Source organism: Olsenella sp. kh2p3 (assembly GCA_900119625.1).
Lineage (GTDB): Bacteria > Actinomycetota > Coriobacteriia > Coriobacteriales > Atopobiaceae > Tractidigestivibacter.
In genome coordinates this window covers 1-56,948 of record FPKD01000001.1, presented here as the reverse complement: position 1 = coordinate 56,948, position 56,948 = coordinate 1, and the positions used below count along the sequence as shown (strand labels likewise).

The 56,948-nt window shown below is 62.9% G+C and carries 53 protein-coding genes, 1 pseudogene and 1 riboswitch (1 of these 55 running past the window's edge); of the genes and pseudogenes, 35 read left to right on the top strand and 19 right to left on the bottom strand.

Features of this window, described 5'->3' with window-relative positions; genetic code table 11:
* Positions 1-463 carry the final stretch of an aspartate--tRNA ligase gene (aspS, locus tag BT122_RS00265; RefSeq protein WP_072354099.1) on the top strand. It extends 1,304 nt beyond the left edge of the window, so 463 of the gene's 1,767 nt are visible here — the last part of the coding sequence; its start codon lies off the left edge, out of view; its stop codon occupies positions 461-463.
* A gap of 452 nt (positions 464-915) precedes the next feature.
* A complete protein-coding gene (locus tag BT122_RS00260) occupies positions 916-1,233 on the top strand; it encodes a glutaredoxin family protein (RefSeq protein ID WP_072354098.1) in 318 nt (105 codons plus the stop codon).
* A 182-nt stretch (positions 1,234-1,415) separates the two neighbouring features.
* Here the strand turns inward: BT122_RS00260 and BT122_RS00255 are convergent, their stop codons facing one another.
* The gene (locus BT122_RS00255; protein ID WP_353612538.1) at positions 1,416-1,730 is read right to left on the bottom strand and encodes a hypothetical protein; all 315 of its coding nucleotides are present in this window, start codon (positions 1,728-1,730) and stop codon (positions 1,416-1,418) included.
* Positions 1,731-1,881: 151 nt separating this feature from the next.
* Here BT122_RS00255 and BT122_RS00250 point away from each other — a divergent pair, with 151 nt between their 5' ends.
* The 7 genes from BT122_RS00250 (at position 1,882) to BT122_RS00220 (ending at position 9,276) form a co-directional block, all read left to right on the top strand.
* The gene (locus BT122_RS00250; protein WP_072354097.1) at positions 1,882-3,180 is read left to right on the top strand and encodes an aspartate aminotransferase type Ic; all 1,299 of its coding nucleotides are present in this window, start codon (positions 1,882-1,884) and stop codon (positions 3,178-3,180) included.
* A 313-nt stretch (positions 3,181-3,493) separates the two neighbouring features.
* Positions 3,494-4,417, top strand: a complete 924-nt coding sequence (locus tag BT122_RS00245; RefSeq protein ID WP_072354096.1) for a tetratricopeptide repeat protein — start codon at positions 3,494-3,496, stop codon at positions 4,415-4,417.
* A gap of 15 nt (positions 4,418-4,432) precedes the next feature.
* Complete coding sequence (locus BT122_RS00240; protein ID WP_072354095.1) at positions 4,433-4,753, top strand: STAS domain-containing protein; 321 nt, start codon at positions 4,433-4,435, stop codon at positions 4,751-4,753.
* A 67-nt stretch (positions 4,754-4,820) separates the two neighbouring features.
* Positions 4,821-5,501, top strand: a complete 681-nt coding sequence (locus tag BT122_RS00235) for a twin-arginine translocase TatA/TatE family subunit (RefSeq protein ID WP_072354094.1) — start codon at positions 4,821-4,823, stop codon at positions 5,499-5,501.
* A gap of 20 nt (positions 5,502-5,521) precedes the next feature.
* Positions 5,522-6,310 (top strand): twin-arginine translocase subunit TatC, encoded by a 789-nt coding sequence (gene tatC / locus BT122_RS00230; RefSeq protein WP_072354093.1) that lies wholly within the window; start codon positions 5,522-5,524, stop codon positions 6,308-6,310.
* 44 nt (positions 6,311-6,354) lie between these two features.
* Positions 6,355-8,916: a DNA topoisomerase I gene (locus tag BT122_RS00225; protein ID WP_072354092.1), complete on the top strand. Its 2,562-nt coding sequence runs from the start codon at positions 6,355-6,357 to the stop codon at positions 8,914-8,916.
* A 72-nt stretch (positions 8,917-8,988) separates the two neighbouring features.
* Complete coding sequence (locus tag BT122_RS00220) at positions 8,989-9,276, top strand: MFS transporter (protein ID WP_218161942.1); 288 nt, start codon at positions 8,989-8,991, stop codon at positions 9,274-9,276.
* Positions 9,277-9,515: 239 nt separating this feature from the next.
* Here the strand turns inward: BT122_RS00220 and BT122_RS00215 are convergent, their stop codons facing one another.
* Together BT122_RS00215 and BT122_RS00210 are read right to left on the bottom strand one after the other, a co-directional pair.
* A complete protein-coding gene (locus BT122_RS00215) occupies positions 9,516-9,893 on the bottom strand; it encodes a type II toxin-antitoxin system PemK/MazF family toxin (protein WP_072354090.1) in 378 nt (125 codons plus the stop codon).
* Positions 9,874-10,158 (bottom strand): type II toxin-antitoxin system RelB/DinJ family antitoxin, encoded by a 285-nt coding sequence (locus BT122_RS00210; protein WP_059053750.1) that lies wholly within the window; start codon positions 10,156-10,158, stop codon positions 9,874-9,876. Before BT122_RS00210 ends, BT122_RS00215 begins: the two co-directional genes overlap by 20 nt.
* A gap of 587 nt (positions 10,159-10,745) precedes the next feature.
* On the opposite strand from BT122_RS00210, the gene BT122_RS00205 reads away from it, so the two are divergent.
* From BT122_RS00205 to feoB, 3 genes are all read left to right on the top strand, one after another.
* The gene (locus tag BT122_RS00205; protein WP_286130266.1) at positions 10,746-11,057 is read left to right on the top strand and encodes a FeoA family protein; all 312 of its coding nucleotides are present in this window, start codon (positions 10,746-10,748) and stop codon (positions 11,055-11,057) included.
* A gap of 108 nt (positions 11,058-11,165) precedes the next feature.
* Positions 11,166-11,420: a FeoA family protein gene (locus tag BT122_RS00200; RefSeq protein ID WP_072354089.1), complete on the top strand. Its 255-nt coding sequence runs from the start codon at positions 11,166-11,168 to the stop codon at positions 11,418-11,420.
* A 214-nt stretch (positions 11,421-11,634) separates the two neighbouring features.
* Positions 11,635-14,298, top strand: coding sequence for a ferrous iron transporter B (gene feoB / locus BT122_RS00195; protein WP_072354088.1), 2,664 nt, complete (start codon positions 11,635-11,637; stop codon positions 14,296-14,298).
* Positions 14,299-14,381: 83 nt separating this feature from the next.
* On the opposite strand, the gene BT122_RS00190 is transcribed toward feoB, so the two are convergent.
* Entirely contained in the window at positions 14,382-14,786 is a 405-nt protein-coding gene (locus BT122_RS00190; protein ID WP_072354087.1) for a Fur family transcriptional regulator, read from the bottom strand.
* A 703-nt stretch (positions 14,787-15,489) separates the two neighbouring features.
* Here BT122_RS00190 and ahpC point away from each other — a divergent pair.
* Together ahpC and BT122_RS00180 are read left to right on the top strand one after the other, a co-directional pair.
* On the top strand, positions 15,490-16,053 hold the full coding sequence (gene ahpC, locus BT122_RS00185; protein ID WP_072354086.1) for an alkyl hydroperoxide reductase subunit C: 564 nt from the start codon (positions 15,490-15,492) through the stop codon (positions 16,051-16,053).
* 100 nt (positions 16,054-16,153) lie between these two features.
* The gene (locus BT122_RS00180) at positions 16,154-17,818 is read left to right on the top strand and encodes an FAD-dependent oxidoreductase (RefSeq protein WP_072354085.1); all 1,665 of its coding nucleotides are present in this window, start codon (positions 16,154-16,156) and stop codon (positions 17,816-17,818) included.
* Positions 17,819-18,009: 191 nt separating this feature from the next.
* Here BT122_RS00180 and BT122_RS10790 read toward each other — a convergent pair whose 3' ends face one another.
* The gene (locus BT122_RS10790; RefSeq protein ID WP_143189923.1) at positions 18,010-18,267 is read right to left on the bottom strand and encodes a hypothetical protein; all 258 of its coding nucleotides are present in this window, start codon (positions 18,265-18,267) and stop codon (positions 18,010-18,012) included.
* On the opposite strand from BT122_RS10790, the gene BT122_RS00175 reads away from it, so the two are divergent.
* The 4 genes from BT122_RS00175 to BT122_RS00160 all read left to right on the top strand — a co-directional run bounded on the left by BT122_RS00175 (position 18,266) and on the right by BT122_RS00160 (position 25,088).
* On the top strand, positions 18,266-20,716 hold the full coding sequence (locus tag BT122_RS00175) for a DUF7601 domain-containing protein (protein ID WP_072354084.1): 2,451 nt from the start codon (positions 18,266-18,268) through the stop codon (positions 20,714-20,716). The genes BT122_RS10790 and BT122_RS00175 overlap by 2 nt on opposite strands.
* Complete coding sequence (locus BT122_RS00170; RefSeq protein ID WP_072354083.1) at positions 20,703-22,376, top strand: isopeptide-forming domain-containing fimbrial protein; 1,674 nt, start codon at positions 20,703-20,705, stop codon at positions 22,374-22,376. The genes BT122_RS00175 and BT122_RS00170 overlap by 14 nt, the downstream gene beginning before the upstream one ends.
* Before the next feature lie 87 nt (positions 22,377-22,463).
* Positions 22,464-24,143, top strand: coding sequence for a SpaA isopeptide-forming pilin-related protein (locus BT122_RS00165; RefSeq protein WP_072354082.1), 1,680 nt, complete (start codon positions 22,464-22,466; stop codon positions 24,141-24,143).
* An 81-nt stretch (positions 24,144-24,224) separates the two neighbouring features.
* Positions 24,225-25,088, top strand: coding sequence for a class C sortase (locus tag BT122_RS00160; RefSeq protein WP_059053768.1), 864 nt, complete (start codon positions 24,225-24,227; stop codon positions 25,086-25,088).
* Between the two features lie 316 nt (positions 25,089-25,404).
* Here BT122_RS00160 and BT122_RS00155 read toward each other — a convergent pair whose 3' ends face one another.
* A complete protein-coding gene (locus BT122_RS00155; RefSeq protein ID WP_072354081.1) occupies positions 25,405-26,472 on the bottom strand; it encodes a YdcF family protein in 1,068 nt (355 codons plus the stop codon).
* An 8-nt stretch (positions 26,473-26,480) separates the two neighbouring features.
* Positions 26,481-27,740, bottom strand: coding sequence for an Nramp family divalent metal transporter (locus BT122_RS00150; RefSeq protein ID WP_059053774.1), 1,260 nt, complete (start codon positions 27,738-27,740; stop codon positions 26,481-26,483).
* A 738-nt stretch (positions 27,741-28,478) separates the two neighbouring features.
* Here BT122_RS00150 and BT122_RS00145 point away from each other — a divergent pair.
* The 3 genes from BT122_RS00145 (at position 28,479) to eno (ending at position 32,593) form a co-directional block, all read left to right on the top strand.
* Entirely contained in the window at positions 28,479-29,408 is a 930-nt protein-coding gene (locus BT122_RS00145) for a LysR family transcriptional regulator (protein ID WP_059053776.1), read from the top strand.
* Between the two features lie 73 nt (positions 29,409-29,481).
* Positions 29,482-30,609 (top strand): 5-methyltetrahydropteroyltriglutamate--homocysteine S-methyltransferase, encoded by a 1,128-nt coding sequence (locus tag BT122_RS00140; protein WP_072354080.1) that lies wholly within the window; start codon positions 29,482-29,484, stop codon positions 30,607-30,609.
* Between the two features lie 691 nt (positions 30,610-31,300).
* Positions 31,301-32,593 carry a phosphopyruvate hydratase gene (eno, locus tag BT122_RS00135; RefSeq protein WP_072354079.1) on the top strand — a complete coding sequence of 431 codons (1,293 nt, stop codon included), beginning with the start codon at positions 31,301-31,303 and terminating at the stop codon, positions 32,591-32,593.
* A 64-nt stretch (positions 32,594-32,657) separates the two neighbouring features.
* Here the strand turns inward: eno and BT122_RS00130 are convergent, their stop codons facing one another.
* From BT122_RS00130 to BT122_RS00105, 6 genes are all read right to left on the bottom strand, one after another.
* Positions 32,658-33,827, bottom strand: a complete 1,170-nt coding sequence (locus BT122_RS00130) for a cation diffusion facilitator family transporter (RefSeq protein WP_235810746.1) — start codon at positions 33,825-33,827, stop codon at positions 32,658-32,660.
* Positions 33,827-34,372, bottom strand: coding sequence for a MarR family winged helix-turn-helix transcriptional regulator (locus BT122_RS00125; protein ID WP_177242168.1), 546 nt, complete (start codon positions 34,370-34,372; stop codon positions 33,827-33,829). Before BT122_RS00125 ends, BT122_RS00130 begins: the two co-directional genes overlap by 1 nt.
* Positions 34,372-34,932, bottom strand: a complete 561-nt coding sequence (locus BT122_RS00120) for a glutathione peroxidase (RefSeq protein ID WP_072354078.1) — start codon at positions 34,930-34,932, stop codon at positions 34,372-34,374. The genes BT122_RS00125 and BT122_RS00120 overlap by 1 nt, the downstream gene beginning before the upstream one ends.
* Positions 34,933-35,483: 551 nt before the next feature.
* Complete coding sequence (gene bsh / locus BT122_RS00115; protein ID WP_072354077.1) at positions 35,484-36,446, bottom strand: choloylglycine hydrolase; 963 nt, start codon at positions 36,444-36,446, stop codon at positions 35,484-35,486.
* Positions 36,447-36,521: 75 nt separating this feature from the next.
* Complete coding sequence (locus BT122_RS00110) at positions 36,522-37,889, bottom strand: M18 family aminopeptidase (RefSeq protein ID WP_072354076.1); 1,368 nt, start codon at positions 37,887-37,889, stop codon at positions 36,522-36,524.
* A gap of 356 nt (positions 37,890-38,245) precedes the next feature.
* Positions 38,246-39,094, bottom strand: coding sequence for a LytTR family DNA-binding domain-containing protein (locus tag BT122_RS00105; RefSeq protein WP_177242167.1), 849 nt, complete (start codon positions 39,092-39,094; stop codon positions 38,246-38,248).
* 556 nt (positions 39,095-39,650) lie between these two features.
* Between BT122_RS00105 and BT122_RS00100 the strand changes: the two are divergent.
* From BT122_RS00100 to BT122_RS00090, 3 genes and pseudogenes are all read left to right on the top strand, one after another.
* Positions 39,651-40,103: pseudogene (locus tag BT122_RS00100) on the top strand (Spy0128 family protein); the annotation flags it as partial.
* A gap of 216 nt (positions 40,104-40,319) precedes the next feature.
* Positions 40,320-40,700, top strand: a complete 381-nt coding sequence (locus BT122_RS00095) for an ATP-binding cassette domain-containing protein (RefSeq protein ID WP_072354074.1) — start codon at positions 40,320-40,322, stop codon at positions 40,698-40,700.
* 18 nt (positions 40,701-40,718) lie between these two features.
* Positions 40,719-41,837 (top strand): ATP-binding cassette domain-containing protein, encoded by a 1,119-nt coding sequence (locus tag BT122_RS00090; RefSeq protein WP_072354073.1) that lies wholly within the window; start codon positions 40,719-40,721, stop codon positions 41,835-41,837.
* 114 nt (positions 41,838-41,951) lie between these two features.
* Here the strand turns inward: BT122_RS00090 and BT122_RS00085 are convergent, their stop codons facing one another.
* The gene (locus tag BT122_RS00085) at positions 41,952-42,506 is read right to left on the bottom strand and encodes an NADPH-dependent FMN reductase (protein WP_072354072.1); all 555 of its coding nucleotides are present in this window, start codon (positions 42,504-42,506) and stop codon (positions 41,952-41,954) included.
* Between the two features lie 155 nt (positions 42,507-42,661).
* Here BT122_RS00085 and BT122_RS00080 point away from each other — a divergent pair, with 155 nt between their 5' ends.
* Positions 42,662-43,012 (top strand): winged helix-turn-helix transcriptional regulator, encoded by a 351-nt coding sequence (locus BT122_RS00080; protein WP_072354071.1) that lies wholly within the window; start codon positions 42,662-42,664, stop codon positions 43,010-43,012.
* Positions 43,013-43,054: 42 nt separating this feature from the next.
* Here BT122_RS00080 and BT122_RS00075 read toward each other — a convergent pair whose 3' ends face one another.
* Entirely contained in the window at positions 43,055-43,411 is a 357-nt protein-coding gene (locus BT122_RS00075) for a phage holin family protein (protein ID WP_059053796.1), read from the bottom strand.
* A gap of 525 nt (positions 43,412-43,936) precedes the next feature.
* Here BT122_RS00075 and BT122_RS00070 point away from each other — a divergent pair.
* The 5 genes from BT122_RS00070 (at position 43,937) to BT122_RS00050 (ending at position 48,827) form a co-directional block, all read left to right on the top strand.
* Positions 43,937-45,496, top strand: a complete 1,560-nt coding sequence (locus BT122_RS00070; protein WP_072354070.1) for an aminotransferase class I/II-fold pyridoxal phosphate-dependent enzyme — start codon at positions 43,937-43,939, stop codon at positions 45,494-45,496.
* Between the two features lie 117 nt (positions 45,497-45,613).
* On the top strand, positions 45,614-45,853 hold the full coding sequence (locus BT122_RS00065; protein ID WP_072354069.1) for a hypothetical protein: 240 nt from the start codon (positions 45,614-45,616) through the stop codon (positions 45,851-45,853).
* A gap of 9 nt (positions 45,854-45,862) precedes the next feature.
* Positions 45,863-46,252 (top strand): hypothetical protein, encoded by a 390-nt coding sequence (locus BT122_RS00060; protein ID WP_072354068.1) that lies wholly within the window; start codon positions 45,863-45,865, stop codon positions 46,250-46,252.
* 75 nt (positions 46,253-46,327) lie between these two features.
* Positions 46,328-46,666 (top strand): nucleotide pyrophosphohydrolase, encoded by a 339-nt coding sequence (locus BT122_RS00055; RefSeq protein WP_286130265.1) that lies wholly within the window; start codon positions 46,328-46,330, stop codon positions 46,664-46,666.
* A 49-nt stretch (positions 46,667-46,715) separates the two neighbouring features.
* Positions 46,716-48,827: a DNA/RNA helicase domain-containing protein gene (locus BT122_RS00050; RefSeq protein WP_072354066.1), complete on the top strand. Its 2,112-nt coding sequence runs from the start codon at positions 46,716-46,718 to the stop codon at positions 48,825-48,827.
* A 122-nt stretch (positions 48,828-48,949) separates the two neighbouring features.
* On the opposite strand, the gene BT122_RS00045 is transcribed toward BT122_RS00050, so the two are convergent.
* The gene (locus BT122_RS00045; protein ID WP_072354065.1) at positions 48,950-49,453 is read right to left on the bottom strand and encodes a DUF4256 domain-containing protein; all 504 of its coding nucleotides are present in this window, start codon (positions 49,451-49,453) and stop codon (positions 48,950-48,952) included.
* A gap of 317 nt (positions 49,454-49,770) precedes the next feature.
* A riboswitch (TPP riboswitch) is annotated at positions 49,771-49,883 on the top strand.
* 51 nt (positions 49,884-49,934) lie between these two features.
* On the opposite strand from BT122_RS00045, the gene BT122_RS00040 reads away from it, so the two are divergent.
* From BT122_RS00040 to BT122_RS00025, 4 genes are all read left to right on the top strand, one after another.
* Positions 49,935-50,273 (top strand): thiamine-binding protein, encoded by a 339-nt coding sequence (locus BT122_RS00040; protein ID WP_072354064.1) that lies wholly within the window; start codon positions 49,935-49,937, stop codon positions 50,271-50,273.
* Between the two features lie 90 nt (positions 50,274-50,363).
* Positions 50,364-51,110, top strand: a complete 747-nt coding sequence (locus BT122_RS00035; protein ID WP_072354572.1) for an ABC transporter permease — start codon at positions 50,364-50,366, stop codon at positions 51,108-51,110.
* Positions 51,110-52,195 carry an ABC transporter substrate-binding protein gene (locus tag BT122_RS00030; RefSeq protein ID WP_072354063.1) on the top strand — a complete coding sequence of 362 codons (1,086 nt, stop codon included), beginning with the start codon at positions 51,110-51,112 and terminating at the stop codon, positions 52,193-52,195. The genes BT122_RS00035 and BT122_RS00030 overlap by 1 nt, the downstream gene beginning before the upstream one ends.
* Positions 52,196-53,002: an ABC transporter ATP-binding protein gene (locus BT122_RS00025; RefSeq protein WP_072354062.1), complete on the top strand. Its 807-nt coding sequence runs from the start codon at positions 52,196-52,198 to the stop codon at positions 53,000-53,002.
* A 117-nt stretch (positions 53,003-53,119) separates the two neighbouring features.
* On the opposite strand, the gene BT122_RS00020 is transcribed toward BT122_RS00025, so the two are convergent.
* Positions 53,120-54,256, bottom strand: coding sequence for a hypothetical protein (locus BT122_RS00020; RefSeq protein ID WP_072354061.1), 1,137 nt, complete (start codon positions 54,254-54,256; stop codon positions 53,120-53,122).
* A 275-nt stretch (positions 54,257-54,531) separates the two neighbouring features.
* Here BT122_RS00020 and fba point away from each other — a divergent pair, with 275 nt between their 5' ends.
* The gene (gene fba, locus BT122_RS00015; protein WP_072354060.1) at positions 54,532-55,404 is read left to right on the top strand and encodes a class II fructose-1,6-bisphosphate aldolase; all 873 of its coding nucleotides are present in this window, start codon (positions 54,532-54,534) and stop codon (positions 55,402-55,404) included.
* A gap of 109 nt (positions 55,405-55,513) precedes the next feature.
* On the opposite strand, the gene BT122_RS00010 is transcribed toward fba, so the two are convergent.
* Positions 55,514-56,425 (bottom strand): IS3 family transposase, encoded by a 912-nt coding sequence (locus BT122_RS00010; protein WP_072354571.1) that lies wholly within the window; start codon positions 56,423-56,425, stop codon positions 55,514-55,516.
* Entirely contained in the window at positions 56,374-56,889 is a 516-nt protein-coding gene (locus tag BT122_RS11115) for a helix-turn-helix domain-containing protein (protein ID WP_072354059.1), read from the bottom strand. Before BT122_RS11115 ends, BT122_RS00010 begins: the two co-directional genes overlap by 52 nt.
* Between the last annotated feature and the right edge of the window lie 59 nt (positions 56,890-56,948).

Sequence of the window (56,948 nt, the reverse complement as noted above, 5' to 3'; positions counted from 1 at the left end):
CTTCCCGCTGTTCCACTGGGACGAGGACCGCAAGTGCCTGGACTCCGAGCACCAGCCCTTCACCCAGCCGAACGAGGACCAGATCGACCTTCTCGACACTGATCCTCTGGCCATTGGCTCGCACACCTACGACTTTGTCATGGACGGCTACGAGGCCGGCGGTGGCGGCATGCGTATCCACAACGCCAAGCTGCAGGAGAAGATCCTGGAGAAGCTGGGCTTCACGCCCGAGCGCGCGCAGGCGCAGTTTGGCTTCCTCATGAACGCCCTCGAGTTTGGCGCGCCTCCCATGGGCGGCTTTGCGCTGGGCCTGGACCGCGTGTGCATGCTGCTTGCGGGCGCGGACAACATCCGCGAGGTCATGGCGTTCCCCAAGACGGCGAGCGGCTCCGACCTCATGAGCGCGGCGCCCTCTGAGGTTACGGGCGCGCAGCTCAAGGAGGTCTCGCTGAGGCTCCTGTAGGGGAGCGCTTCTCGCTAATCGGCCCTTGTTCGCCCTTCGGCGCTTGGCGGCGCCGGAGGGTTTTCTTCATGGCGTGCACGGATGGAACCTTCGTCCCGGCGCCCTCTTGACGCCGGTAGGTGATTTCTCGTAGCGTCCGCTGCCCCTCTCGCGCCTCGCTCACACGTGCCGCGACGTCCCGCCACCGGAGAATAGCTCCTTTTCTTAATGCGATCTCGAGCCAACTGCGGAAACGCCAAGTGCGATTAAGAAAAGGAGCTAATCTCTGCGATTGGGGTGATGCCAGCGGGCATCTGCGGGCGCCGAGGAGAACGCCGGGCGGCGCTGGCGGGGTTGATGGCGTGACGGCGTGTGGAGATTTGCTTCTCATCTTGTATCATATGGGCTGGACCTGGCCCCCTACGGGTACATGCAGGTCAGAGTCACACGAGACCCCCTCTGGAAGGAGAGCCATGGCCGAGAAGAACCTCGAGCTTTACATCAAGAACGGCTGCCCCTACTGCCACAAGGTGCTTGCCTTCATGGATGCCAACGGCATTGAGCTGCCGCTTCACAACATTGACGAGTCCGACGCGGACCGCGAGCGCCTGGTCGAGGTTGGCGGCAAGCGCCAGGTGCCGTGCCTCTTCATCGACGGCAAGGCCATGTACGAGTCGGACGACATCATCGCTTACCTGGGCAAGGAGTTCTCAGCAACGGCTGCTGGCGAGAAGGGCGACGCTCCCGCCGCAGGCGCATCCTGCACCATTGGTGGCGGCTGCTCGTTCTAGCGCTGCGCCGCATGCGGCTGCGTTTCGTCGCCGGAAGGGCCCAAATGGAGGAAAGTGTATCCAAACGGGTCTCTCCGGCGACTTTTTGTCGCCGGAGCACGGGTTTTGCTGCAGATTGCATCAAACGCGGCCTTCCGGCGACCGCGCCACTCGAAATGAGACAAAGGGAAACTCCCTTTGTCTCACTCAACCGTGCCGTAGACGTTGCCCCAGCCGTGGGCAGTCACGATGCTGTTGAGCTGGTCGCACAGCCTCCCGCGCTTGTACTTTCCCGCGGGGAGAAGGTCGACGACCTCCATGAGGTCATCGCACAGATCGTCGATCTCGGCACGCGTGAGTACGTCGATCTTGCTAACCGAGCCGGACATGTTGTGGTAGTAGAGCTCGTTCACCAGCTGCTGCAGCTCGCCGTACTCCGGCGCGCGCAGCCCCCCGTGCGTGACGCTGCGGGCGGTGCGGTGCTCGTGTGTGTCTGTGTTTCTCATCATGAAACCCATGGTACCAGCTGCATCACGCCTACAGGGCGTCGCGCTATACTTCTTTCTCGCCGCTGCGCGCCAACTGCCGCGCGTCGGCAGCCCAGAACGCGTTCTGGGCGCAGCACAACCACAACCGCATCCGTCCATGCAGCCGTCACGAGGAGGGGCCATGCCCACCGCATATGAGCTCATGTCAGACCAGGAACTCGCACAGGAAATCACGCGCCTCGAGGCAGAGGCCGAGCGCCTTCGCTCGCTTGGCCTCAAGCTGGACATGGCACGAGGCAAGCCCAGCCCCGAGCAGACCGCGCTCTCTCACCCCATGCTCGACGTTCTCAACTCTTCCACCGAGATGGACGACCAGGGCGTAGCCGTTGACAACTACGGCGCCCCCGACGGTCTGCCCTCCGCACGCGTCCTCGCCGCGCAGATCCTGGGCGTCGACCCCAAGAACGTGATCGTGAACGGTTCCTCGAGCCTCAATCTTATGCACGACCTTGTCTGCAACGCCTACACTCACGGCATTGGCGGCAACAAGCCCTGGAGCCAGCAGGGCAAGGTCAAGTTCCTCTGCCCCGCCCCCGGCTACGACCGCCACTTCAAGGTCACTGCTCACTACGGCATCGAGAACGTCCCCGTTCCCATGCTTGAGGACGGCCCCGATATGGCCGTGGTGAAGCGCCTGGTCGAGAATGACCCCGCAGTCAAGGGCATCTGGTGCGTCCCTAAGTACGCCAACCCCACGGGCATCACCTACTCCGACGACGTGGTCCGCAAGTTCGCCGCGCTCACGCCCGCCGCACCAGACTTCCGCATCTTCTGGGACAACGCCTACGTGGTCCACACCTTCGAGGGCGAGGGCGACCACCTGCTCAACATCTTCGACGCGCTGGCCGAGGCCGGCAAGTCCGACATGGTCTACGAGTTTGGCTCCACGGCAAAGGTGACGTTTCCCAGCTCGGGCATTGCGTTTGTCACTGCCAGCTCCGCCGACATGGCCGAGATCCGCGCGGCCTTCTCGGTGATGCGCGTCTCGCCCGAGAAGGTCTCGCAGCTCGCGCACGTGCGCTTCCTCAAGGACCTCGATGGCATCAAGGCCCACATGGAGAAGCACGCCCAGATCGTGCGTCCGCGCTTTGAGCTGGTGCAGGAGAAGCTCCACGCCGGCCTCGACGGGCTCGACTGCGCCACCTGGAGCAACCCCCACGGCGGCTACTTCGTCTCGTTCGACGGCCCCAAGGGCTCCGCGAAGGCCATCGTCGGGCTGGCGGCAGACCTTGGCGTGAAGCTCACGCCCGCAGGCGCCACCTGGCCCTACGGTCGCGACCCGGAGGACACCAACATCCGCATTGCGCCCACGTACCCCTCGCTCGAGGACCTCGGCGCCGCGCTCGATGTCTTTGTGGTGGCCGTGAAGCTCGTCTCGGCGCGCCTTGCTAAGGCGGAGCGCGAGGGCCAGCAGGGGTAGGATAGCTGGTCCCTCTCGCCACAAGCGGGCGAAAAGCAAGGACATATACAATGCTTGTATGGCAGCGGCCTCCAGAATGTATTTTTCGTTCGGGAGGCCGATGCCTAGCATGGGACTAGCGTTTGGCCCACACCAACGGACTCGCGGAGTTCTGTAGAATCGGGAGGCGCACACATCGCCCGCGAGGGCGGGCCGGATGTGGCATACATTAAAGAGTCACAAACGGTGGCGCCGCCAGTGGCGCCAGTGCACGAGGCGTGGCCCAGCCCCTGGGCTGGCCAGACGCATAAGGACACGGAGGGATCGTTCGGGCATGTCGAAGAAGCCAAGCAACAAGGCAACCAAGAAGGGCATCGCAACGGGTGCGTCCTCGGCAAGGGGCAAGGGCTCCGCGACCAAGAAGGGCCAGCCCACGTCCTCGAACAACCTCTCCACTCCTGCCAAGGTCGTCATCATCATCTTTGCCGTGCTTATGGTTGTCTCGCTCATGATGCCCACGCTCTCCACAGCATTCTCCAACAACCAGCAGGCCGAGCAGCAAAGCTCCCAGGACTCCAGCGACAGCAGCTCCAGCGACAGCAGCTCTGACTCGTCGAGCGACAGCTCCAGCGACTCCAGCTCTGCCACGGGTGTGGCTGCCGTAGACGCCAAGTACCTGGACACCGTCTCAGAGCTTGAGTCCAAGCTCTCCTCGGACAACACCAACCTCGCGACCCTGCTCAACCTTGGCCGCAACTACATGCGCTGGGGTGCCTCGGTCCTCTCGGCGTCATCCTCGGACGACGACACTACCCACGGCAACGAGCTGCTCGAGAAAGCCATTGACTACTACCAGCAGTACCTCGACCTCAAGGACTCCGACGCCGTGCGCGTGGACATTGCCCTCTGCAAGCTCTATGAGGGCGAGAGGAGCGAGGCGCAGTCAGACCTCGAGACGCTCACGCAGAACTCGCCCACCTATGCCACCGCCTGGGCAAACCTTGGCATGGTCCAGGAGTACTCCGGCGACAAGGATGCCGCCAAGGCCTCCTACCAGTCCGCCATCGACAACGACCCCAACGACGAGTACGGCGCGAAGTCCTACGCCACCCAGCGCCTCTCCGCGCTTGAATCCTCGTCGAGCACCACGTCTACCACGACGGGCACCGGCACTTCCACCACGTCCTCGTCTACTGGCGAGACCGGGGCGAAGGGCCTCACTGACACGCTGAACAACCTCTCTGGCACCGGACTTTAAGGAAGAGGAACCCCTATGAGCATCAACATCTCAACCACACTCACCGAGGGGGGCTGCCGCGTGGCGGTCTCCGGCGAGGTCGACGTCTCCAACGCCTCCGCGCTTCGCGACGTCCTGGACGAGCAGCTCTCCTCTGGCGAGGGAGCGCTCGCTATCGACCTGGCCGATGTGCCCTACATCGACTCCACCGGCATCGGCGTCCTGGTGGGCGCGGCGCACCGCGCCAAGGAGCAGGGCCGCTCCCTCTCGGTGGAGCGTCCGCAGAGAAACGTTGCGCGCGTCCTTTCGCTTCTCGGCGTGGGCGCCGATCTCAATGTCACCGGGGCGCAGCAGTAGCGCTTCCGGTATGCCCGCGCGCTGCGGGATACTGTAGGAATTCGATCCACGCTGGAGGAAACCAACCGTGTTTGGCATTGGAGAGTCAGAGCTCGCTCTCATCCTGCTCTTCGCGTTCCTCATCTTTGGGCCTGACAAGCTGCCCGGGATGGGTCGCACCATTGGCCGCGCGCTGCGGCAGTTCAGAAACGCCCAGGAGGGCTTCACGCAGGTGGTTCAGACCGAGATCGTGGATCCCGCGACCGAGGCCATGAGCGACGCGCCCAAGAAGCCCAACCGCAAGCGCAGCGAGGAGGAGGACGCAGACATCGAGGGCTCCGGCACCTCCAAGTCCACCCCCAAGACCGAGACGTTCGCCGAGCGCAAGAAGCGCCTTGAGGCCGAGCGCGCCGCTGCCGAGAAGGCCAAGGCAGACGCCGCAGCAGCCGAGAAGGCCCCCGAGGCCAGCGCCGACGCCGACAGCGACGCCGACGCCGATGCCGTGCCCGCAGTCGAGAAGCCAGCAGCAGCCGGGGAAGCAAGCGCGCCCGCGCCGGCCGAGGCACCCAAGGCCGCAGACGAGAAGCCCAAGCCCGCGACGGCCGCGGACCTCTACGCGATGAGCCCCAAGCGCCGTCGCGAGCAAGAAGCCGCCGAGGCCGAGAAGACCGACGCACCCGCGGCCGACGCCGCCGACAGCGACGCCCCTGCGCCTAGCGACACCGTTACCGCTACAGACGGAGAGGAGGGCGGCGAGCAGCAGGCCTAGCGCCCCGCTCCCATACCACCATGCCTATCGGACCAGCACGCATGCCCATCATGGACCACCTCGGCGAGCTTCGACGCAGGCTCACCATCATCGTGGTCTCGCTCCTCACGGTGGCGGTCATCGTCTACTTTGCCACCCCCACCCTCATCGACCTCATGATCGACCAGATTAAGGAGGCCATGCGCGGCGGCGACCTCTACGTCCTCACTGCGCTCGGCGGCTTTACCATCCGCTTCAAGGTCGCCATGTTCTTCTCGATGATCATCTGCACCCCCATCATCATCTGGGAGATCATGGCCTTCATCCTGCCGGCGCTCAAGCCCAAGGAGCGCAAGTGGGTCGTCCCCACGGTGGCTGCCCTGGTCGCCCTGTTCTTCATCGGGATGATCTTCTGCTACTACGTGATTCAGCCCGCTGCGTTTGGCTGGCTTCTTGACCAGTCATTCGAGTTCGCGCAGAACATGGCCGACGCCGAGGACTACCTCAACATCTACATGCTGCTTGAGATTGGCTTTGGCATCGCCTTCGAGCTGCCGCTGGTAATCTTCTACCTCTCGATCCTGCACATCGTGCCGTACAAGACCTTCCGAGCCCAGTGGCGCTACATCTACGTTGGCCTCATGGTCCTCTCGGCAGTCGTCACGCCCGATGCCTCGCCCGTGACCATGCTCCTCATGTTTGCCGCGCTTATCGCCCTGTACGAGATCGCGCTGGCAATTGCCCGCAACGTCATTGTGGCGCGCGACGGCAAGCAGGCCCTCAAGTGGTCCCGCGAGGACTACGAGAACGCAGAGCTCGACAAGCTTTAAACTAGGGGGACTCTGCCGTCACGAAGCAAGCGAGGTAATGTTCTTTGATCCTTGTCGTCACCGAGAAGAACGATGCCGCCCAGCAGATCGCCAGGCTCCTCTCCGAGTCCGGCAAGCCCAAGGCGGACAAGGTCTACAACACGCCCATCTACCGCTTTAGGAAGGGCGGGGAGGACTGGGTGACCATAGGCCTGCGCGGCCACATCATGCAGCCTGACTTCCCGCCAGAGCTCAAGTTTGACGCGCAGGAGGGCTGGTACGGCCTCACTGCCGAGGGCGAGCACCTGCCGGCAGACGTGCCCGATGGCCTTGCTCGTCCGCCCTTTGCCACCAAGCGCAAGCCCTTCCTGGCCGACGGCGTGGACATCAAGGGTTGGAAGATCCCGAGCCTGCCGTACCTGGTGTGGGCGCCCATCGAGAAGCTCCCCGCCGAGAAGGAGATCATCCGCTCGCTCAAGAACCTTGCCAAGAAGGCGGATTCAGTCATTATCGGCACGGACTTCGACCGCGAGGGCGAGCTCATTGGCTCTGATGCGCTCAAGCAGATCCTCTCGGTGGCGCCAGACGTGAATGTCTCTCGCGCACGCTACTCCGCCTTCACCAAGGCCGAGATAGATCACGCGTTCGACAACCTGGTGGCGCTCGACCAGGACCTTGCAGACGCGGGCGAGAGCCGCCAGCACATCGACCTCATTTGGGGCGCCGTGCTCACGCGCTACCTCACCTGCGTGCGCTTTGGCGGCCTGGGCAACACGCGCTCGGCCGGTCGCGTGCAGACGCCCACGCTTGCCCTGGTGGTTGAGCGCGAGCGCGAGCGCATGGCCTTTGTGCCCGAGGACTACTGGGTCCTCTCGGGCGAGGCCACTCACGCGGACTCCGACCCATTCCGCATCACGCACGCCACCGCGCGCTTCACCGACCATGACGCTGCCGAGAAGGCCTATGGCCACGTGCGCGACGCGAAGACCGCCACGGTGCGCGCGGTCACGCGCAAGAGCCGCCGCGTGAACCCGCCAGTGCCCTTCAATACCACGTCCATGCAGGCAGCCGCGGCGGCCGAGGGCATCTCGCCCGCGCGCGCCATGCGCCTGGCCGAGTCGCTCTACATGGACGGCCTCATCTCGTACCCGCGCGTGGACAACACCGTCTACCCGTCGTCGCTCGACCTGCGCGAGTGCGTGCGCACGCTCTCCTCGGTGCCGCAGTTTGCGCCCACGTGCAAGGCGCTTCTCGGCCAGGGGACGCTCCATGCCACGCGGGGCAAGCAGGAGACCACCGACCACCCGCCCATCTATCCCACCGGCGCCGCCAACCCGGACAACCTCCAGCCGGCGGAGTGGAAGCTCTACAACCTCATTGCGCGCCGCTTCCTGGCCACGCTCATGGGGCCGGCAACGATTGCCGGGACTAAGGTCGAGCTGGACGTTGCCGGCGAGCCCTTCGTTGCCACGGGAAACGTGCTGGCTGTGCCGGGGTTCCGTGCCATCTACCCTTACGGCCTCAAGAAGGACGACCAGCTGCCCGAGCTCAACGAGGGCGATGTGTGCGACGTGACCTCCATTGCCCTGGACGCCAAGCAGACCGAGCCTCCCGCGCGCTACAGCCAGGGCAAGCTCATCCAGGAGATGGAGAAGCGCGGGCTGGGCACCAAGTCCACGCGCGCCTCGATCATCCAGCGCCTCTACGACGTGAAGTACCTCAAGAACGACCCAGCCGAGCCCAGCAAGCTCGGCATGGCCATCATCGACGCGCTTACCAACTACGCGCCGCGCATCACCACGCCCGAGATGACCGCCGAGCTCGAGGGTGACATGACCAAGGTCGCCGAGGGCGCCGACACGCAGACGCAGGTCGTCGACCACTCGCGCGCGCTTCTCGCCGGCATGATGGACGGGCTCATCGACCACAAGGACGACCTCTCCGAGGCCATCGCCGACGCCGTGACCGCCGATGCCAAGATTGGCGTGTGCCCCAAGTGCGGACGCGACCTGGTGGTGAAGACGTCTGCCAAGACGCGCGGGAGCTTTGCCGGCTGCATGGGCTGGCCGGACTGCGACGTGACGTATCCGCTGCCCAAGGGCCGCATCGAGCCCATCGAGGGCGAGGCGGGCGTGTGCCCGGAGTGCGGTGCGCCGCGCGTGAAGGTGCACCCGTTCCGCAACCGTCCGTACGAGACGTGCATCAATCCGGCGTGCCCTACCAACCGCGAGCCAGACATTGTGGTGGGGGAGTGCGCCGCCTGCAAGGCGGCCGGCCGTCACGGCGACCTGGTGGCTCACAAGTCCGAGAAGAGCGGCAAGCGCTTTATCCGCTGCACCAACTACGACGAGTGCGGGACGAGCTATCCGCTGCCGCAGCGAGGCGAGCTGCACGCCACGGGCGAGACCTGCCCGGAGTGCGGCGCACCCATCGTCGAGGTGGTGACGCAGCGCGGTCCGTGGCGCATCTGCGTGAACATGGACTGCCCGAGCAGGGAGAAGAAGGCCGCCGCCAGCACGCGCGGTGCGCGCGGTGTGCGCGGGGCCGCAGGGCGCAGCAAGGCCGCGGGGCGAAGCGGGGCCGCGGGGCGTAGTGGCGCGAGCACCTCTCGGCGCAAGAAGGCGTAGCGGAGGTCGGGGTAGCGGTCACCTTTCGCCTTGTTGACGCCGCAGCTCCTTGCGACGCAGAACGCGGCCAGCGTGTTTGCCTTCCTCGCTGTTGGCTTCTGCCTGATGGGCGGCCTGTTTGGGCCGTGTGGCGCCTACCTGCCCGAGCTCTTCCCGGCAAACGTGCGCTACTCTGGCTCCGGCCTGGCATACAACCTCTCGTCGATCCTGGGCGGCGCGTTTGCGCCTACCATCGCGATTGCGCTGGTGCTTGCGTTTGGCATCCAGGGCGTGGGCTGGTACCTTCTCGCGATGTCCGTGGTTGCGCTTGTCGCGCTGCTGCTCATCAAGGAGAGCAAGGACATGGAGTTCGAGGCGTAGGTTATTGGCACTCGGCTCTTGCGATTGTTGCGACGACCCGCCGTTGGGCACTTTGCCCGGCGGCGGGTTATTCTTTGTGGGTGCAGCTGTGCCGAGAAATGCCGCTGCTCCGCGGGGTCGCTGTCCTTCTCGTGGTCGCTGTCCTTCTCGGAAATGGCGCTGCTCTCTCAAATAGCCTGCACAATTCGATCGTTTAGAGGGGCCTAACCAATCGGAAAATGCGGGGGGTCGCAGACTGCCTATAGTCCCTGTCCATCTGCCGCGTTGAGTGCTGCTTGCAGCGCCACACGGTCCCGCTCCGTGAGCGTTCCCAGGGGAGTATCGCGAAGCACGTCGGCGCGTGAAACCTGGAAGAGCGGCACAACCTGGGCACGCGACGTGCGCAACAGGCCCTCGACCTGCCAGTCGGCGAGCTCGCAGTACAAGTAGCGCTCCTGAGGAACCGCGCTTGTGACCTTTGCAGCCACGACGGCAGAGACGCGCTCGTCGATAATGACGATTGGGCGCACCTTTCCTACGTCTGGATGGTCAGCGAAACGCACGTAAGCGAGCCAGATCTCCCAGGGGCGCGGATCCAGTCTGCTCGTCCTTATGGCACTATCCGACGAGCCTGTCATAGATGCCGTCCTCCTCATTGTCCATATCATCGGGTAGGACGCTGGAGCCGTAGGCCGGATCTGCCGGCAATACCGTGGAGGCCTTGTAGACGGGCCTGGGCTCGGGACGCATGTCGAAGGGGAGTCCGCCCACCTCAATCGATTTAATCAGGAATGTATTAACGGCGTCCGAGAGGCTCATTCCCCAGCGGGCGTAGACCTCTGATGCCTCCGACTTGATCTGAGGCTCGACGTACGACTTAACTTCTGCCGTCCTTGAAGCCATGGAATCCTCCAATGCTGGACCTAGTTTAGTACTAGTTTATACCCTGTCCTGCGGACGTCTATATTAACCACCTATGGCAATAGATGATGTTCAGGGGATATAGATGGAAGGCAGAGCTCTGCAGTCCTTCTCGGCAATGCCGCGTGATTTCGCCGGTTAGGAAATATCCGAACGTTTAAGGGGGTCTAACCGTTCGGAATACGCGGCATTGCTGCGATGCCGCGCAATCTCGCCATTTAGAGGTGCCTAACCGTTCGGAATGTGCGGCATCCGCATGAAGGAGCTGTCGAGAAGCTCCAACGCCTCGCTGCTCTCGCTGCAATGTGTGTCGCTTCTCGCACATTCCCGTCCGAATGGGCTAGAAACAAACACATTACAGACATCCTACCTGCACTTTTGTAGCAATAGTTAAAAAGAGTTGACTTTTCGGGCAATTCGCAGCAAGTTAACCATATACTACTTGTGAGTTAGCTATGGACAACTCGTGCGGCCGGCCGGGAAGGTGATGGGTAGCCGGGGAGGCGATGGCCAACCGGGGCGGCTACGGACAGCCGAGAAAGCCGCGGAGAGCCGAGAAGGGAGTTGCGATGTCGACCATGGAGGCTGATGCCGTAATGACAGGCAGCAACCCCGCCAGCCGGGCGGGTGCGCGCGTGGAGGTAACGACCACCGGGAGGGGCGCCCAGCTCCCCCTGGCAATGGTGAGCGAAGGCGAGACGATCCGCGTCCTCAAGGTTCGCGGCGGCGCCACGCTGCGTCAGCACCTCTCTGAGATGGGCTTCGTCGAGGGCGCCGAAGTCAAGGTCGTCTCGCGCGTGAACGGCGACGTGGTGGTAAGCGTCAAGGGCTCCACCTTTGGCATCGGCCGCGACATGGCCATACGCATCGTCACGTACTAGCGCCGACACCGGTGCCGACGCTGCCGGCCCGCAACCGCAATCGTTTATCAGTCGCTGCAGACTGCGCGCAACCACACGCGCGGTGTGCGGCATGAAGAAAGGGAGAGCATGGCAAGTCTAAAGGACGTGCGCGTGGGGGAGACCTGCACGGTCTCAAAGCTTAGTGGCACGGGCGCCATCAAGCGTCGAATCATGGACATGGGCATCACCAAGGGCACGTACATCTACGTGCGCAAGGTTGCGCCCCTGGGCGACCCCATCGAGGTCACCGTGCGCGGCTACGAGCTTTCGCTGCGCAAGGACGAGGCCTCCTGCGTCGAGGTCACGGACGTGGCGAAGGCAGCTGCTCAGGGTGTCGCGTAGCAGGCAGCGTTGGGAGTACCGGGGGCACAGGCCCCCATGTTTTGGCACTAAAAGTTAGCCAAAACTAACAATTAGCACCATGCGGGTAACAGTTAGCCGAGAGAAACTCACCGCCTTGGAAGGTGGCTTGAACGCCGAAGGATGGACCAACCGCCGGAAGGCAACTCTGAAGGCCCACCGCAACCCGCACACACTCAACCAGGAAAGGCATGGCATGGCAGAGAAGATCGACATAGCCCTGGCTGGCAACCCCAACTGCGGCAAGACCACGCTGTTCAACGAGCTCACCGGCTCGAACGGCTACGTGGGCAACTGGCCGGGCGTCACCGTGGAGAAGAAGGAGGCCGTCTGGAAGAAGGACGCCGATGTGCTCTTCACGGACCTTCCGGGCATCTACTCGCTCTCCCCCTACTCGCCGGAGGAGGTCGTCTCGCGCGACTTCATCATCTCCGGCCGCCCGAGCGCCATCATCGACCTCGTCGACGTCACCAACATCGAGCGCAACCTCTACCTCACCACGCAGATCCTCGAGACCGGCCGCCCCGTGGTCGTGGGTCTCAACATGTGCGACCTGCTCGAGCAGCGTGGCGAGAAGATCGACTCCAAGCGCCTCTCCAAGATGCTCGGCGTGCCCGTGGTTGAGGTCTCGGCGCTTCGCTCCAAGAACCTCGATACGCTGGTGGGCACCGCCGTCGACTCGGGCCGTGCCAACAAGGTGGCCAAGGGCGTGAAGTGCTTCTCGCCCGAGGTCGAGGACGCGCTCCAGACCATCGCCAACACCATTTCCGGCTCCTGCGTGCCCGACCTTCTCCGCTGGTACTCCATCAAGGTCTTCGAGCGCGACTCCGCCGCCATCGAGTCCCTTGGGCTCTCCAAGCAGCAGCTTGCCAGCATGGAGAAGGTCATCGAGGCCATCGAGCAGGACCGCGACGACGACTCCGAGTCCATCATCACCTCCGAGCGCTACGAGTGGATCGCCACGGTCATGGACGCATGCGTGGTCAAGGCGCCGGGCAAGCTCACCGTCTCCGAGAAGATCGACCGCGTGGTTACCAACCGCGTGCTTGGCCTGCCCATCTTCATTGCCATCATGATTGGCGTGTACTGGGTTGCCCTTGTCGCCGTTGGCACGCCTGCCACGGACTGGGTGAACGACAACCTCTTCTCCGATGGCTTCTTTGTGAGCGGCAACGGCCAGGCGGCCTTCGACGAGGCTGACAAGGCCTGGCAGGACGCCCACTATACCAACCAGGTCTCCGGCTACATTGCCGCGGCCGAGGAGGCCGGCGTCGACACCGACGGCGTCCAGGACGCTATCGACGCCGACCCGCAGACCGCAGACGACGAGGCGACCATCGCTGACTTCGAGGATGCCGCCAAGGAGGCCGGTGTCGTTGCGACCGACGTCCCCGTGACCGACTCCGACGGTAACTTCCTCGACACCGAGGGCAACGTCATCACCACGCTCGACGCGGACGGCAACCCCGTCCTGGAGGCGGGCCAGGAGCTCGACGTGCTTCCCACGGTCACCGAGGCGGACTTCGAGACCGCGCTCGACAACCCCGAGCCCGACCAGCACGACTACGACGGCTTTGTCGACTCCATCCCCAACGCCGTGACTGGCTGGCTCACTGACGCCGGCGCCTCCGACGTGGTGATCTCGCTCGTGGTTGACGGCATCATCGGCGGCGTTGGCGCGGTTCTCGGCTTCATCCCGCAGATCTTCGTCCTCTTTGTCATGCTCTGCTTCCTGGAGGACTGCGGCTACATGAGCCGCGTGGCCTTCGTCATGGACCGCGTCTTCCGTCGCTTTGGCCTCTCCGGCAAGTCCTTCATCCCCATGATCGTGTCCTCCGGCTGCGGCGTTCCGGGCGTGCTCGCCACCAAGACCATCGAGAACGAGCGCGACCGTCGCATGACCGCCATGCTCACCACCATGATTCCCTGCTCCGCCAAGCTCCCCATCATCGCGCTGGTCATGGGCGTTCTCGCCGGCGGCTCCGACATGTGGTGGGTCGCCCCGATGTTCTACCTCATGGGCATCGTAGCCATCATCATCTCGGCTGTCATGCTTAAGAAGACCAGGCGCTTCGCCGGCGAGCCCATCCCGTTTGTGATGGAGCTGCCCGACTACCACCTGCCGTCCATCAAGAGCTGGGCGCTGCACGTGTGGGAGCGCGTCTCTGCCTACGTCAAGAAGGCAGGCACGATTATCTTCGCGGCCGCCGTGGGCATCTGGGTGCTCTCCAACTTTGGTCTGGCCGGCTGGGAGGGCGGCGACGGCTCCTTCGGCTTCCTGCAGGCCATGGATGGCGCGCCCGACACCTACATGGACTACTCGATCCTCGCCGGTATCGGTGGTGCCCTGAGCTTCATCTTCGCTCCGCTCGGCTTTGGCACCTGGCAGGCCACCGCGTCCACCATCTCGGCGCTCATCGCCAAGGAGAACCTGGTCTCCACCTTCGGCGTCCTGTACGGGCTTGGTGACGCCACCGAGAACTCCGTCTCCATGTGGCAGGGCTTCGCCAACATGTTCACCATTGCCGGTACGCTCCACGTTGGTGCCATGTGCGCATTTGTTGCCTTCAACATGCTCTGCGCGCCGTGCTTTGCCGCCATGGGCACCATCCGCAGGCAGATGGACGACCCCAAGTGGTTCTGGTTCGCCATTGGCTACGAGTGCGGCTTTGGCTGGGTCGTGGGTCTTCTCATCAACCAGTTCTACGAGCTCTTCGTCTTTGGGAGTTTTGGGTTCTGGACCGTGGTTGCCTTTGCCCTGCTCGCGCTTATGCTGTTCCAGCTCTTCCGTCCCATGCCCAAGTGGGACGAGAAGGACGAGCACATCCTCGACAACCTGGCCGAGGAGCCCGTCGCCTAGTCGCGAGGAACCACTCACGTAGGCGACGTTCCGGACGGCCCTTTCCCGCCAAACCGTGGGGGAGGGCCGTCGTTCTGTTACCTCTACTCGGCCCCCGCAGCCTTACGAAGACGCTCCTGGCATGCGGGGCACACGCCGGTGAGGATGGTGCTGGTAGAGATGCTGGCGTAGCCGGTTGAGCGCTCGATCTGGCGGCAGAAGTCGTCCTGCTTGGGCATGGGGACGTCAATCACGGTGCCGCACTCCGAGCACACCAGGTGGGCGTGGTGGTCCATGCGGCGGTCAAAGCGTTCACCGCCGGGGGTTTTCACCGAAAGGATTTCTCCGGTGTCAGCGAGCAGGTGCAGGTTGCGATAGACGGTTCCACGACTGATGTGGTCGTCCTGCTCGCGGACGCGAAGGTATATCTCGTCGGCGGTGGGGTGGTCGCACAGCTCCTGCACTGCCTCGAGCACCAGCTGGCGCTGGCGCGTGTTTCTTCTCTCCATGACGTGCTCCCGCTCTCCGTGCGTGGCTTTGGCTTACACGGTGATGTTACCCAAACAATATTAGGACTATATCCCATTTAGCGCGACTACGCGAGAGTTACGTGTCGCCGACGGCTCTGAGCTCTTATCCCACTCGCACCCCTCCCGTTCTTTAGCGGTTTCTGGGAATCGGCCGCCGCGTTTGCCCAGTTGGCAAGTAGCGTGGTTCTCAAATACCGCTAAAGCATGGCGAGGAGCGAGAGCAAAAGAGGTCCAAGCTCTCTTGTGCGGGACCCTGCTGCACCAAAAACCAGACTATTCAGTACTTTTACCGCGAGTTGCCGAGTACATGGGCCGAACTATTTACGGAGATGCAGGTAGGGAAAAGCGACCAGTGAGGTGATACCAAGAGTAACCGAAAAAAGTACTGAGAAGTGCCGATTTTGGTGCAGTGCCCCCGTATCCCCCTAGCCCCGTGCATCCGCAATTTCCTCCGCCCACCGTTCTTTAGCGGTTTCTGGGAATCGGTCGTTGCATTTGCCCAGTTGGCAGGAAGCACGATTCTCAAATACCGCTAAAGAACACGAGGGGGAGGGGGAGTGGAGGTATACCGCCCCCGAAAAAGTCGAAATTTCCGCTTGCAATCCTTTATCAACTGTTGATAATAAGTCCCAGTATCAATAGAGGTACGCAGACAACCACCATCACAGAGAAGGAGCGTCACATGTCCCTCATCAACAAGGAAATCGGCGATTTTACCGTCCAGGCATTCCAGAACGGCGAGTTCAAGACTGTCACCAAGGCTGACGTCCTGGGCAAGTGGGCCCTGTTCTTCTTCTATCCCGCTGACTTCACCTTTGTGTGCCCCACCGAGCTTGAGGAGCTGGCCGAGAACTACGACGCCTTCAAAGCCGAGGGCTGCGAGGTCTACTCCGTGTCCTGCGACACCCACTTTGTCCACAAGGCCTGGCACGACGAGTCCGAGCGCATCTCCAAAGTGACCTACCCCATGCTCGCCGACCCCGCGCACGTCCTTGCCGAGGACTTCGAGGTCCTGATCCCCGCCGACGGCCTTGCCGAGCGCGGTGCCTTCATCGTTGACCCCGACGGCAAGATCCAGGTCTACGAGGTCACCGCGGGCGGCATCGGCCGCAACGCCAAGGAACTCCTGCGCCTGGTCCAGGCCGCCAAGTTCGTCCGCGAGCACGGCGACCAGGTGTGCCCAGCCAAGTGGCAGCCGGGCGCCGAGACCCTCAAGCCCTCGCTTGACCTCGTCGGCCAGCTCTAATCACACGGGGGAGCAGAGCCCAGACACATTCCGGAGCCCGCCACACTGGCTCGGCGGGCTCCATCCATGATTCGCCGCGCGCGGCGGGGGAGGTAGGCGCATGAGCGAGAACAACATCGACAACGTATACGACGCGGTGGTGATTGGCGGCGGCCCGGCCGGGCTCACGGCCGCGCTCTACCTGGCCCGCGCGCGCTACCGCGTGCTGGTGGTCGAGCGCGAGCACTTTGGTGGCCAGATCACCATCACCTCCGAGGTCGTGAACTACCCTGGCGTGCTCACGGCAAGCGGCGAGCAGCTCACGGATACCATGCGCCGTCAGGCGGAGGCCTTTGGCGCCGAGATGCTGCTTGCAACCGTGGAATCGCTTGACCTCGCTGCAGACGTCAAGGTGGTGCACACCTCGCGCGGCGACATCCGCTGTCTGGCAGTTCTTCTCGCCACCGGTGCCTCGCCGAGAAGCGCCGGCTTCGAGGGCGAGGAGAACTTCCGCGGCCACGGCGTGGCGTACTGCGCCACCTGCGACGGCGAGTTCTTCACCGGTCGCGAGGTCTTCGTGGTGGGTGGCGGCTTTGCCGCGGCGGAGGAGGCGGTCTTTCTCACCACGTACGCCTCGCACGTGACCATCTTGGTCCACGGCGACGACTTCACCTGCGCAAAGGCCACTGCCGACGCAGCCTATGCCAACGAGAAGATCACTGTACGGACAAATGCGCAGCTCCTCTCCGTGGAGGGCGACTCCGTGGTGCGGGGCGTCTGTTGGCTTGACCGCACAACAGGCGAGAAGCACGAGTTCTCCTCGGCAGACGGCGGCCCGGTGGGCGTCTTTGTCTTTGTGGGCTACGCACCGGCAACCTCGCTGGTGGCGGGCGTGGCCGAGCTCGACCCACAGGGCTACGTGATCACTGACGACCGCCAGATGACGAGCGTCGACGGCCTCTTTGCCGCAGGCGACGTGTGCCAGAAGCGCCTGCGCCAGGTTGCCACCGCCGTGGGGGAGGGCGCGGCCACGGCAACCGAGATGGAGCGCTATCTCAAGGCCGCGCGCGAACGCACCGGCATCGTGCCCAAGCAGCCTGCCAGTCGCATGCGCGACGTGGCCGAGAAGCCCGCGTCTACAGCGGCCGCCGCACCTGCCGCGACGCCCGGCTCTCCCATCGACGATGCCATGGCGGCCCAGCTCCAGGCGGTCTTCTCGCGCATGCAGAACCCGCTGGTGCTGCGCCTGCACCTCGATGGCGGCGAAGTCTCGGCCGAGCTGCGCTCCTATATGGACGCGCTGGCAGCGCAGACGGAGCTGCTCCGCGTGGAGGAGGCAGACGCCTCTGTCGATGACCCCGCCGAGCTGCCCTTTGTTGAGGTTGTGCGGACTGATGGCACGCCTTCTGGCCTTGCCTTCCACGGCGTTCCCGGCGGCCACGAGTTCACGTCCTTTGTGCTGGGGCTCTACAACGCCTCGGGTCCCGGCCAGCCCATCGCGGACGCTGACCGCCAGGGCATCGCAGACATTGCGCGCCCGGTGAGCCTACGCGTGCTGGTGGGGCTCTCGTGCACCATGTGCCCGGACGTGGTGGTGGCGTGCCAGCGCATGGCGGCGGACAACCCGCTGGTTACGGCCAACGTTTACGACGTCAACCGCTTCCCGGCGCTGCGCGAGCGCTACGACGTGATGAGCGTGCCGTGCCTTGTGGTCGATGACGGCACGGGCGAGCGCGTGAGCTTTGGCAAGAAGGGGCTTTCAGAGATCCTTGCCCTAGTGGGCTAGCCGGTTTGATGTAGTTGCGTGGGCGCCCTGCAGACGCGGGACGCCCACTTTTGATGCGTCGGCTGGAAATCGCGAGATTTTGTGAGCCCCTTAGGATGTTATTGCCTTATATTGCAATACAAAATTGTATTGCTACCAAATACGTAACATAGATACCTTAACGGAGCCTAAATGAGAAGAACAAAACGAGCCTATGTACCTGCGCTTTTCATTATGGCAATCGTGGGGCTCGTGTTGGCGCTGTGCTTACCTGTTGGGGCATTTGCTGACAGTACAGCAGCAGCTGAAGCCTCGACGAGTACTAGTTCTTCAACTACCGAGACAGGCGCGTCCAACCAAAATGATGCCACGTTAACAACGGGAGAGACAGGCAGGCCCACTGGCTCGGATGCGGGCGCGAGCGAGTCCAGAGCGAGCAGCGCCAGCGAAGACTCATCTACAACTGCCATGACGCTTCTTTCAAACGGAGCGGCCTCTTCTTCCGAGCCAAGCGGCGCCCAGGGGCTTCTCGCAACGCTTCAGGCCGACGAGGCCACCGCTGTTGCGGCTGCGTCCACGGACGCGACGGTGACCGAGAAGATCTACTACGACACCACCACGGGCATCCACTCGGTGTACAGCACGCCCAATGACACGTCGAGCACCAGGATCATCCTTTATTGCATGAACAACCAGGCCCACTGGCCGCATGCGACGAATGAAATACCCACTGTTCCAGACTACGCGCAAGGCTATCTCACCGAGGCAAGCTTTACCTCGAAAGAGGAGTACGAAGCCTGCATGCACAAGCTGGAGGCAATCCTCTATGCGGGCTATAACTATAACGGGCTTAACCTTTACAAAGTCGTTTCTGGTATACCAAGAGCAACGCTCCAGGAATTCAATGATGCCCTGCAAGCCCCGGACAACCTGAGGAGCGATTATCCAACTATCCTCGGGGACACCGTTTTTACCTATGAGAACAGCAAGGATTCAAGCTCCGAGAATTATCAGAAGCTCGTTGAATTCATGCAGCAAGTCTTTTCCCTGTACTTTACAGGGGGGACCACTGCGTCTGGCCTAACGTACAACGACATCATTGCGACAAAGTTTTACAAGGCGGTTTATGCCCTCATCAATAGCGAGGATCCGTTCGTGACGTATGCCTCGCAGGCGTCGGACTACTACGTTACCGAGCAGGGCGCATATGACGCCACGCAGAATGCCATCTGGGTCACCCTCGCCAGCTATGGAGTCCCTAATAACGATATGACCAGGGAAGCTGCCGTCTCGGTGACCCCGCTTACGGCAACGCTTCTCGACAGCGCTGACTACAGCAGGCTTCTCCGCCAGGAGCCGCAGGACTCGCAGATAAGCATTACCTCCTCGGATGCGAAGTTCACCTACGATCCCGCCACGAAAACTTGGCGTACGGGAGTCCTTACCCTCAGCGAGGGCGCAAACTACAACGGCGAATATGCGCTCGCCCTCCCGTCTGGCGTTACCGGCTACTCCGATGCGCTTGGGACTGCGACGGCTGTGTCGACAGTGTCAGCGGGAGAGCAGTTCTACCTTGTGTCGTCGACGAAACCCACCAGCAGCGTCACCGTGACTGCTAGCGACGCTCTCACCTGGATTGAGGAGACGCGCCAGTACTCTCCAGACCCGGAGACCTATACCGCGCCCGATGGCAAGAGCTTCCAGCACATGATTGGTGCAGTCATCAAGCAAAAGACTGTCAAGGCATCACTCGAGGCAGCCCCCGCCTCCGACGGTGACCTTACCGTGTCCAAGACCGTCGAAGGCGAGACGAACTCTCAGACCGACTTCACCTTCACGGTCGCGTTGGACAACACGAGCATCAACGGCACCTACGGCGACATGACCTTCACCAACGGCGTGGCCAAGGTTACGCTGAAGAGTTGCCAGAGCGCCACAGCCAAGTACCTGCCGGGAGGCACGACCTACACGGTCACTGAAACGTCGAATAGCGACTACGCGGCGTCGTCCAGCACGCTTGCGGGCACGGTGCCCAGCGACGGCACCGCCGCCACGGCTGCCTTTACCAACACGCGCCTCTACAAGCTCACGCTGAGCAAGACCGTCTCGGGCCAGGCCGCAAGCACCTCTCAGCAGTTCACCATGCGCATCACGCTGAAGGACGCCTCCGGCAACCCGCTTTCGGGCACCTACTCCTACACAGGCGGAACGGTCGACGGCTCCAGCGCCACGGTCCCTGCTAACGGCACGATCACGCTCGATGCCAACGGTACGGGCTCGGTTCAGCTCAGCGCTGGCCAGCAGGTGACGATTGCTGGCATCCCCTCGGGCACCACCTACACGGTAGAGGAGGTCACGAGCACCGCTGAAGACGCGCTGCTCTACGACGTGACCTACAACGGCAGCGCCACCGCTGCCACGGGCACGCTTTCCGCTGACGCCACGGTCGCCGTGACCAACGCCGTGCAGGAAGGCTCCCTCTCCGTGACCAAGCACGTAAAGGGCGAAGTGGGCTCTACCCAGGCATTCACCTTCACGGTGAAGCTCGGCGGCTCGGGCGCCACTCTTTCCGGCCAGTACGGCGACATGCTCTTCTCCAACGGCCAGGCCACCTTCACGCTCAAAGACGGCGAAACCAAGACCGCGAGCGCACTGCCCGCTGGCGCCACCTACGAGGTGATCGAGGAGTCTAACGACAAGTACAGCACCACGTCCGAGAACGCCAAGGGCACGATCGCCAAGGGCGAAACGGCACGGGCAAGCTTCACCAACACGTGCGGCATAACGACGCTTCCGCTCTCCGGAGGCGCGGGCTTTGGCGCAACCTATGCGATTGGCTTGGGTGCGCTTGTCGCAGCGGCGCTCTGGATGCACGCCCGTCGCCACGCGGCAGGGAAGGGTGGCGATGGCCGTGACTAAGTCCCTCTCGCGCACCATTGCAACCTGCTTCGCCAGCTGCCTGGCCGTCGCCGTGCTTGCGCTCTGCTCGCCCGCCCGCGCGCTTGCCGAGCAGACCGGGCATCTCACCGTCACTGCAACCGAGGGCGCGTCCACCGCGCTTGACGCCTACCAGCTCTTCTCGGCAGACGTGAGCGATGCCGTGAGCGGCCACAAGATCCTTGCTAACGTCTCGTGGGCTAGCGACGCCGCCGAGAAGGCAGTCACCTCCGCCATCAAATCTGCCGACCCCTCCTACAGCGGCTCCACCGCCCAGGATGCCGCCGACTGGCTAAACGAGAACGTCGAGAGCGACGCTGCCTTGGCGCCAACTGCCTCCTCCGTGCCCGCCGCCATTGCGCGTACGCTTGCAGGTAGCACGCCTACGGCGAGCGTTACCGTAGGTACGCAGGCTACGCTTCCGGCGGGCTACTGGCTTCTCACCGCCACTAGCGACTCCGTGGGCACGGGCCAGTCCGGCACTGCGGCGATTCTCGTTGCCGTGGGTGGAGCGGACGTAACCGCAACCACCAAGACCTCGGTTCCTACGGTCGAGAAGCACGTACTGGAGGACTCGTCAAACAGCTGGCAGAAGCAGGCCGACGCCACCGCGGGAGACGAGCTTGACTGGCGCCTTGTTGCCACCGTGCCCATGAACCTCTCGCCCAACTCCGCCTACAAGGCATACTCGATCACCTTCCATGACGTGCTATCCGCAGGCCTTGAGCGGCCAAGCAATGTGCACGTGTACATTGCTCCCGCGGGAGCGTCGATGTGGGCGCAGGGGACTGAGCCCGGCGACGGGTGGGTCGAGCTGGACGAGAAGGAATACGCAACCACCTACGCCGCGGGTGAGAATGGCTCAACCTTTGATATTGCCGTGAAGGACCTTATCGTCTCTGCCTCCAGTCACAGCGTCTACGCCGACCAGGGCCTTGAGGTCTGCGTGGTCTATGACGCGCCACTTGCGCAGGACGCCGATCGCGGAGCAGCGCATGGTAACCCCAACACGGTGACGCTTCGCTATCCAAGCGCGCCGTACTCGGAGACACTGGCCGAGACGCAGGAGGACGAGGCCATTGCCTACACGTGGGACCTCAACCTGGTCAAGCGTGACGCTACGAGCGAGTTTGCCCTGGCGGGTGCGGTACTGCGCGTGACCGATGACCGTGGCCGTCATCTCACGCAGGATGGCGTCTGGACCACGGACGACGCCACCGTGACCACGGACCAGAACGGGGCCATCGCGGTTGCTGGTGTCGATTCCGGCACCTTCGCGGTTGAGGAGGTCCAGGCGCCCGAGGGCTATGAGTCCTTCTCGGGCATGCCTTCCATCACGCTGACGGTGGGGCTTGGTCCCCAGATTATCCGTTCGACCAATGATGAGCGCCTTTCTGCCGAATCCCCCTTGAGGGCGGACAGCTTTGACAAGGACTCGGGGGAGGCCGATGTCTCGGTGCTGAACGGCGCGGTAACCGTTCCGAGCGAGGTCAAGGACATCCTGCAAACGCTCGGTGGTTCCTTCCCCTTCACTGGGGACTCAACGTCGTACCTGCCTGCCATCTGCCTTGCAGTGGTCGGTGTGGCACTGATCGTGTTTGCAATCCGGCGAAGGAAGGGAGACCCAAAGCGCCGGCCCTGATGCCGGAAGCCACTACGGCTTGTAGAGGGAGACGAAAAAAGCTTATGTGACCTGGGCAAAGCGCCCGCAGGTTAGAGAGGAAAGACAATGAGAAAGCACAACATCGCACGCATGGCAGCAACTGCTGGTCTGGCGCTTGCGATGGCGTTGGGCCCGGTTGTGGTGCCGGTCGCCGCATTTGCGGACGACGCGACAACCACCTCCGCCAATGGCAGCGTGACCATCTTGCAGAACGCCAACAACAAGTCCGACGCAACGACTACGCTTGGCTATCAGATTTTCAAGGCCGACGTGGTGGACAACGGGACCTCGAAGACCGCCTCGAACATCACTTGGGCAAGTGAGGAAGTCGGTAAGGTGGTCGTGGAGCAGATCAAGGCGCTTGACAAGAGCTATAAGGGTACGACGGCTCAGGATGCGGCTGATTACCTGAGCACCCACCTGCCCGCAGAGGGCAGTTCCGGCACGAGCACGATCATCGAGAGCAACAAGCTCTACTCCAACATCGCCAACGCCCTGCGCGAAGATACGAACCTCACTCCGACGGAGCTGACCATCGGTGTTGCGCAGAACCTCCCTACCGGCTATTGGCTTTTCCTCACTAACACGACTTCCACCGACACTGGCACGAACCAGGTTGGTTCCGCTCCCATCTATGCGGTGGTCGGCGGCAGTGCCCTTACCGTCTCACCCAAGACCACCCTTCCTACGGTGACCAAGCAAGTGAAGAACGATGCGACGGGCGCCGATTGGTCCAACGTTGCCGATTCTCAGGTGGGGCAGAGCCTGCAGTACCGCCTGATTGGTTCGGTTGCCGACTCCATCCCCAGCTACACCACCTACTACTACAAGTTCACCGATACCCTTTCGGCTGGGCTTACCGCCGATAGCTCAACCGTCGCGGTCACGGTGGAGACCGATGGCACAAGCTACACGGTCCCGGCGACGGTTACGACGACGGATGCCAGCTACACGAACTACACGACGGCGCTCACGACCAACACCGGCAACACGAGTGTGCTTGGGGTTGAGTTCACCGACTTGAAGAGCCTCAAGGATGCATCTGGTACGGCGATTCCGGTGAACGGCACTACCAAGGTGTACGTGACCTATAGCGCCGTGCTCAACTCCTCCGCTGTGGTGGCGAACGGCTATAACGACAACAGCGTCATGCTCACCTACTCCAACAACCCCGGCACCGACAGCAAGGGCTACTCCACTCCGTCGAGCGTGCGCGACTACACCTTCAAGCTCAACCTGGTCAAGGTCGACAGCTCCAAGCAGTCCACGAAGCTTTCGGGCGCCAAGTTCACCATTCAGGCGACGACCCCCGATGAAGGCGCCGGCACGAAGTACGTGCAGGCCGATGGTTCGCTGGGCGATTCCGCCTACGAATTCACGACGGACAACACCGGCAGCATCTCCGTATCTGGTCTCGACGTGGGCAAGTACACGGTAGTCGAGACCAAGGCGCCGAGTGGCTACAACACGGTGGCGAGCTTCGACTTCGAGATCAGGGCGACGTATGACACCGCGGGCGCACTCACCAAGGTAGAAGCGAGTTCCTCTAACTCCACGGCTGCCGACGCGAGCACCGATACTAACGGATTGGTCACCGTTACGGTTAAGGATAAGCCGGGCATGTCTCTGCCCCTTACCGGCCAGGCGGGCGTGACCATTACCTGGATCGCTGGCGGCGCCGTTCTCGCACTGGGCATCACGCATCTCGTGCGCTCCCGCAAGAACTCCGAGGACAACGCGGAGTAGCGTGGCTACAACAGCAAGGTGCTAGGGTAGGTTAGTCGTGGGCCCCGCCGCGTGCGGGGCCCATCTAGTAGGGAGGCGCGCGTGGGCACGCATGCCAAGCACAACGGGAAGCGACGCCGGCTGCCGCGATGGGCAGACCGTCTCATCACGCTGCTGCTGATCCTTGTCGGCGTGGGCCTCATGGTGTGGCCGTGGGTGGTCGACATGCTCGAGGAGTACGGCGTGGGAGCGACCATCTCTGAGGTGTCGTCGCGTGTCGACTCGATGCCAGCCGAAGAGAAGCAGTGGTATCTCGACCAGGCCAACGCGTACAACAAGGTGCTTGCCGGCGAGGAGCCGGATATGGACGCCTCGCAGATCGTTGATTACAACGGGCAGCTAACCTATGACCGCGACCCCATGATGAGCTGGGTCGAGATTCCCTCCATCGACGTGAGCATGCCTATATACCATGGCACGGGTGATGCTGCGCTTATGGCTGGCGTTGGGCATCTTGAGGGCACGAGCCTTCCCGTGGGCGGGGAGTCGACTCACTGCGTGATTACGGCTCACTCCGGCATGCGAAACCTCCGCATGTTCGACGATATCCGGCAGCTTGAGCCCGGTGACCTGGTGCTGATTCACACCATGGTCGACGTGTACGCGTATCGCGTTACCTCCTCCGAGGTCGTGTGGCCAGATGAGACCTCGTCACTTGAGGTTGTGCCGGGCGAGGACTTGCTCACGCTGGTCACCTGCACGCCGTATGGCGTGAACGACCACAGGCTGCTGGTCCACTGCGAGCGCACGGACTATGTTCCCGAGGAGGCGGAGGAGCAGGCCTCCGTCACTGAGCGCCACTGGGGTGCGCGCGAGTGGGCAGTTGTGGTGGTAGCCGTGGCGCTAGTCGGCGTTGCCGTGGACGTGGTGGTGCACCATGCGCGCAAGCGGCACCAAAAGGGATAGGGTGTGGCCCACCGCCCTGCAGTGCCTTTTCTGCAGAGCGGGGTTACCGCCGCTGCTGCATGAAAACGCCCTATCGAACATCGTTTTCGCCGCTGCTGCATGAAAATGCCCTATCGAACGGTGCCTTAAGTGGTGATTCATCAATTCTTCAACTACATATGCACTACATTGCATAGTTTAATGAAAATATGCACCTTGTTGAAAATAAAGTTTGATCCTTGATGACAAGTCCAGAGAGGCGCCGTTCGATAGAGCACTTTTGTGCAGGGACACGCTAAATTCCGTTCGATAGAACGTTTTTGTGCATCCTGCGCCGCTACGCTAACGCCGCATTGAATCCGCTTGCCACCAGGTAGACCACCAGCAGCGCGATGGTGAGCTTGGTGTAGAAGTTCCGGCGCAGCGAAACGTACGCCACCCACTCGCGCACCAGCGCGTTGAGCGAGAAGTACAGGCGTACGTGCGCGCCAACGCCATCCGCGGGAATGCCCAGCTCGCGGGTGATGAGCAGCGCCCGGAAGACGTGGTAGTCGTCGGTCACAACAAGGATGCGGCCGGCGTTGCCTCCGTCCTTCTCGGCAAGCAGCCGAGCGCAATGCTTCAGGTTCTCCTGCGTGTTTGTGGACTTGTCCTCAACGAGAATCGCCTCTGACGGCACGCCGAGCGATTCGGCGTACGCGCGCATGGCGTGGGATTCCGGCTGCGCCTCGTCTGCACCCTGGCCACCCGACATGAGCAACTTGGAGCCGGGGTTCCTTCGCCACATCTCCACGCCGCGCTCAACGCGGTGAGCTAGGAACGGGGTTACCGAGCCGTCGGGCATGAGGCCAGAGCCAAGCACAACAATCCGCTGGTAGCGGCGGTGTCGGTGGGGGATTTGCGCAACCAGGCCGCTCACGGTGTAAAGCGTGAACGCCACGCCGGCGATGCCCAGGAGTATCGCCGCAAAGCCAAAGACCAGGTCGAGCACGCGACCGAGCACGGGCACGCTGGTAAGGGCGCTGCGCACCTGCGGCCAAACGATCACGTAGGCAACCATGAGGATGCCCAGCCCCAGTGAGAGCATGTTGCGCGGGTTTGTGCCCTCGCGTCGGATGAGCCGCACCCCCGAGGCAACGAGCGTCACCACCAGCGCAACGGGAAACGCCAGGAGTGCCACAGCCATGACGCCAATGACCACAAGGTTTATCTGCTCGGCAACGGGGTGACTCTCGAGCGAGAACGCCTGCAGGAGGGTTACCTCGATGGCCATGACGGCCGTCCCCACGGCAACGAGGAACGACAGCTCATACCAAAGGCTGCGCTGCTCGTGCGTGTGGAGGCGCCAAAACCAGAGCTGCCCTGCGACAGCAAGGCAGACGGCGGCAAGGGCGAAGGCTTCCACGGTGGCTCCTATCCTGCGAGAGATATCACGTTTATTGCGGTAACCACGATACCCGTTGCCAGCAGCAATGCGTTGGCGAGGCGCGAGTTGGCGTAGCGGCCCATGACGCGCTTCGAGCTCGTGAGGCGAATCTGCGTGAAGATCGTGATGGGCAGCTGCAGTGAGAGCAGCGCCTGCGAGAGGACCAGCCCCTGGAAGGTGTTCTCCACCAGCAGGCACGCCAGCGTTGCCAGGCCCATGCACAGCGCCACGCCCACGGAGGAGTGGCGGTCGTGGATGTCGTACTCCTCGCCAAACATGCCCGCGCTGATGGTGCCCGACGCCATGCCCGCCGTGACGGAGGACGAGAGGCCCGCCAGCAGCAGCGCCACGGCAAAGATGACCGTCGCCGCCGAGCCCAGGATGGGGGAGAGCGTCGCCGCCGCGGTCGCGAGGTCGTCCACCACAACGCCGCGCGTGAAGAACGTCGTGGCCGCCAGAATCACCATGGCGGAGTTTATCGCCCAGCCAACGCCCATCGAGAAGAGCGTGTCGAAGAGCTCATAGCGCAGGCGTTCGCGGATGACCTTCTCGCCCTGCTGCTCGTAGTGAACGCTCTGGATAACCTCGGAGTGCAGGAACAGGTTGTGTGGCATGACCACGGCGCCCAGCACGCTCATCACGATGGCCGCGGAGCCGACGGGGAAGCTCGGCGTGACCCACGAGACCGCGGCCTGCGGCCAGTCAACGTTCACCAGCGCAAGCTCGGCAAGGAAGGCCAGGCCAATGAGCGAGACAAACGCGATGATCCAGCGCTCGATGCGCTTGTATGAGTTGGTGGCCAGCATGGCAACCGAGAAGGCGCCCACAATGACGCTGCCCACGCGGACGGGCAGCCCAAAGAGCATTTGGAGTGCGATGGCGCCGCCAAGGACCTCGGCCATCGCGGTGGCGACGGTGGCCGCGTACGCGGTGGCGAGAATGGCGGTGCCCAGCCAGCGCGGGAAGTGCTTATGCGTTGCCTCGGCAAGACATTCGCCGGTGGCAATACCCAGGTGGGCGGCGTTGTGCTGCAGCAGGATGAGCATCAGGGTCGAAAGCGTCACTACCCACAGCAACCCGTAGCCAAACTGCGAGCCCGCCGCCATGTTCGATGCCCAGTTGCCTGGGTCGATGAAGCCCACCGTCACCAGCAAGCCGGGGCCAATGTGCTTGAGAATCTCGAGGCCCCCGTGGCCGCCGGTCTTCTCGGCGCCAAATTGCCTGGTCATCTCCTCACGAATGTCCATAGTTTCCTCCACGTGCATCGAGGTGCGCCGACCGCGTGCGGCGCGTTGCTATTATTAGTATCAGATACCATTATGCTCTCATTTGCGGCGCGGTAGTCATGCGGTGGGTATTTTGAGGGGTGACTTTTGAGGGCAAAGGGAAGCGCGGCGTCCCCAAAGTGCATCGAACTGCCCTTGGTTACATAAAATTTGGGAATTCTGCGCCGAAGTGGCCTTCGTTGCACTAGGTTTTGTCGGGGATCTGAGTATTGGCTCATACATCTTGCTATATGATTCAAAATACGCACTACATATTGTATGTGGGGGCAACCTCCTACTTGGGAGGTTCTCAAAACAACGTGTAACGAAGGCCACTTCGGCGCAACAAACCGAAAATTAGTGTAACGAAGGGGGTTTCGGTGCACGCGACAGCCATTCGCCGCAGCCGAACAATGCCCTAACAACATCTGCCAGCGCGGCTAATGGTTGCTTCCGCCCGCAATATCTCCGCCGGCTACCCTTGTTCTCGAACAACACGACCAATGACCCCTCCTCGCGCGGGCCCAGTCCGGTGGCATAACCCCTGGCTGGGCCCGTCCCCTTTGCTTGGCGCTGTTGTACCTGCCGTGACCCCGCTTCCAGAAACATGTGCTCTTTCCGCCGAGGACTGGCCGTGCCCCTTTGCAGCGCGCTCGTCAGGTACCATCGGTCGACGTGCGCCGAGCCAAAGTCGCCGGCCAGGGGGAGGGGAGCACCGCCATGACACTGCAGCAGCTTCGCTACGTGGTCGAGGTCGCCACGGCCGGATCGATCACCGCCGCGTCGCAGCGACTCTTCATTGCCCAGCCGTCGCTCTCCAAGGCCATCTCAGAGCTCGAATCCGAGATGGGGATCACGATTTTCGAGCGCTCCAGCAAGGGCGTCGTGCCTACGGAGGACGGCACGCGGTTCCTCTCGTACGCGCGGCAGGTGGTCGAGCAGGCCGACCTCCTCGAGGCCCAGTACAAGCACGGCATGCCGCCGCGCCGCGTCTTTGGCGTCTCGAGCCAGCACTACGCATTCGTGGTCAATGCCTTCGCCGAGTTGGTGCGCGAACATGGCGAGAGCCGCTACGAGTTCAGCCTGCGCGAGGGAACCACCTTTGGCACCATCGAGGACGTGCGCCTGCAGCGTTCCGAGCTGGGCGTGCTCTACCGGAACGACTTCAACCGAGAGGTGCTCACCAGCGCCATCCGCGATGCCGAGCTGCGCTTCGAGCCGCTCTTCGAGGCCCGCGAGCACGTCTTTGTGAGCAGGACCAACCCGCTGGCCGCGCGTGACTCCGTGACGCTGGCGGACCTGGCGCCGTACCCACGCCTCTCCTACGACCAGGGCTCGCGCAACTCGTTCTACTTTGCCGAGGAGCCCCACATCACCGAGCAGGTGGACAAGGCCGTGGTGGTCACGGACCGCGCGACCCTGTTCAACCTGCTCATTGGTCTTGACGGCTACACCATCTCCTCCGGCATCCTGAGCGTGGACCTGAACGGCGAGAACATCGTGGCCGTTCCGCTCGAGGATGGCGGCACGATGGAGCTGGGCTACATCCACCAGCCGCGCCGGCCCCTCTCGCCCATGGCGGAGCGATACCTCGAGCACCTGAGCGCCTACGTTGCGAAGTACATAGCCTCTGGCTATGGCAGGCAATAGCACATCGATAGTTCCTTTGACTTCTCGCAAGGGGCACCATTGCTCTTGTCAACGGCAAGAGAAAGGTAACCCCATGAGCATCGCATATGACAAGAAGACCCCGCACCGCTTTGACGTGGTTGGCAGCTTCCTGCGTCCCGCCCGCCTGAAGCAGGCGCGCGTCGACTGGAAGGCCGGGCGCATCTCGGCCGAAGAGCTTTCGGCCATCGAGGACGAGTGCATCCGTGACCTGGTGGCAAAGGAGAAGGCCGCCGGCCTGGGCGTGATCACCGACGGCGAGTTTCGTCGCGAGACCTGGCACCTCGACTTTATGTGGGCGTTCGACGGCGTGGCGCACAAACCCACCGAGACTGGCCTGCCCTTCCACGACGAGGCCGCAAAGATCGATGACACCTACCTCACCGGCAAGATTGTCTACCGCGGCGGCCATCCCTTCATCGACCACTTCCGCTTCGTGCAGGACCTCGAGGACGAGAAGTGCGTGGCCAAGCTCACCATCCCGGCACCGGCGCAGTTCTTCGAGCAGTTCGCGATGCCCTTCAACCTGGAGGCAACGCGCCGCTACTACAAGACTGACGAGGAGCTGGCGGACGACATCGTTGCTGCGTATCGTGCGTTCATCGCCGACGTCTACGCCGCGGGCTGCCGCAATCTGCAGTTTGACGACTGCTCGTGGGGCATGGTCGTGGACCCGCACGCCGAGCAGTTCTTTGGCACCGACGCCGCTGGCCTGGAGCGCGTGAAGGAGGCCCTGCTCGACGTCAACAACCGAGCGCTGGAGGGCCGCCCCGCCGACCTCACGGTGAACACGCACGTGTGCCGCGGCAACTTCCACTCTACGTGGGCCTGCGAGGGCGGCTACGACGAAGTGGCGGACTTCCTTCTGGCGCGCGAGAATGTCGACGCCTTCTTCCTGGAGTTTGACGATGCGCGCTCGGGCGGCTTTGAGCCGCTGGCAAAGGTGCCGGCGGGCAAGAAGGTCGTGCTGGGGCTGGTGACCACCAAGTCTCCTGCGCTTGAGGATCCCGAGGCCGTGGTCGCGCGCATCCACGAGGCCGAGAAGTATGTGCCGCTTGAGAGCCTGTGCCTCTCGCCCCAGTGCGGCTTTGCGTCGTGCGAGATTGGTAACAAGCTGACCGAGGACGAGCAGTGGGCAAAGGTCCGCCTGGTGCGCGAGGTGGCCGAGCAGGTCTGGGGGTAGGGGAGCGCGCGGCGGCCTTTGGGTGCCGGGCGCTCGGGGCTCGGGCGCCGCGTTGGCGCCGAGGCACCGAGCTGGCGCCCGAAGGCCCTTCTCGTACGTAGTAGGTGCAGAAACGGGCCTTCGGGCGTCGAAATGACGCCCGAGCTGCGATTTTGTACGCACTTGCTTCGGAAACGGCCCCTCCGGCGCCCGCGGCGCGCTGCCCTGCGCCCGTCGACGCCACGCGCCGCCCCACGGCAATCGCCCTCGCAGAGAAAATAGTCGGGTTTTTATCAAATTCCCGACCACAACAAGTTAGCCATGGTGTACTCTTGTCCCAGAGTTAAATAAGGATAACACCTGCGAACCCGACTGCAGCGCAGGAGCACGAGCCGTTGACTCCCGCCGTAGCGTCCGGACCCTCTCCCCGGGCAATCGGCACAACAGGCGCCGCCGACGTTCCCCTTTCTTGCGTCGGCGGCGCAATCTTCTCGGCACAGTGTTCTATCCACAACATTTATTTTCGCTGTATCGGCAATTCTTGTATGGAAGCGAGATATCGTGGGTATACAGAGTGAAGTAAGAAATGGTTAACTCCTACCAAGCACTTCGGCTACCCGCTTCACCCAAGCGCTTCAACCGAGTACTTCAACCAGCCAAAAACCTGCGGCAGTCAAACCGCCACAGGCAACCACACGAAAGGTGGCACAACATGAGCGCAATCGAGAAGGTCCACGCACGCGAGGTCCTGGACTCCCGCGGCAACCCCACGGTCGAGGCAGAGGTCACGCTCGCCGACGGCAGCTTTGGCAGGGCGATCGTCCCCTCCGGTGCCTCTACCGGTGAGTTTGAGGCCGTCGAGCTTCGTGACGGCGACGCCGCCCGCTACCAGGGCAAGGGCGTCGAGAAGGCCGTTGCCCACGTGAACAATGAGGCCCGCGAGGCCGTCCTCGGCCTCGACGCCCGCAACCAGCGCGGCGTTGACGCGGCCCTTATCGCCGCCGACGGCACCCCCAACAAGGGCAAGCTGGGCGCCAACGCAATCCTGGGCGTGAGCCTGGCAACCGCCCGCGCGGCCGCTGCCTCCGCGGGGCTCCCGCTTTACGCCTACCTGGGCGGCCCCAACGCGCACACGCTGCCCACGCCCATGATGAACATCCTGAACGGCGGCGTTCATGCCGACAACAACGTGGACTTCCAGGAGTTCATGATCATGCCCGTCGGCGCGCCCAACTTCCACACGGCGCTGCGCTGGTCGGCCGAGGTCTACCACACCCTGAAGGGCGTCCTCAAGGATGCGGGCCTCTCCACCGGCGTAGGCGACGAGGGCGGCTTTGCCCCCAACCTCAAGACCAACGCCGAGCCCTTCGAGTACCTCATGAAGGCCGTCGAGAAGGCCGGCTTCAAGCCGGGCGAGGACTTCGTCTTTGCCATGGACCCCGCCACGAGCGAGCTCTACGACGCCGCAACCGGCACCTACGTCCTCAAGGGCGAGGGCCGCACACTCACCAGCGCGCAGATGGTCGACTACTGGGACAAGCTTGTCTCGTCCTACCCCATCATCTCCATCGAGGACGGCCTGGCCGAGGAGGACTGGGACGGCTGGCGTCAGCTCACGGCGCGCCTTGGCTCGCGCGTGCAGCTGGTTGGCGACGACCTCTTTGTCACCAACACCGCCCGCCTGCGTCGCGGCATCGAGCTGGGCGCGGCAAACGCGCTGCTCGTGAAGGTCAACCAGATTGGCACCCTCACCGAGACCCTCGAGGCCATGCAGACCGCGCAGCGTGCCCGCTACACCACGATCGTCTCGCACCGTTCGGGCGAGACCGAGGACACCACGATCGCCGACCTGGTTGTTGCCACCAACGCCGGCCAGATTAAGACTGGTGCGCCCGCCCGCTCTGACCGCGTGGCCAAGTACAACCAGCTGCTTCGCATCGAGGAGGAGCTGGGCGACGCCGCCGAGTACGCCGGCCGTTCCGCTTTCTACAACATCGCTCGATGAGACAAAGGGAGTTTCCCTTTGTCTCATCGGCGCGGGGAGGGTGGCCTCTCCGCGCCGTTTTTTTCTAGTCCGCGATGTCGCTATCGAGCGCGGCGCGCACGGTGTAGTCGGGGAAGGCCTCCTCGACCTCGCGCACGATCTGGTGGTACTCGCCCTGACGGTCAGGCGCCTCAAACGCGATGATAACGTCGAATTCCAGCAGGTGGCGCGCCTCGTCCACGTGGAAGCCGTGGAACTGCAGCACGTGGTCGTGCGCCGCCACGATGCGGCGCACACGCTCGCGCATGCTTGCAACGTCCTTGCTGGTGTTTCTCGAGTAGATTCCCACTGCCGCGATGATGACCTGGCCGTCCGTTCGCGCAAAGACGCGCTCGGCCACACGCCGCGAGAGCTCGTCGATCTCCTCGGCGGTGGTGGTGTCGGCCACCTCCACGTGGACCGAGCCAACCCTGCGCTCTGGTCCGTAGCTGCTGAGGAAGAGGTCGTAGACGCCCAGGACGCAGTCATCCTCGGCCACGATGCTCTTGACCTTCTCTGCAAGATCGGGGCTCACGCGCTCGCCCAGAATCTGGCTGAGCGTCTGCCAGAGCATCTCGAGGCCGGCCTTTACGATGAACGCCGAGATCACGGCGCCCACCCAGGCCTCAAGCGAGACGCCCCACACCAGGTAGACCACGGCGGCGCCCAGCGTCGACACCGAGAGCACGGCGTCCGAGAGCGCGTCCTGCCCCGAGGCCACCAGCGAGTCTGCGTTCACGCGCCTGCCAACAGACTGCACATGGCGGCCGAGAAGCACCTTGGCCACGACGCCGGCGGCAACAACCACCAGTGCGGCGGCGGAGTAGTCTGGCGCCTCGGGCGAGACGATCTTCTGCACGGATTCCACGGCCGAGGTGATGCCGGCGTAGAGCACGATGATCGAGATGACCATGGCCGTGAGGTACTCGATGCGCCCGTAGCCCATGGGGTGGCGCTTGTCCGGCGCGCGCCCGGCGAGCTTGGTGCCCACGATCGTGATGACCGACGAAAGCGCGTCGGAGAGGTTGTTCACTGCGTCGAGGGTGATGGCGATGGAGTTAGAGACCACGCCCACCACGGCCTTGAATGCGGCGAGCAGCACGTTGGCCACGATGCCGAGGATGCTGGTACGGACGATGGTCTTCTCGCGCTCGGTGGTGGGGATGGGCGCGGTCGCCTGGCTCTTCTCGGCGCTTCTGTCCTGCTTATTGCTCACTAGTTGTCGCTTCCTTCTGTCTGTGCGTATGCGTTGCTGCCGGTCAGCTCGCCATTGCGCACGCTGACGAGCACCTTTGCGAGGAGCCGCTTGAGCTCTGCGGCCTCGTCTGCCGAGAGGTGCACGTGGCACGCCATGGCCACCGGCACGGATGCCGCGCGGTCGCGAAGGTCGCGGCCCTTGGGCGTGAGGCGTACCTCAAGCACGCGCGCGTCCGCCACGCTTCTCTCGCGCGTGATGTAGCCGCTCTTCTCGAGCTTCTTCAGGACCGGCGTAAGCGTGCCCGAGTCCAGGTAGAGCCGCTCTCCGAGGTGGCTTACGGTTGCCGCGCCCTCCTCCCAGAGGACCATCATGCAGAGGTACTGCGTGTAGGTGAGGCCGAGCGGACCAAGCAGCGGCTGGTAGCTGCGGACGACCTCCTTGGAGCAGGCGTAGAGCGGAAAGCACAGCTGGTTGTCTAGGCGCAGGAGCTCGGCTGGGGAGGCCCCCTTCGTTGTGAAGGAGGCCTCCTGCGGTGACGCCTGCGACGATGCCGAGGCATCCACTAGAGTTGCGCCTCGATTGCGCGCTCGACCTCGTCCATGCTGGTGGTGGGCTCGAAGCGCGCCACAAGGTGGCCGTTGCGGTCGATGAGGAACTTGGTGAAGTTCCACATGATGTAGGCCTTCTCGCCGAACTTCTTGTTGTTGGCCTTGGCAAACTTGTCGAGCGCCGCCGCCTTGAGGCCGCTGCCAAAGCCCTGGAAGGGGCGCTCGGTGGCAAGCGCGGCAAAGAGCGGGTCCGCGGTGTCGCCGTTCACGTCGAGCTTCTTGAAGCGCGGGAACTCGGTGTTGAACTTGAGCGAGCAGAAGTGGTTGATCTGGTCGTCGGACTCGGGCGCCTGGCCGGCAAACTGGTTGCAGGGGAAGTCCAGGATCTCGAGGCCCTGGTCCTTGTGGGCGGCGTAGATGCGCTCGAGGTCCTCATACTGGGGCGTGAAGCCGCAGCCGGTGGCTGTGTTCACAACGAGCAGGACCTTGCCGGCGTAGGTGCTCAGAGGGACGGTGCTGCCGTCCTGTGCGGTAACAGAAAAGTCCAGGTAGTTGGTGGTGTTCTCGGATGCCATGGTGGCTCCCTCCTCCGGGCGTTGCGGCCCGGTGTTGTTGGTAACAGCTTTAGTATGGCGCGGACTGGTGGGCTGGCGACGCTAATCGATTGAGCACAACCAATTGCACACAATTAATTTGTGATGCTTCTTGCGATGGCAGAGGAGATGGGCCTAACCGTTCGGAATCCGCGGCATCTCTGACATGCCGCGCAATCTCGCCGTTTAGAGGTCTCTAACCGTTCGGATAATTCCTAAATGGCGAAATCCTGCGGCAAGATGTTGCCGCCGAGAGGGACTGCCCGCCGAGAGGGGCGTCAGCCCGTTCGTTGTTACCGGCTCGACGCGAGCCGGCGGCGTCCGCCGAGTTGGCAGTCGAGAACCTCGATGCGCCGGTAACAAGCCTCCGGCGGTGCAGCTCCGCTATTCCCGGCTCGTCACAGGCTCGTCGCATCTGCCCAGTTGGCAGCCGAGATGCACGACGAGCTGGGAATAGCGGGATGCCCAGAAAACCAAAAAAGAGGGGTCCCGGCATAGCCGAGACCCCATACCTCGCAGCAAGCAAGCCCGCGCTACGCCCTCGGGTCCGCCACCTGCACCAGCTCGGTGCCCTCGGTGTCGTAGTCGTCCATGGTAACGCTACGAATTGCGGGGTCCTCGTAGGTGTTGAAGTAGTACGTGCGCGTGGCCGCAGAGTAACCGCCCGTGTACACGGTGCGCTCAAACTCCCCGTTGGTCATGCGGGCCGCGCCGTCGATCATGGCAACGCCCTCAAGCTCGTGGAACATGCGGCTCACATTGGCCTTCTCGCCCGACTGCACCGGGTAGTGCGCGTTGAGATACGCAACGCGCACAAAGCGCGAGGTAGAGTAGTAGTCACCGGGAATCCCGCGCATGCCAGCGCCGGAGCCATAGGGGAGAAGCTCGGCCTTGTCCCACACCACGTTCTGCGGCAGTTCGTTGGAGACGTTCATGTAGTTGCGCAGGTTCTCGCGGTGCCAGGCAAAGCCGGGCTGGTTGGCCAGGACGTCCACGTCGTCGTGGTAGACCTCCATGCCCTGCGCCGTCTGCTCCACCACAATGCTCCTCGTGGCGTCGCCAATGATCCAGTGCAGCAGCGACACGGGGTACTTGTCGTTGATGGGCTTGCCAACAATCACCAGGTCATCGAGTGCGCGCTCTACCTCGTCGACGGTCGTGAAGTTGGCCACAACCCACAGTGGGAACTCGTAGGCGGCAACGTTGGTCTTGCCCTCAACCGGGGCGTCAGCGTACTGCGCATAGCCCGGGAAGTTGAGGCCGGCCACGCCCAGCCCAGAGGCGTTGGCGCAGTCAAAGTAGAGCGGCATTCCCTCCTCGACAATGCCCATGCCAATCACGGGCTCGCGCATGCCCGTAACGGCGCCAAACGGGGAGTTGGGCTTGAAGCCGCGCGGCGTCACCACGACGCGCTCGCCGTACCCGCAGCTCCAGTCGAGGTTTCGCGCGAGGTACATCTGACCCTTGTCGTCTGTGAACCTGATTGCCGTGCACATGACAATGCCTCCTGGTTCCTAGGAACGAGCCCGGCCTGCATGGACCAGTGCCGAGACCGTCCAAACGAGTGCCTGCTAGACCATGTCTACCCGCTCCGCACCAGTAATTCTCAGGTAAGCCGAGAAGAACTCGCGTAACGCACGAATGGTCCACGTGGTGTCGCGCGTGCCCGCCGTCTCGTAGCTGGAGTGCATTGCCAGCTGCGGCAGCCCAATGTCCACGGCGTGAACGCTCACTTGCGTGTTCGAGAGGTTGCCAAGCGTGGACCCGCCGGCCATATCCGAGCGGTTGGCAAAGGTCTGGTGCGGCACGTCGGCCTTCTCGCACAGTGACACAAAGACGGCCCGGCTAAAGGCGTCGGTCGTGTACTTCTGGTTGGCGGCCTCCTTCACCACCGGCCCGCCGTTGAGGCGGCAGCGGTTCTCGGCATCGTAGAGCTCGGGGTGGTTGGGGTGCAATGCGTGGGCGTTGTCGCAGCTCACAAGGAAGGAGCGCGAGAGGGCGCGCAGGTAGTCCTCCTCGCCCATGCCCAGCGCCGCGTTGGCGCGCACCAGCGTGTCGTGGAGCAGCGTGGACATGGCCCCCTGCTTGGTGTTGGAGCCAACCTCCTCGTTGTCGAAGCACGCAAAGACGGTGACGCAGCGGCGGTTCTTCTCGGCGACAAACGCCTCGAGCGACGCGAAGGCGCACTGTAGGTCGTCGAGCTTGGGGGACGAGACAAACTCGTCTGCCATGCCCCAGACGCACGGGCGCTCGCGGTTCACCAGGAAGAGGTCGCGGGCGAGAATGTCCTCCGGCTTGGCGTCCACGCCCTCGGCGACCATGCGGTCGAAGTCCTCCTTGCGCAGGCGACCGGCCGAGAAGAGCGGGCAGAGGTCGACGGCCTTGTTGAACGCCTTACCGTCGTTCACGGAGCGGTTGAGGTGGATGGCAACGCTGGGAATGAGCAGCAGGTCGCGATCGGGCGCGAACAGGCGGCTCTCGATGCCCGTGGCGGTGCGCACCAGGACGCGGCCAGCGAGCGACAGCGGCTTGTCGAGCCAGGTGTAGTCGATCATGCCACCGTAGCCCTCGACGTTAAGGCGCAGGTACGTCTCGGGCCCCTCGAGCACGGGCACGGATTTGACCTTGTAGGTGGGGGAGTCCGCATGGGCGGCCGTCATCTGGAAGTGGTAGGTGTCGCGGTCAAGGGCGTCCTCGCCCACGCGGAAGGCGATGACGCTGGAGCCGTTGCGGGTGGTGTAGTACGAGCCGCCGGGCTTGACCTCCCAGGCGTCGCCTTCGGGCAGGCGGGTGAATCCGGCCTGGTCAAGGCAGGTGCTGATGGTTGCCGCCGTGTGGAACATGCTGGGGCAGCGATGGATGAAGTCGATGAGGCGCTCCGAGGTCTCAAGGTCCTCGGCCGTCGCGCCTTCTGCGGTGGGGTGCTTCTCGTCTGGCATACGCGTCCTCTCTGTTGGTCGTAGCAAGTTGAGCGTAGCACGCAGGCGCACGCGACGCCGGGGACGCGATTTTCGCAGCGGTCGTACGAAGTCGCTGCTCGGGCGTCAAACCGGCGCCGGAGGGTACGTTATCGCAGGAGCTCCGTACAAAACCCACGTTCTGGCGTCTAAATATTTGCGATTATCAGACATTTTTGTACATTCGGGCCATAGATCAGGTTGCCTGCCTGCTTGCCTGCCGCTCTGCTGCCCCACCGGCCCACCGGCGGCTCGCCGGCCTACCGCCCAACCGGCGTGCGGCCGGAGCCACCGTCAAACCCTACGAAGCAACGTACGCGGCCACAGGTATCGCAAGCTCACTTATTGCTCGGGGGCGTCTCTTTGCCCTTGCTCGGCTGGCACATGCCCTCCGGCCTTCCATTCTCGTCTTCGTCGACGGCCGTGGCATCGACCGCTAGGCCAGAGCCGCACGAGGCACTCGCCAGTCCGTCCGAAGTGCCCGCAGGTCCACCTAGGGCGTTAGAGATCGTTGAGAGAATAAGGCTGCGAATGGCGGTGGATTGCCTGACAGGGATGGGTACCCGCTCGCCGTTAGTGAGGTTTATCTCGTCTCTGCCTATGCTCGACACCATGAGCGCATTGACCGCGTAGCTGCGATGTACGCGCACAAAGTAGGAGGGGAAGCGCCCCAGCGTGCTAGTTAGCGACTCACGCATCTTGAAGGGCTCGGGCGCCGTGTGAACCATGCTGTACTGGTGCCTGGCTTCAAGATAACTTGTGCGGGCGGGATCAACCACGTGATTCCTGCCACTGCTGTCTTTCATTACGAGCGGGCGTTTCTCCCACGTTGGGAGGTTAGCCAGAGCAATGGCCGATCCCATTGAGCGGCCGTAGTCGGTATCCATGAAATTGACGCCTACGGGGACGGATATGATTAGTTGAGCCAGCTTGATGCCGGCGAGAGTGTCTTTCCATACGGCTACGCTGGTTAGCTTGGTCTCGTGCTTCGCATCATTCGATACCGAAACAACGACAAAACATATTGATGTATTTGCGTCGCGGTAGGTTACCTCGCATCGCTGCGTCTCGTACTCAAGGCGCTGGAACAGTGGCTGCAGCTTAATGCGAAGCTCGACGAATTTGGAGGCGCCAATCCCAAGAGATCCTTCAAAAGGACCCACAAAGAAAAAGTCGGTTGCCAGCATGTCCGCGCACGCACTCATGTTTCCCTTCCATAGCTGGAGGAGAAAATCCTTCGTGGAAGCGATGAGATTAAATTCCCGCACGGACAGAGCCTTTTCGTGAACCAATGGAGCCGAGAAAGAACCGGGTACTCAACTGATGCGTCAAGCCATGGAGCAGCTTTACGGGCCCAAGCCACAAATGATAATGACGCTATGATTAAGTAACCATTATATAATACCGAAAACGCAGGAACACAAAATGACTTGTCTGTTGAGACTCGATAAGCATCCATTCGGTCATTTTATTCGCTGCCGCCTTAGCACGTCTGTCTTCAGCGAAAGCAAGGGACTCGCACATCGGGTGCGGGCTGGCGAAAGGTGCGCTTCAGGCCAGCGCCAGGCCACTAACGAATTGCGACGGGTTCCAACATAAACGCGTGTCGCTTGAGCTTGGGATATGGGGTAGCGCGGAGAGAGCTGATACAAAACCGCATGGAGGAATGTCAAAGCTGCCATATAGCCGTCTGGTTGTCGTCAGATGTAAGGGCCGGAATTCGGCGATGCTCCTTCCTCAAAGCAGACGTTTACGTTTGACTTCGAGGCGCTTGATGGTGCTCCGCTTCCCGGGGGCGCCCAGAACGGCAAGCTCGTGGTGACCATCTACGGCGAGGGAACCGTCGAGCTTGGTCAGGTTAGCTTCGCTAAGCCCGGCTACGTATACCGCTGTTACGAGGAGACGGGCGATGCCGAAGGCTATACCTACGACCAGACCGTGTATACCGTTACCTATGAGGTGACCGAGACCGTTGATGGCCTCGATTACACACGCACCATTACCAAGGACAACGGCGAGCAGGCAGAGGGTCTTGACTTCACGAACTCCTACAAGAAGCCCGTTGAAGTGGCAAAGAACCCTAATACCTCAGATGCAACTCCTGTTGGTACCATGCAGGTGATCGCAGCCTTGGGCGTTGCGGCTATCGCGATTGCCCTTGTCGCCCGCTTTGGAAAGCAGAAGAAGCAGAACTAGCACTAGATAACAATTTGATTCACCTGAACCACCCCTCTTGAAAGAGGGGCGGTTCTCCTTTAGGCTACCTTATGTTGTATGAAAGACGGGCTGGCCTTTGGCAAGCCGCCCGAGAGACGGGAGAGGACCTTGCGCAACTAGACGCTGCCCCATTGGGCGAGAAGTACATGCCCACCCGCCGGCGCGTTGCGCTGGCCCTGCGTCTGCGAGGTCTTTATGCAACTTAACCTTACCAACATCCACTACAGCTATGCCGGGAGTCCGCGGGAAGTGCTTCACGGCGTTACCTTAAGCCTGCCCACTGGCTGGACCGGCGTGGTTGGCGACAACGGCTGCGGCAAGTCCACGCTTGCTCGGATTGCCACGGGCGAGTTGCGTCCTACGTCGGGGAGCGTGGGGCCCACAGGCCTTGTCGCCGCATACTGCGAGCAGGACAGCGCGTTTGCTCCTGCGGGGCTTCTCGACTTTGCCGCTGCTTGGGACCGCGATTCCGTGCGCCTGCGCGACGCGCTGGGCATTGGCGACGACTGGGCGTGGCGCTTTGACGAGCTCTCCTCGGGGCAGCAGAAGCGCCTTCAGGTGGCGGTGGCACTCTGAAACCGACCGGACGTCCTGGTGCTGGATGAGCCAACGAATCACCTTGATGCGCACACGCGTCAGTCGGTCCTGCTCGCGCTGCGTTCCTTCTCTGGCGTGGGAATTCTCATCTCGCATGACCGAGACCTTCTCGACGAGTTGGTGGAGAGATGTGTCTCCTTTGGGGGTGGAGAGGTGCTCGTACGGCCTGGCAATTACTCGCATGCCTTTGAGCAGCGGCAGCGCGAGAGTGCGGCAGTCGCAGATGCTCAGGCGCGTGCGCGGCGAGAGGAGCGTCGTCTGGCGGCCAAGCGCCAGCGACGTGTGGAGGCCGCCTCACGTGCGGGCGGACTGCGGAGCAAACGGGGGCTAGACCCCCACGACCATGACGCACGCGAGAAGATTGGCCGCGCGATTGTCTCGGGCAAGGACGGACGCGCCACGCATCTTGCTACAACCCTTGATGCACGTATTAAGGGCGAGCGCGACCGTGCGCAGGCGTCATACGTCGAGCGACGCTATGACGGCAACGTTCCTTCGTTTGGCGAGCGGTCGAGAAGGTCGGTCATCGCGCGCTTGCCGGAGGGGACGGTGCGCTATGGCGGCGTTCCAGATGCGCCGGGTGTTACTGTGCCGGAGCTGTTCCTTGGTTCGGCAGATCACGTTGGCGTAGTTGGACCCAACGGTTCGGGCAAGTCGACGCTGGTCAGGGCGCTTGTTGCAGCGGTTCCTAAGGATGTTCCCATGCTTTATGTGCCTCAGGAGATTGGCGTGGATGCGGCAAGGCGTGCCTGCGCTCGGCTCCAGGGCCTTGCCGCCGGTGAGAAGGGACAGGTACTCTCCGTTGTGGCGCAGCTCAATTCTCGCCCGGATGCTCTGCTTGAGGAGGGCGAGCTGAGCCCAGGGGAGTTACGCAAACTCGTGCTGGCGGAGGCGGTTCTCACAAAGCCGCAGCTCTTGGTGATGGATGAGCCAACGAATCACCTCGACCTGCACTCGATTGAGGCGCTGGAGCGTCTTCTCTCTGAGTTCCCCGGCGCGGTGGTTCTGGTTTCGCACGACGCGCGGGTGGTGCGGTCGAGCTGCGGGAGAATCTGGGAGCTGCTGCCGGCGAGTGGTGACGACTTTGCCGGCGGTGCGGTTGTGGTGGAGCGTTGAGCGTGGTTTGGGGCGCCCTACATGGGGACGCTTGAGCATATTGCCAAGTTCGAAAAACAGCCCGCCCAGCACACGGAATGCCGGGCGGCCTGCTTGCAGCGTATTTCTCGCGCCCTACGCGATGAACTCGAGGAAGGCGTCTGCCTGGGCGGCAAGGGTGGCCTCGTCCTCGGGGGAGAGGGTCAGCGTGCCGGACATCCAGGACTCGCCGGAGAGGGCGATGCCGGTCTCCTTCTCGGTCATGACCTGCGCGCCCACAAAGGCGAGAAGCGCGTCGAGAGCGGCACGCATCTCGGCAGTGGCGGTGCGGCCGCCCGCGCCGGAGACGGTTGCGCGCATGCCGCCGGAGACGGCGGTGTCGCGACCCTTGCCGGGAAGCGGCCTGCTCAGCCAGTCGACCAGGTTCTTCACGTGGCCGGGGAACGAGGCGTTGTACTGCGGGCTTACGAACCACACGCCGTCAGCCTGACGCACGGCCTCGCGCACGGCTGCGACCTCGGGGCGCTCGGGATCCTCGAGGTCCTGGTTCATGAGGGGCAGCGCCGAGTAGTCGAGCCTGCTCACGTTTGCGCGGCCCTCAAGCAGCGCCTCGATGCGCTGGACCAGCTGCTCGTTGAAGCCGTTCTTGCGGAGGGTTCCCACCACGATGAGGACGTTCTTCTCTGCCATTGCTCTCTCCTGTTCAGTCGGGTGTGTCGACTTAGTAGCAACTCTGTACTAAAATCAGTGTACCCAATATATGTGAGTGTCTGTATAACGTTTTTTCTCGATACTTGGTATTAGTTGAGATACCATCTGCTACCAGCAGGAAGGGACGGCATCGCATGCGAAGCACACCCAAGGACTTTGGCACCTGTCCTTTCGTGACCGCGCAGTGGCTGCTTCAGGGCAAGTGGTCCATCGTGATTCTCCACCACCTCAGCGAGGGCAAGCTGCGCTTTGGCGAGCTTGAGCGTCGCATGCCCGAGCTTACGCACTCAACGCTCTCCTCGCAGCTCAAACGCCTGGAGACGGAGGGGCTGGTGCGCCGCGAGGTCTTCCCGGAGGTTCCGCCGCGCGTGGAGTACTCGCTCACGCAGGTGGGGGAGGACTTCATCCCGGTGCTGTCGAGCATCGAGACGTGGGGCGAGGGATACATCGAGCACCTGCGCAAGGGGGATGTCGAGCTGCGATAGGGACGGGGCGAGCGACCGTCACGGGTGCGTGTAGCCGCGGCGCTAGTCCTTGGCGCCGAGAAGCCCGCTCACTACGCTTACGATGAGCGCGACAAAGAGTGTGCCCCAGAATCCCGTGACAACCACGCCCATGCCAAAGACGCTTGAGGCAAGGTTGGATGCGAGCGACACCATGAGCGCGTCGATCACAAACGTGAAAAGCCCCAACGTGAGGATTGTCGCTGGGATTGAGAGAATCTGAATGATGGGCTTCACGATTGCGTTCATCACGCAGAGCATGAGAGCAAAGGCCAGGTACGCCGCCCATTGCGGTTGGCCGATCACGTGCGCCGAGGGGACAAGGGCAACCGCGACAAATGACGCTATGGCGGTCGCAAGTACGGACATAAGCGTTCTCATGGCTGCTCCTCGCGTTCCGGGGGCCGGTGTTGGTTGTTCCATGATACCCGCGCCCGCCGCGGGATTCGTTTACCTGGTAACGGAATCCCATTACCAGGTAAACGAATCCCACCGCTACACATTCGGGGTACGAACGTGTATCGACCTGCGCGGGATACAGTTTCGGGTCCGAATGTGTAGCGAGAGGATACACATTCGGCATGCGAACGTGTATCGACCTGCGGGGGATACAGCTTCGGGTCCGAATGTGTATCGGTGCCCCGCGCAAGAATCCCGCAGCACCCCGCGCGCGAGGGCCGCGAAGGCCTGCGACCCTCGCCGCAACCGAAAGAACCGTGAACACACCGAGAAGTTCAATTTTTCGTCCCACGGTGAGACGTACCGTGCTAGGCTACCTATAAATTGAACTTCTCGTTCTCAGAAATGAACTTTTGGACCACGTAGCATTAGTTGCCGAGAGGAGAAATTGAACTTCTCGCATTGCGCCACACAGAGATCCAGAACGGAGGGGTCGTGGGAGACCAGATGCACGCGGACTTCTCGGCGCGCCTTGGCCAGGCGATGGACAAGCGCGGCCTTCGACAGGCAGACCTTGTGCGCATGGCTGCCAACGAGGGCGTCAAGCTGGGAAAGTCGCAGCTCAGCCAATATCTCAGCGGTAAGACCGAGCCCAGGAAGGCAACGCTCGAATTTCTCGCCACCGCCCTCGGCGTAAGCGCCGAGTGGCTCAGCGACGGCGCGTCCGACGCCCCCGCGCCGCACGTACTCTCGGGCGCGACCGACGCCCCCACGCCACCAGAAATGAGACAAAGGGAAACTCCCCTTGCCTCATCCGGCAACAACACCAAGGAGAAGGAATCCGCCATGCCTCGTCGTCAGTTCAAGAAGTCGTCCAAGCTTGACAACGTCCTCTACGACATCCGCGGGCCCGTCTTGGACGAGGCCTACCGCATGGAGGACCAGGGCATCCATGTGCTCAAGTTGAACATTGGCAACCCCGCGCCCTTTGGCTTCCGCACGCCCGACGAGGTCGTGAAGGACATGCAGGACCAGCTCACGGAGTGTGAGGGCTACTCCAACAGCCGGGGCCTCTTCTCTGCGCGCAAGGCCATCATGCAGTATGACCAGCTCAAGGGCATCCCCAACGTGGACGTGGAGGATATCTACACGGGCAACGGCGCCTCGGAGCTCATCCAGCTTGCGATGAACGCCTTCATGGACGAGGGCGACGAGATTCTCGTCCCCAGCCCCGACTACCCGCTGTGGACCGCCTGCGCCACCCTCGCCGGCGGCACGGCCGTGCACTACATCTGCGACGAGAAGGCAAACTGGTACCCCGACATCGAAGACATTCGCAGCAAGGTCACGCCGCGCACCAAGGGCATCGTCGTGATAAACCCCAACAACCCTACGGGCGCCCTGTACCCGCGCGAGGTGCTGGAGCAAATCGTGGACGTGGCGCGCGAGAACCAGCTGGTCATCTTTGCGGACGAGATCTACGACCGCCTGGTGATGGACGGCAAGCAGCACGTCTCCATCGCGAGCCTTGCGCCCGACCTGTTCTGCATCACGTTCAACGGCCTCTCGAAGAGCCACATGGTCGCGGGCTACCGCATTGGCTGGATGAGCCTCTCCGGCAACAAGCGCGTCGCGAAGGACCTCATCGACGGCATCAACATGCTCTCCAACATGCGCCTGTGCTCCAACGTGCCGGCGCAGTCCATCGTGCAGACGTGCCTGGGCGGCATCCAGCGCAGCCAGGGGCTTCTCGTTCCCGGCGGGCGCATCTACGAGCAGCGCGAGTACGTCTACGAGCGGCTTTCCAACATGGACGGCGTCACGGTGACCAAGCCCGAGGCCGCGTTCTACATCTTCCCGAGGCTCGACCCGGACAAGTTCCACATCACCGACGACGACCAGTTCGCGCTCGACCTGCTCAAGGACGAGCACGTCCTTATCACCGCGGGCAAGGGTTTCAACTGGGAGAAGCCCGGCTACTTCCGCATTGTCTACCTGCCGCGCAAGCACACGCTGCACGAGGCGATGGACAAGCTCGAGGACTTCCTGAGCTACTACCAGCAGTAGGCGGGGCTTCGTGAGCGCCGCTTCCCAGTGCCGGTTTAACGAGAGGTTGAATGAGCGATAGCGGTCACGTAAAATTAGCCCATAGTGGGAAATCCCACTATGGGCTAAGGAGTTTACATGGAAGCGATCAAGCAATATGACGCCAAGGTAGATGGAAAGAACCGCGTGACGCTGCGGGGCGCGCAGTACGAGTACTACAACGTTAAGGAATACGACAACGGATGCTACCTGCTTGAGCCTCGCGAGCTCGCCGTGCCCGAGGAGATTTCGGCGCGCACGCTTCGCGACATGGACAAGGCGGTGAACAACCTTAAGGCGGGAAAAGCGTCGACGCCCATTGATCTGTCTGATTTTTAAGGGCTCAGCATGGCTTTCAAGATACGTATGGGTATCCCAGAGATGGACCGTTACTGGGGCGAGCTCCAACAGACCTGTCACAATGGGACTGCTTCGAAAGATGAGCAGCAACTATATAAGAAGTGGGGCAAGGCGCTAAAGTTACTCTCAGAAAACCCACGCCATCCCAGCCTTCGGACACATGATATCGATGCGCTATCGAGGAGATACGGAATCAAGGTCTGGCAGTCGTATCTCGAAAATAGAAATAGTCGAGCCATGCGCATGTTTTGGGTGTATGGCCCCAGCGAGGATTCAATCACAATAATCGGCCTGGTACTGCATCCCGAAGACGCGAAGCGAGGCGCATACGAGAAGGTCAATCTATCAGATCTTCCGCCTCTCGATGAGAGCGACTAGCGATGCACGGGAGATGCGGAGACGTACGCGTGAACACGCGCCGGACGGCGCGGCGAGCGTAGGGAGGCCATGCGCGTGAGCAACTATCAGGAGACCATAGACAGGCTGCGCGCCTTTCGCGACCAGCGGGAGTGGCGCCAGTTCCACAACCCCAAGGACCTGGCCATCTCCATTAGCCTCGAGTCGGCCGAGCTTCTGGAGGCGTTCCAGTGGTCCGGGGCCAATACTTCGGCAGACGGGCGTATGGACAAGGTCTCGGAGGAGCTGGCGGACGTTCTCATCTACTGTCTGTTCATGGCCGACGCCTGCGGGCTCGACCCGCTAAAGATCGTGAACGAGAAGATCGACGCCAACGCCGAGAAGTACCCCGTCGAGCTTAGCCGCGGCAACGCCAAGAAGTACACCGAGCTGTGAGACAAAGGGACAGTCCCTTTGTCTCATCGGTCAGGTAGGGGAGAAGCTCATGTCGCTCAGACAACCCATTGTCATTGACGTCCCATTCCACGAGGACGACATCAAGATTGAGCAGAGCATCGACCGGGTGCCATGCGAGGTTGATGGCGGCGAGCTCTCAAGTGGTGCGCGACGGCTCCTCAAGACCTACCCTACCGTGTACATCATTCGCGCCAAGCAGCGCGGGCGTACGCGTGGCGGCTACGAGTTCGATGAGTTCATACTTTATGTGGGCGAGACAAACTCGATTGTGCGGCGAACCAGGGAGCACTATTCCGACGACATCACGTATCGAACCGAGCGGGGTAGGCAGGCATGGGAACAGCTTATTCGGCCCGGCAGTCGCATGCTGGTGATTGGGCAGGATCACTTCAACAAGTCGCTCACGCTTGATCTTGAGAACAACTTCCTGAGCTACCTTCTGGCTTCTGGCGCCGAGCATGTGATCTTGGCAAACGGTCGCGGCAACCCGCAGGAGAACTACTACACCAAGCCTGAGCTGCCAATAATCACCTCTGCCGTGTGGCGTAAGCTCAACCGCTACGAGCCGGAGCTCTTTCCGGCGGAGTCCGTCATCCGGGACTCGGCGATCTTCAAGGCATCGCCGTTTCGCGCGCTGGGGAAAGACCAGCTGGCGGCGGAGGACGTGATTCTCGGCAGGCTGCGCGAGCTCATGGCTGCGCGAGCCGGTGCGTCCCACGCGGACGCCGACGCTCCCGTCAAGAACGGCGAACTTATTGTGGTTGAGGGCATGGCTGGAACCGGTAAGACGGTCCTTCTCAGCCACCTGTTCCTGCGTGTCATGAACGAGCTGGGGGTTGGGGGCGGCGGGGGAGCCGGGGCCGCCGGTGCTGCCGCCGCTGCCGCACGCCGCTCCGTCAGCGCGTGCCTTCTGGTGAACCATAACGAGCAGCTCACGGTCTACAACGCCATCATGAAGCGGCTTGGCCTCCAGAATAGGGACGGCGTCGTGGTGGACAAGCCCACGCGGTTTATCAACAAGCACAGTGAAGCCGGGCATGGTGGTGGTCACGAGCGCCAGAACTACCCCTGCGATCCGGTGGACGTCGTTCTCATCGACGAGGCTCATCTCCTTCTCACCCAGGGCAACCAGGGGTATACCGGCAGCAGGAACATGCTTGTGGACATCATGCGTCGTGCGCGCGTGGTGGTTGCCGTGTACGACCTCGAGCAGGTGTTAAGAAAGTCGCAGGAGCTTGACGCTGCGATGAGGTCGGCCCTCTTCCCCGAGGGGCGCTTCTCGAACGGCCAAACCGTCTGTGCGAGAAGAGCCACCGAGGTCTCCGGGTTCCCGTTTCATGTGGAGAACCTGCTCCTGCGCCAGCAGTATCGCATCGACGCCTGCGACGAGGTCATTGCGTGGATTGACGACTTTGCCAACGCTCGCGGCATACGTCCCATCCCCCGCGACCGACCGCGCAAGGGGCACATACCGTACGAGATCAAGGTCTTTAGCTCGCCCTTCGATTTGAAAGAAGCAATCCAGGACAAGGCCTTGACCTTCGATTCCGCAACGGGCGCGATTGTGGACAGCACCTCGCACGGTCTTTCCCGCGTGCTGGCAACGTATGACTGGCCATACTCGAGCAAGTCGAAGCCGACTTCGGGCGGTGTCTGGGAGGTTCGCATCTATCGCGAGGAGAACGGCTGGGTCTCGTTTGGCGCAGGCGGGCGCGGTTCTCGGCGCGGGCGTCTCTCAGCCGCAACCGATAGCGCCCCTCACACGGAGTACTTTCACATGCCGTGGAACTACCAGACGTCTGCCAGCGAGGAGCAGACGGCCAGCGAGCGCGATAAGGCATGGGCAGAACAGGGCCATACGCTGGGGGAATGCGGCTCGATCTACACCATTCAGGGATTTGACCTCAACTACGCAGGCGTCATCATTGGACCGTCGATCTGCTGGCGAGAAGGACGGCTGGCATTCGATCCCTCAAAGAGCTGCAACTCGCAGGCGATTAACGGCAGCGAGGACCCCGAGGCCAACCTCCGCCACGAGCTCAACGTGCTGCTCAAGCGAGGCGTTCATGGGCTGTACCTCTTTGCCGTGGACGGTGCGCTTGAGCATCACCTGTTGGAGATGCAGGAGGCAGGGGCGTAGGGTGCGTGCGGCGGGGCTTCTCGGCGCGGGCGATTGTCTCGTTGCGCGGAGACCAATCTGGCTCCCGATCACCCCGCGGGTGCCGCCTCGCGTGACGGCGCCCTCAGCAAAGGTCGTGGTCGTTACTCCAGCGGCAAGCACGCCCTAAAGCCGCGCGCCGCGTAGTAGGAATCCGCGCCGTTGCAGTAGATGAACGTGCGGTTGTACCGCCTGCTGCCAAAGAGGGCGCCGCCTTGGGAGCGCATGTCTGCCGGGGTCTTGATCCAGCTGCTGGTCTTGGCATCTAGCGGAGCAAGCTCCTGCATGGCGAGGTAGATCGTCTCGTCCACAAGTTCTAGGCCGTTAGATTCCGCAAGCTCGCAGGCGCTGGCCGCTGGCGGGTTGCGCTTCCTGCCCAGACGAGCGGCTCGGTCGTAGCAGACGGACCGACGTTGCGGGGACTCGGGCGAGAAGTCCGCAACGTAGAGGCGGCCCTGGTAGAGAAAGACGTCCGGCTCGCCGCCCGTCTCCTCGAGATAGGCAAGGGCGTGCCGCCGCGTGTCGTCGAGCCGTCGCGCGACGTCTTCCCAGGTAACGCCGGGGTGTCTCTCAGGGTGGCTTTCGAAGCGCGCTTTGAGGGCGTCCATATGTCTCCTTTTGTTGGAAGTGGCCAGGATGGGGCCACGACATCAGTCAAAGAGAATCCCATTGTGCCTCACGATGACGCAAAAGGTCATGATGATGGCGCCAGTGCCTGTGGCTGATAAGGAGATGCCGGTTGCCCCAGCGGCAAAACTGCGACTTAATTGCAGTCGTTTGGGCGTGCTGCCGAGAAGAACCGCAGGTAGACGCGTTGCGTCCTTCTCGCAGACTGCAATTAACCCGCGGGATTTTGTTCCCCGGCAATGGGATTCCATTGCCGGGGAACAAAATCCCGCGGGAGGGCGGCATCCGCGCTATACTGGGCAACGCAAAGGGGAGCTGGGATAACGGCCCGGCTGAGAGGCGGCACCAATGCCGCGACCCATAGAACCTGTCCGGGTAATGCCGGCGTAGGGACCAGAGCGCACAGTTCGGGCACCTACGGAAGACGTGGGTGCCTTTTTTGGCACCCGGAAGGGAGGGTGCATGGACTGCTCCGTTGCGATTCAGTTCCTGCCCATGGACGCCCAGACCGACGAGGAGGTCTGCCGCGTGGTCGACGCGGTGATCGCCTACATCGACTCCACGGGCGTCGACTACTTTGTTGGCCCGTTCGAGACCGCCATCGAGGCCGACTACGACACCTGCATGGAGATCGTCAAGAACTGTCAGCTCGTGGGCGCCAAGGCGGGCTGCAAGAAGATGGCCACCTACGTGAAGATCGACTATCGCCCCGACGGCGACGTGATGACCACCGAGCACAAGGTGGGGAAGTATCACCCCACGGACTCCGAGTTCTCCCAGAAGGCCGAGGAGGTCGCGTAGCCGGTGTCGCGTCAGCAGCACAAGCCGAGAAGCGCTGCCGCCCCGCGTGCCGCTGCCGCCCCGCGTGCCGGGGCATCCCGCGCGCGTCGCGTGCTCACGCCGCTCTTCACTGTAGTGGGCCTTCTCGTCGTGTGGGAGCTCGTCGTTGACCTGGGGATCATTCCCAACTTCCTACTCCCCACGCCCATCCAGGTGGTCCAGGCGCTCGTGGCCGACATCGCCCTCATCCTGGGCCACGCGGCAACCACGCTGGTCGAGACGGCCATAGGCCTTCTCATCGGCGTGGCTCTCGGCTTTGCCATCGCGGTGCTCATGGACCGCTTCGAGGGCTTCTACCTGGCCCTCCAGCCGCTCGTGACCATCTCGCAGACCATCCCCACCATCGCCATCGCGCCGCTTCTGGTGCTGTGGTTTGGCTACGGCCTGGCTCCCAAGGTGATCCTCATCGTGATCACCACGTTCTTCCCCATCACGGTCTCGCTGATCTCGGGCTTCCGCTCGGTGGACCCCGACGTCATCGACCTCATGCGCACCATGAACGCCTCGCGCTGGCAGATCTTCCGCTACGCCAAGCTGCCCGCCGCGGCCGACCAGTTCTTCAGCGGCCTGCGCATCAGCGCGACCTACGCCATTGTGGGCGCCGTGATTGCCGAGTGGCTCGGTGGCAACTCCGGCCTGGGCGTCTACATGACGCGCGTGCGCAAGTCCTTCTCGTACGACCGCATGTTCGCGGTCATCATTGTCATCTCTGCGCTGTCGCTTGGTCTCATGAAGCTTGTTGACCTGCTGCAGCGCGTCTGCATGCCCTGGAAGAGGGCAGAAGGGAACAAACGATAATGGCTTCCAACTCCGTGCTTTCCGGCGGCGTCTCTCGCCGCTCGTTCCTGCGTGGCTCCGTTGCGGCTTCTGCGGCCCTGGCGCTTGCCGGCTGCGGCCAGGCGTCCCAGTCCGTCTCGTCTAACGCCGCCGCGTCGAGTGATGCGTCCAGCTCGTCCAGCGCAAACGCCTCGGGCGACCTCGCGAAGATCTCCTTCGTGCTTGACTACACCCCCAACACCAACCACACCGGCATCTACGTGGCCCAGTCCAAGGGCTTCTTCGCCGACGAGGGTCTGGACGTTGAGATAGTCCAGCCGCCCGAGGACGGCGCGGACGCCCTTATCGGCGCCGGCGGCGCCCAGATGGGCGTCTCGTACCAGGACGTTATGGCCAACAGCTTCTCGTCCGACCAGCCCATGCCCTACACGGCCGTTGCCGCCATCATCCAGCACAACACCTCCGGTATCATGAGCCGCCAGGCCGACGGCATAACGCGCCCCAAGCTCATGGAGGACCACACCTACGCCACGTGGGACCAGCCCGTCGAGCAGGCCACCATCAAGGACGTGGTCGAGGCCGACGGCGGCGACTACTCCAAGATCAACCTCGTGCCCTACAACGTGGATGACGAGGTCTCGGGCCTCAAGGCCAACATGTTCGACACCGTGTGGGTCTATGAGGGCTGGGCGGTTCAGAACGCCAAGGTCCAGAACTACGACGTGAACTACTTCTCGTTCATCTCGATCGACGACGTCTTTGACTACTACACGCCGGTCATCGCCGCCAACGACGACTTTGCCAAGGAGAACCCCGACCAGGTCAAGGCCTTCCTGCGTGCCGTCAAGAAGGGCTACGAGTTCTGCGTCGAGAACCCCAGCGACGCCGCCGACATCCTCTGCGACGCCGTGCCCGAGCTTGACTCCGACCTGGTCCACGCAAGCCAGGACTACCTGGCAGGCCAGTACATCGCTGACGCATCGTCCTGGGGCGTCATCGACGCCGACCGCTGGTCCAAGTTCTACCAGTGGCTCAATGACCAGAACTTGGTCGAGAACAAGCTTGACGTCACCAAGGGCTACGACCTCTCGTACCTGGAGGCATAGGTGGGCGCAGGCGTCACATCTGCCGAGAAGCCCCAGGCCTCGGGTACCGGCGACGCGCCGGCGCTCGAGGCACGCTCGCTCACGCTCTCGTGGGACGGCCGGGCGACGGTCGTGGACCGGATCTCCCTTACCGTTGCCGCAGGTGAGGTGGTGTGCCTGGTAGGCCGCTCCGGCTGCGGCAAGACGACCATCCTGCACGCGCTTTCGGGTCTCACGCGGCCGCTCTCCGGCCAGGTGCTGCTCCACGGCACAGACATCACCGGCACGCCCGGCCACGTGAGCTACATGCTGCAGAAGGACCTGCTGCTGCCCAGCCGCCGCATCATCGACAACGTGTGCCTGCCTCTGCTGCTGGCGGGCGTCCCCCGCTCCGAGGCCGGCGCGAAGGCCGAGCCGCTCTTCGAGCGCTTTGGCCTTGCGGGCACGGAGGAGAAGTGGCCGGCCGAGCTCTCTGGCGGCATGCGCCAGCGTGCGGCGTTCATGCGCACCTACCTCATGGGCGCAGACGTCACGCTTCTGGACGAGCCCTTCTCGGCGCTTGATGCCATCACGCGCGTCGAGGTGCGCCGCTGGTTCTGCGATATGGCCCGCGAGCTGGGCCTTTCCGCGCTGGTGATCACGCACGACGTGGACGAGGCGGTCTCGATGGCAAGTCGCGTCTACGTGCTTGCCGGGCGTCCCTCCGAGGGCGTGCCCAGCCACATTGCCGGCGAGGTTCGCGTTGACCATGGCGCAGGCGAGGGCGACTTTGCCCTCACGCCGGAGTTTCTCGCCGCAAAGCGAGAGGTGCTCTCGCTTCTGGGGTAGGGGAGCGTGCAGCAGGGGTGCGTAAATAGGCGAGCGGCGCACGTGACCGGATTGGTCGCGTGCGCCGCTTGTTTTTGCTGCTCGCTGCAGATGCGCGCGGTGACTTGCGGGTGCCGTCTAGTTGCTGCTGGTGCTGCTCGTGGTGGCACCCGAGCCAGTGGAGCCGCTTGAGCTGCTCGTTCCCTTTGTGGTGGACGTGGAGCTGTTGCTCTTGGTGGAGTCAGTGCTGCTCGAGTTGTTCGACGAGCTGTTGGTGCTCGAGGAGTTTGAGCCGCTGTTGGTGCTGGAGTTGGACCCCGTCGCGTCGCCCGTGGTGCTCGAGCTGGAGTTGTTGCTGGAGTTCGAGCTGCTGTTGCTGCTGGAATCGCTGCTCGAGCTGCTGTTCCCGGAGTTTGAGGACGTGCCGGAGTTGCTCGTGGTCGAGTCCGTGGTGCTGCTCGTCGAATCAGAGTTGGAGCTCGTGTCCGTGGTCTGGGTGGAGTTGGGCTCTGCGGGCTTCTCGGGCTGGGTCGTCTCCTCGGGCTTCTCGGTCTCGGTCTTCTCCTGCGTGGTCTGCGTCTGCTCGGTGGTAGTCGTCTCCTGAGTGCGGCCGGGCGTAGTGCCTATGCCCCTGCCCTCGGTGAGCGCGTAGACGAGAAGCGCTGAGACAAGCACGGCCGCGATTCCCGCCACGATGGACACCACCACGACGCGGCGCTTGGTGTCGCGGCGCTGGCGCTCGCGGGCGGCGCGGCGGAAGCTCGCGGGCGCAATGCGCGTGCCGGAGGGCGCAAACTTGACCTCGGTGTCGTCGGCCAAAGATGCCGTGGTTGGCCTGGTTTCGCCTGCCGCGAGGTTCTGGGTTGCCGTTGCGCCTGCCGGGGCGCTGTCGGCCGCTGCCTGGTCCGCGTCAACGGGGTGGGGCATGAGCGAGGTCTCGCCCGCTGCAGAGGCGGCGGGCTTCTCGGCCGCAGGCGACTCGTTGGCATCTGTGGCTACGGCGCCCTTGATTGCCTCGGCAGACTTAGAGAAGAGGTTGTTGAGCACCGAGGACGCCACGGTAGCAGCTGCGGCGCCCACGATGGCTCCGATGAGCGAGCCTGCCACGCCTATCTGCGACGAGAGCGCAAACGAGACGCCCGCGGCCAGTGCGGTGGCAAGGATCTGCGCAAACGAGAGGTCGCTAAACACACCTCCCGCATGCTCGTTCTGCTCGTCCTTCTCGTCCCGCTGATCATCCGCACCATTGGCGTACATCTTGGATTCCTGCGCCAAGGCCCATCCCTCCTTCGGTCGCGTCTCCCGCGCGGCCCTCTTGTTTTGGGATACCCGAGTATAGGCTGCGGCCAACGCGTTGCGCCCATCCTCACGAAGAAGAGACAAGCCTTCCCCCAACCCACAGGGGCTCTCGCGCAGCCCGAACTGCCAACGTTTTGTAATGCCTGCAGGAATCGCGTTCTTGCAGCGCTTCTAGGGTGTGAAGGTTCTCACATCGGGTATGATTGTCGGAGTACCACATCGTTCAGCTTCCAACAGATGGAGGTAACGCTATGCTCGTCAATGCAACCGCAATGCTTCAGAGCGCCGAGAAGGGCCACTACGGTATTGGTGCCTTCAACACCAACAACCTCGAGTGGGCCTCCTCCATTCTCGATGCCGGCGAGGAGCTTCAGTCGCCGCTCATCATCCAGTGCACCAGCGGTGCCGCCAAGTGGCAGACTTCCTTCAAGCTCGTCGCCGACATGGTGAAGGACCTCGTCGAGGCCAAGAACATCACCGTGCCCGTTGCCCTTCACCTCGACCACGGCTCCTACGAGGCCGCCCTTGAGTGCATCGACGCCGGCTTCACCTCCGTCATGTACGACGGCTCGCACGAGAAGGACTTCGAGACCAACCTCGCCCACACCGCCGAGATCGTGAAGCTTGCCCACAGCAAGGGCATCTCCGTCGAGGCCGAGGTCGGCGGCATCGGTGGTACCGAGGACGGCGTGACCGCCAAGGGCGAGCTGGCCGACCCCGAGCAGTGCAAGGCCATCGCCGACCTGGGCGTTGACTTCCTGGCCTGCGGCATCGGCAACATCCACGGCATCTACCCCGCCAACTGGGAGGGCCTGTCCTTCGACCGCCTGCAGGAGATCAAGGCCAAGACGGGCGACCTGCCGCTCGTCCTTCACGGCGGCACCGGCATCCCCGTTGACCAGGTGAAGAAGGCCATCTCGCTGGGCATCTCCAAGATCAACGTCAACACCGACCTCCAGCTGGTCTTCGCTGCCGCCACCCGCAAGTACATCGAGGAGGGCCTCGACCAGCAGGGCAAGGGCTACGATCCCCGCAAGCTCCTCAAGCCCGGTCGCGAGGCCATCAAGGTCCGCACCGAGGAGCTCATCAAGGAGTTTGGCTCCGACGGCAAGGGCTGGAACTAACGGTTCCACGGGTTCCGCGCCGCGAGTTCTTCTCGCCGCATAGAGCTGCTGAGGCCCGTCCGGCAATGTGAACTGCGCCCCAAAACTTGGACGCGATAAATCATAACCGCTAGGCGGCCTCCCGAAGGGCCTGTTCCCGGAACTCGACCGGGGTCAGGCCCTTCAGCCTGACCTGGCGCCTCACATGGTTCCAATGGTGGATATAGGCCTCGAGATCGCGCTTGAAGCTCTCGAAGTCGCTCCAGTCGCGTCCCCGGAAGAACTCGTCCTTGATGTGCCCGAAGACCTGCTCGGTCGCGCCGTTGTCGATGCAGTTGCCCTTGCGCGACATGCTCTGCACGAAGCCGTTCTCCCTGAGCTTCGCGACGTAGGACGCGTGCTGGTACTGCCAGCCCATGTCGGAGTGCAGGACCGGCGCCGCGCCCTCCGGCTTCGCCGCCATGAGCATGGCGAGCATCTCCTCCTGCTGGGCGAGGCCCGGGCTCTCCGAGATGGACCACGCCACGATCTCCTTGCTGCCGAAGTCGTAGACCGGCGCGAGGTAGGCCTTGCCGAAGGAGCACTTGAACTCGGTGACGTCGGTGCCCATCTTCTGCCAGGGGCCGTCGGCGGCGAAGTCGCGGCCGAGCACGTTCTCGAAGGTCTCGCCGACCTTCCCCCTGTAAGAGCTGTACCTGTGGTGGTCGGTCTCCCGGCGGATGCCGCACCTGAGGCCCATCTCGTTCATCATCCTGAGCACCGTCTTGTCGGCGATGCGGACCCCGTCCACCGCGCGCAGCTCCATGGCCACCTGCCGGTGTCCGACGCCGTTCGGGAGCCTGCCGAAGACCTCCGCCACCCTGGCGCGCAGCTCCGGCCTGGTCGGCGCCTTGGGATGGGACAGCGCGTAGTAGTAGCTCGACCTGGCGAGTCCGGCGGCCCCCAGCAGGTCGGCGAGGCCGTGTCCCTGCCCTGAAAGCTCGGCGACCGCTAGGGCCTTCTCCCGGTTCGGGAGCGCAGCTCCGCCTTCAGGGCTATCGATTTTTTTAGGTACGCCACCTGCGCCTCGAGCCGCCTGACCTCGCGCTCGAGCTCCTGCTCGCGGGTCATCGGCGCGGCCTTCGCGCCGGACCCCCTCGGCCTGCCCCTCGGCTTGGGCCTCAGGGCCTCGGCGCCTCCCTCGCGGTACAGCCTGCACCACTGCTTCAGCGGCGTCGCGCTCGCGATGCCGAAGCGCTCCATCGCCTCGGGCTTGGCCATCCCGTCGTCGACCACGGCCCTGGCTGCGGCGACCTTGGTCTCGAAGTCGTATCTCGAGTGCTTCTCGCCCATTTTCAGCAGGCCGTCCCTCCCGGTCGCGCGGTACGTCTGCTGCCATTTTCGCACGGCTTCGGCAGGGATGCCCAGACTTCTGGCGACGGACTTGTACCCCCGGCCCTCGCCGAACATCCCGGCGGCCAGCTCCCTGACCGATCGGTCGTGCCTGCATCGCAGGCCGATGGACATGGAAAGCCTCCCATCTCTCGGACTTCTATTTCCATGTCCAAGAAATGGGAGGCAGTTCA

Excerpts from the sequence above, each read along its gene's own strand:
- BT122_RS00260 (WP_072354098.1), top strand. The coding sequence starts at position 916 with ATGGCCGAGAAGAACCTCGAGCTTTACATCAAGAACGGCTGCCCCTAC.
- BT122_RS00255 (WP_353612538.1), bottom strand. The coding sequence starts at position 1,730 with ATGGGTTTCATGATGAGAAACACAGACACACACGAGCACCGCACCGCC.
- BT122_RS00250 (WP_072354097.1), top strand. The coding sequence starts at position 1,882 with ATGCCCACCGCATATGAGCTCATGTCAGACCAGGAACTCGCACAGGAA.
- BT122_RS00245 (WP_072354096.1), top strand. The coding sequence starts at position 3,494 with ATGTCGAAGAAGCCAAGCAACAAGGCAACCAAGAAGGGCATCGCAACG.
- BT122_RS00240 (WP_072354095.1), top strand. The coding sequence starts at position 4,433 with ATGAGCATCAACATCTCAACCACACTCACCGAGGGGGGCTGCCGCGTG.
- tatC (WP_072354093.1), top strand. The coding sequence starts at position 5,522 with ATGCCTATCGGACCAGCACGCATGCCCATCATGGACCACCTCGGCGAG.
- BT122_RS00215 (WP_072354090.1), bottom strand. The coding sequence starts at position 9,893 with ATGACAGGCTCGTCGGATAGTGCCATAAGGACGAGCAGACTGGATCCG.
- BT122_RS00210 (WP_059053750.1), bottom strand. The coding sequence starts at position 10,158 with ATGGCTTCAAGGACGGCAGAAGTTAAGTCGTACGTCGAGCCTCAGATC.
- BT122_RS00205 (WP_286130266.1), top strand. The coding sequence starts at position 10,746 with ATGTCGACCATGGAGGCTGATGCCGTAATGACAGGCAGCAACCCCGCC.
- BT122_RS00200 (WP_072354089.1), top strand. The coding sequence starts at position 11,166 with ATGGCAAGTCTAAAGGACGTGCGCGTGGGGGAGACCTGCACGGTCTCA.
- feoB (WP_072354088.1), top strand. The coding sequence starts at position 11,635 with ATGGCAGAGAAGATCGACATAGCCCTGGCTGGCAACCCCAACTGCGGC.
- BT122_RS00190 (WP_072354087.1), bottom strand. The coding sequence starts at position 14,786 with ATGGAGAGAAGAAACACGCGCCAGCGCCAGCTGGTGCTCGAGGCAGTG.
- ahpC (WP_072354086.1), top strand. The coding sequence starts at position 15,490 with ATGTCCCTCATCAACAAGGAAATCGGCGATTTTACCGTCCAGGCATTC.
- BT122_RS00180 (WP_072354085.1), top strand. The coding sequence starts at position 16,154 with ATGAGCGAGAACAACATCGACAACGTATACGACGCGGTGGTGATTGGC.
- BT122_RS00175 (WP_072354084.1), top strand. The coding sequence starts at position 18,266 with ATGACGCTTCTTTCAAACGGAGCGGCCTCTTCTTCCGAGCCAAGCGGC.
- BT122_RS10790 (WP_143189923.1), bottom strand. The coding sequence starts at position 18,267 with ATGGCAGTTGTAGATGAGTCTTCGCTGGCGCTGCTCGCTCTGGACTCG.
- BT122_RS00170 (WP_072354083.1), top strand. The coding sequence starts at position 20,703 with ATGGCCGTGACTAAGTCCCTCTCGCGCACCATTGCAACCTGCTTCGCC.
- BT122_RS00165 (WP_072354082.1), top strand. The coding sequence starts at position 22,464 with ATGAGAAAGCACAACATCGCACGCATGGCAGCAACTGCTGGTCTGGCG.
- BT122_RS00150 (WP_059053774.1), bottom strand. The coding sequence starts at position 27,740 with ATGGACATTCGTGAGGAGATGACCAGGCAATTTGGCGCCGAGAAGACC.
- BT122_RS00145 (WP_059053776.1), top strand. The coding sequence starts at position 28,479 with ATGACACTGCAGCAGCTTCGCTACGTGGTCGAGGTCGCCACGGCCGGA.
- BT122_RS00140 (WP_072354080.1), top strand. The coding sequence starts at position 29,482 with ATGAGCATCGCATATGACAAGAAGACCCCGCACCGCTTTGACGTGGTT.
- eno (WP_072354079.1), top strand. The coding sequence starts at position 31,301 with ATGAGCGCAATCGAGAAGGTCCACGCACGCGAGGTCCTGGACTCCCGC.
- BT122_RS00120 (WP_072354078.1), bottom strand. The coding sequence starts at position 34,932 with ATGGCATCCGAGAACACCACCAACTACCTGGACTTTTCTGTTACCGCA.
- bsh (WP_072354077.1), bottom strand. The coding sequence starts at position 36,446 with ATGTGCACGGCAATCAGGTTCACAGACGACAAGGGTCAGATGTACCTC.
- BT122_RS00110 (WP_072354076.1), bottom strand. The coding sequence starts at position 37,889 with ATGCCAGACGAGAAGCACCCCACCGCAGAAGGCGCGACGGCCGAGGAC.
- BT122_RS00105 (WP_177242167.1), bottom strand. The coding sequence starts at position 39,094 with ATGCTGGCAACCGACTTTTTCTTTGTGGGTCCTTTTGAAGGATCTCTT.
- BT122_RS00095 (WP_072354074.1), top strand. The coding sequence starts at position 40,320 with ATGCAACTTAACCTTACCAACATCCACTACAGCTATGCCGGGAGTCCG.
- BT122_RS00085 (WP_072354072.1), bottom strand. The coding sequence starts at position 42,506 with ATGGCAGAGAAGAACGTCCTCATCGTGGTGGGAACCCTCCGCAAGAAC.
- BT122_RS00080 (WP_072354071.1), top strand. The coding sequence starts at position 42,662 with ATGCGAAGCACACCCAAGGACTTTGGCACCTGTCCTTTCGTGACCGCG.
- BT122_RS00075 (WP_059053796.1), bottom strand. The coding sequence starts at position 43,411 with ATGAGAACGCTTATGTCCGTACTTGCGACCGCCATAGCGTCATTTGTC.
- BT122_RS00070 (WP_072354070.1), top strand. The coding sequence starts at position 43,937 with ATGCACGCGGACTTCTCGGCGCGCCTTGGCCAGGCGATGGACAAGCGC.
- BT122_RS00065 (WP_072354069.1), top strand. The coding sequence starts at position 45,614 with ATGGAAGCGATCAAGCAATATGACGCCAAGGTAGATGGAAAGAACCGC.
- BT122_RS00060 (WP_072354068.1), top strand. The coding sequence starts at position 45,863 with ATGGCTTTCAAGATACGTATGGGTATCCCAGAGATGGACCGTTACTGG.
- BT122_RS00050 (WP_072354066.1), top strand. The coding sequence starts at position 46,716 with ATGTCGCTCAGACAACCCATTGTCATTGACGTCCCATTCCACGAGGAC.
- BT122_RS00045 (WP_072354065.1), bottom strand. The coding sequence starts at position 49,453 with ATGGACGCCCTCAAAGCGCGCTTCGAAAGCCACCCTGAGAGACACCCC.
- BT122_RS00040 (WP_072354064.1), top strand. The coding sequence starts at position 49,935 with ATGGACTGCTCCGTTGCGATTCAGTTCCTGCCCATGGACGCCCAGACC.
- BT122_RS00030 (WP_072354063.1), top strand. The coding sequence starts at position 51,110 with ATGGCTTCCAACTCCGTGCTTTCCGGCGGCGTCTCTCGCCGCTCGTTC.
- fba (WP_072354060.1), top strand. The coding sequence starts at position 54,532 with ATGCTCGTCAATGCAACCGCAATGCTTCAGAGCGCCGAGAAGGGCCAC.
- BT122_RS11115 (WP_072354059.1), bottom strand. The coding sequence starts at position 56,889 with ATGTCCATCGGCCTGCGATGCAGGCACGACCGATCGGTCAGGGAGCTG.